Annotated in this window: 47 protein-coding genes and 2 pseudogenes (2 of these 49 running past the window's edge); 28 read left to right on the plus strand and 21 right to left on the minus strand. The window is 59.6% G+C overall.

The window, feature by feature from the left end; all coding sequences use genetic code 11:
- The 4 genes and pseudogenes from EC919_RS23545 to EC919_RS23560 all read right to left on the minus strand — a co-directional run.
- Positions 1 to 42, minus strand: a pseudogene (locus EC919_RS23545) (GNAT family N-acetyltransferase); it reaches 405 nt to the left of the window's first position.
- 144 nt (positions 43 to 186) lie between these two features.
- Positions 187 to 627, minus strand: a complete 441-nt coding sequence (locus tag EC919_RS23550; RefSeq protein WP_133776709.1) for a hypothetical protein — start codon at positions 625 to 627, stop codon at positions 187 to 189.
- Positions 628 to 709: 82 nt separating this feature from the next.
- On the minus strand, positions 710 to 1,501 hold the full coding sequence (gene sseB / locus EC919_RS23555) for an enhanced serine sensitivity protein SseB (protein WP_133776710.1): 792 nt from the start codon (positions 1,499 to 1,501) through the stop codon (positions 710 to 712).
- Positions 1,502 to 1,668: 167 nt separating this feature from the next.
- Positions 1,669 to 2,589 (minus strand): LysR family transcriptional regulator, encoded by a 921-nt coding sequence (locus EC919_RS23560; RefSeq protein WP_133776711.1) that lies wholly within the window; start codon positions 2,587 to 2,589, stop codon positions 1,669 to 1,671.
- A gap of 211 nt (positions 2,590 to 2,800) precedes the next feature.
- On the opposite strand from EC919_RS23560, the gene EC919_RS23565 reads away from it, so the two are divergent.
- Positions 2,801 to 3,430, plus strand: a complete 630-nt coding sequence (locus EC919_RS23565; protein ID WP_133776712.1) for a hydrolase — start codon at positions 2,801 to 2,803, stop codon at positions 3,428 to 3,430.
- Between the two features lie 97 nt (positions 3,431 to 3,527).
- Here EC919_RS23565 and EC919_RS23570 read toward each other — a convergent pair whose 3' ends face one another.
- Both EC919_RS23570 and EC919_RS23575 read right to left on the minus strand, forming a co-directional pair.
- Positions 3,528 to 3,908, minus strand: coding sequence for a response regulator (locus tag EC919_RS23570; RefSeq protein ID WP_133776713.1), 381 nt, complete (start codon positions 3,906 to 3,908; stop codon positions 3,528 to 3,530).
- Between the two features lie 3 nt (positions 3,909 to 3,911).
- Positions 3,912 to 6,905: an ATP-binding protein gene (locus EC919_RS23575; protein ID WP_133776714.1), complete on the minus strand. Its 2,994-nt coding sequence runs from the start codon at positions 6,903 to 6,905 to the stop codon at positions 3,912 to 3,914.
- 551 nt (positions 6,906 to 7,456) lie between these two features.
- Between EC919_RS23575 and EC919_RS23580 the strand changes: the two genes are divergently transcribed.
- From EC919_RS23580 to EC919_RS23595, 4 genes are all read left to right on the plus strand, one after another.
- Positions 7,457 to 8,506 (plus strand): MsnO8 family LLM class oxidoreductase, encoded by a 1,050-nt coding sequence (locus EC919_RS23580; RefSeq protein ID WP_133776715.1) that lies wholly within the window; start codon positions 7,457 to 7,459, stop codon positions 8,504 to 8,506.
- Entirely contained in the window at positions 8,503 to 9,624 is a 1,122-nt protein-coding gene (locus tag EC919_RS23585; protein ID WP_133776716.1) for an alkene reductase, read from the plus strand. Before EC919_RS23580 ends, EC919_RS23585 begins: the two co-directional genes overlap by 4 nt.
- Positions 9,625 to 9,981: 357 nt before the next feature.
- The gene (locus EC919_RS23590; protein ID WP_133776717.1) at positions 9,982 to 11,283 is read left to right on the plus strand and encodes an Nramp family divalent metal transporter; all 1,302 of its coding nucleotides are present in this window, start codon (positions 9,982 to 9,984) and stop codon (positions 11,281 to 11,283) included.
- A gap of 164 nt (positions 11,284 to 11,447) precedes the next feature.
- Positions 11,448 to 11,780: a hypothetical protein gene (locus EC919_RS23595; protein WP_133776718.1), complete on the plus strand. Its 333-nt coding sequence runs from the start codon at positions 11,448 to 11,450 to the stop codon at positions 11,778 to 11,780.
- 136 nt (positions 11,781 to 11,916) lie between these two features.
- Here EC919_RS23595 and EC919_RS23600 read toward each other — a convergent pair whose 3' ends face one another.
- On the minus strand, positions 11,917 to 12,678 hold the full coding sequence (locus EC919_RS23600; protein WP_133776719.1) for an SDR family oxidoreductase: 762 nt from the start codon (positions 12,676 to 12,678) through the stop codon (positions 11,917 to 11,919).
- Between the two features lie 252 nt (positions 12,679 to 12,930).
- Here EC919_RS23600 and EC919_RS23605 point away from each other — a divergent pair, with 252 nt between their 5' ends.
- The 3 genes from EC919_RS23605 (at position 12,931) to EC919_RS23615 (ending at position 16,065) form a co-directional block, all read left to right on the plus strand.
- Complete coding sequence (locus tag EC919_RS23605; RefSeq protein WP_133776759.1) at positions 12,931 to 13,935, plus strand: NADP-dependent oxidoreductase; 1,005 nt, start codon at positions 12,931 to 12,933, stop codon at positions 13,933 to 13,935.
- 136 nt (positions 13,936 to 14,071) lie between these two features.
- Positions 14,072 to 15,415 (plus strand): CDP-diacylglycerol--serine O-phosphatidyltransferase, encoded by a 1,344-nt coding sequence (pssA, locus tag EC919_RS23610; protein WP_133776720.1) that lies wholly within the window; start codon positions 14,072 to 14,074, stop codon positions 15,413 to 15,415.
- 5 nt (positions 15,416 to 15,420) lie between these two features.
- Positions 15,421 to 16,065 (plus strand): TetR/AcrR family transcriptional regulator, encoded by a 645-nt coding sequence (locus EC919_RS23615; protein WP_133776721.1) that lies wholly within the window; start codon positions 15,421 to 15,423, stop codon positions 16,063 to 16,065.
- A 642-nt stretch (positions 16,066 to 16,707) separates the two neighbouring features.
- Here the strand turns inward: EC919_RS23615 and EC919_RS23620 are convergent.
- From EC919_RS23620 to EC919_RS23635, 4 genes are all read right to left on the minus strand, one after another.
- Positions 16,708 to 20,289, minus strand: coding sequence for a molybdopterin cofactor-binding domain-containing protein (locus EC919_RS23620; RefSeq protein ID WP_133776722.1), 3,582 nt, complete (start codon positions 20,287 to 20,289; stop codon positions 16,708 to 16,710).
- Positions 20,286 to 20,807, minus strand: a complete 522-nt coding sequence (locus EC919_RS23625) for a (2Fe-2S)-binding protein (protein ID WP_133776723.1) — start codon at positions 20,805 to 20,807, stop codon at positions 20,286 to 20,288. Before EC919_RS23625 ends, EC919_RS23620 begins: the two co-directional genes overlap by 4 nt.
- A 139-nt stretch (positions 20,808 to 20,946) precedes the next feature.
- On the minus strand, positions 20,947 to 21,381 hold the full coding sequence (locus EC919_RS23630) for a MarR family winged helix-turn-helix transcriptional regulator (RefSeq protein ID WP_108119803.1): 435 nt from the start codon (positions 21,379 to 21,381) through the stop codon (positions 20,947 to 20,949).
- 262 nt (positions 21,382 to 21,643) lie between these two features.
- Entirely contained in the window at positions 21,644 to 22,693 is a 1,050-nt protein-coding gene (locus EC919_RS23635) for a 2,5-dihydroxypyridine 5,6-dioxygenase (RefSeq protein ID WP_133776724.1), read from the minus strand.
- Positions 22,694 to 23,052: 359 nt separating this feature from the next.
- Between EC919_RS23635 and EC919_RS23640 the strand changes: the two genes are divergently transcribed.
- The 5 genes from EC919_RS23640 to EC919_RS23660 all read left to right on the plus strand — a co-directional run bounded on the left by EC919_RS23640 (position 23,053) and on the right by EC919_RS23660 (position 28,607).
- Positions 23,053 to 24,201 carry an FAD-dependent monooxygenase gene (locus EC919_RS23640; protein WP_133776725.1) on the plus strand — a complete coding sequence of 383 codons (1,149 nt, stop codon included), beginning with the start codon at positions 23,053 to 23,055 and terminating at the stop codon, positions 24,199 to 24,201.
- On the plus strand, positions 24,198 to 25,016 hold the full coding sequence (locus EC919_RS23645; protein WP_133776726.1) for an alpha/beta fold hydrolase: 819 nt from the start codon (positions 24,198 to 24,200) through the stop codon (positions 25,014 to 25,016). Before EC919_RS23640 ends, EC919_RS23645 begins: the two co-directional genes overlap by 4 nt.
- A gap of 249 nt (positions 25,017 to 25,265) precedes the next feature.
- Positions 25,266 to 25,913, plus strand: a complete 648-nt coding sequence (locus EC919_RS23650) for an N-carbamoylsarcosine amidohydrolase (protein WP_133776727.1) — start codon at positions 25,266 to 25,268, stop codon at positions 25,911 to 25,913.
- Positions 25,914 to 26,063: 150 nt separating this feature from the next.
- Positions 26,064 to 27,377 carry an MFS transporter gene (locus EC919_RS23655; RefSeq protein WP_133776728.1) on the plus strand — a complete coding sequence of 438 codons (1,314 nt, stop codon included), beginning with the start codon at positions 26,064 to 26,066 and terminating at the stop codon, positions 27,375 to 27,377.
- Positions 27,378 to 27,530: 153 nt separating this feature from the next.
- A complete protein-coding gene (locus EC919_RS23660) occupies positions 27,531 to 28,607 on the plus strand; it encodes a nucleoside hydrolase (protein WP_133776729.1) in 1,077 nt (358 codons plus the stop codon).
- A 53-nt stretch (positions 28,608 to 28,660) separates the two neighbouring features.
- Here the strand turns inward: EC919_RS23660 and EC919_RS23665 are convergent, their stop codons facing one another.
- Positions 28,661 to 29,650: an aldo/keto reductase gene (locus tag EC919_RS23665; protein WP_133776730.1), complete on the minus strand. Its 990-nt coding sequence runs from the start codon at positions 29,648 to 29,650 to the stop codon at positions 28,661 to 28,663.
- 152 nt (positions 29,651 to 29,802) lie between these two features.
- Between EC919_RS23665 and EC919_RS23670 the strand changes: the two genes are divergently transcribed.
- Positions 29,803 to 30,138 (plus strand): hypothetical protein, encoded by a 336-nt coding sequence (locus EC919_RS23670; RefSeq protein ID WP_133776731.1) that lies wholly within the window; start codon positions 29,803 to 29,805, stop codon positions 30,136 to 30,138.
- 213 nt (positions 30,139 to 30,351) lie between these two features.
- Here the strand turns inward: EC919_RS23670 and EC919_RS23675 are convergent.
- The 3 genes and pseudogenes from EC919_RS23675 to EC919_RS23685 form a co-directional block, all read right to left on the minus strand.
- A pseudogene (locus EC919_RS23675) lies at positions 30,352 to 30,450 on the minus strand (carboxymuconolactone decarboxylase family protein); the annotation flags it as partial.
- A gap of 136 nt (positions 30,451 to 30,586) precedes the next feature.
- A complete protein-coding gene (gene ligD / locus EC919_RS23680) occupies positions 30,587 to 33,262 on the minus strand; it encodes a DNA ligase D (RefSeq protein WP_133776732.1) in 2,676 nt (891 codons plus the stop codon).
- A 60-nt stretch (positions 33,263 to 33,322) separates the two neighbouring features.
- Positions 33,323 to 34,243 carry a Ku protein gene (locus EC919_RS23685; RefSeq protein WP_133776733.1) on the minus strand — a complete coding sequence of 307 codons (921 nt, stop codon included), beginning with the start codon at positions 34,241 to 34,243 and terminating at the stop codon, positions 33,323 to 33,325.
- A 278-nt stretch (positions 34,244 to 34,521) separates the two neighbouring features.
- Between EC919_RS23685 and EC919_RS23690 the strand changes: the two genes are divergently transcribed.
- Positions 34,522 to 35,706, plus strand: coding sequence for an MFS transporter (locus EC919_RS23690; RefSeq protein ID WP_133776734.1), 1,185 nt, complete (start codon positions 34,522 to 34,524; stop codon positions 35,704 to 35,706).
- Between the two features lie 116 nt (positions 35,707 to 35,822).
- Here EC919_RS23690 and EC919_RS27225 read toward each other — a convergent pair whose 3' ends face one another.
- Both EC919_RS27225 and EC919_RS23695 read right to left on the minus strand, forming a co-directional pair.
- Positions 35,823 to 35,993, minus strand: coding sequence for a hypothetical protein (locus EC919_RS27225; protein WP_166650618.1), 171 nt, complete (start codon positions 35,991 to 35,993; stop codon positions 35,823 to 35,825).
- Positions 35,994 to 36,222: 229 nt separating this feature from the next.
- Positions 36,223 to 36,957: an alpha/beta hydrolase gene (locus EC919_RS23695; protein ID WP_133776735.1), complete on the minus strand. Its 735-nt coding sequence runs from the start codon at positions 36,955 to 36,957 to the stop codon at positions 36,223 to 36,225.
- Positions 36,958 to 37,184: 227 nt separating this feature from the next.
- Here EC919_RS23695 and EC919_RS23700 point away from each other — a divergent pair, with 227 nt between their 5' ends.
- The 6 genes from EC919_RS23700 to EC919_RS23725 all read left to right on the plus strand — a co-directional run bounded on the left by EC919_RS23700 (position 37,185) and on the right by EC919_RS23725 (position 45,600).
- Positions 37,185 to 37,628, plus strand: a complete 444-nt coding sequence (locus EC919_RS23700; protein WP_133776736.1) for a hemerythrin domain-containing protein — start codon at positions 37,185 to 37,187, stop codon at positions 37,626 to 37,628.
- Between the two features lie 543 nt (positions 37,629 to 38,171).
- A complete protein-coding gene (locus EC919_RS23705; RefSeq protein ID WP_243842325.1) occupies positions 38,172 to 42,773 on the plus strand; it encodes an RHS repeat-associated core domain-containing protein in 4,602 nt (1,533 codons plus the stop codon).
- Positions 42,766 to 43,254 carry a hypothetical protein gene (locus tag EC919_RS27490; protein WP_243842323.1) on the plus strand — a complete coding sequence of 163 codons (489 nt, stop codon included), beginning with the start codon at positions 42,766 to 42,768 and terminating at the stop codon, positions 43,252 to 43,254. Before EC919_RS23705 ends, EC919_RS27490 begins: the two co-directional genes overlap by 8 nt.
- A gap of 332 nt (positions 43,255 to 43,586) precedes the next feature.
- A complete protein-coding gene (locus tag EC919_RS23715) occupies positions 43,587 to 43,937 on the plus strand; it encodes a hypothetical protein (protein WP_133776737.1) in 351 nt (116 codons plus the stop codon).
- Positions 43,938 to 44,321: 384 nt separating this feature from the next.
- On the plus strand, positions 44,322 to 44,954 hold the full coding sequence (locus EC919_RS23720; protein ID WP_133776738.1) for a hypothetical protein: 633 nt from the start codon (positions 44,322 to 44,324) through the stop codon (positions 44,952 to 44,954).
- A gap of 241 nt (positions 44,955 to 45,195) precedes the next feature.
- On the plus strand, positions 45,196 to 45,600 hold the full coding sequence (locus tag EC919_RS23725) for a hypothetical protein (protein WP_133776739.1): 405 nt from the start codon (positions 45,196 to 45,198) through the stop codon (positions 45,598 to 45,600).
- Between the two features lie 128 nt (positions 45,601 to 45,728).
- Here EC919_RS23725 and EC919_RS23730 read toward each other — a convergent pair whose 3' ends face one another.
- Together EC919_RS23730 and EC919_RS23735 are read right to left on the minus strand one after the other, a co-directional pair.
- Positions 45,729 to 46,727 carry a bile acid:sodium symporter family protein gene (locus EC919_RS23730; protein WP_133776740.1) on the minus strand — a complete coding sequence of 333 codons (999 nt, stop codon included), beginning with the start codon at positions 46,725 to 46,727 and terminating at the stop codon, positions 45,729 to 45,731.
- A gap of 220 nt (positions 46,728 to 46,947) precedes the next feature.
- Positions 46,948 to 47,178, minus strand: coding sequence for a hypothetical protein (locus EC919_RS23735; RefSeq protein WP_133776741.1), 231 nt, complete (start codon positions 47,176 to 47,178; stop codon positions 46,948 to 46,950).
- A gap of 470 nt (positions 47,179 to 47,648) precedes the next feature.
- On the opposite strand from EC919_RS23735, the gene EC919_RS23740 reads away from it, so the two are divergent.
- The 7 genes from EC919_RS23740 to EC919_RS23770 all read left to right on the plus strand — a co-directional run bounded on the left by EC919_RS23740 (position 47,649) and on the right by EC919_RS23770 (position 55,874).
- The gene (locus EC919_RS23740; protein ID WP_133776742.1) at positions 47,649 to 49,064 is read left to right on the plus strand and encodes a serralysin family metalloprotease; all 1,416 of its coding nucleotides are present in this window, start codon (positions 47,649 to 47,651) and stop codon (positions 49,062 to 49,064) included.
- A 115-nt stretch (positions 49,065 to 49,179) separates the two neighbouring features.
- Complete coding sequence (locus EC919_RS23745; RefSeq protein WP_133776743.1) at positions 49,180 to 49,509, plus strand: AprI/Inh family metalloprotease inhibitor; 330 nt, start codon at positions 49,180 to 49,182, stop codon at positions 49,507 to 49,509.
- A gap of 24 nt (positions 49,510 to 49,533) precedes the next feature.
- Complete coding sequence (locus tag EC919_RS23750; protein WP_166650619.1) at positions 49,534 to 51,303, plus strand: type I secretion system permease/ATPase; 1,770 nt, start codon at positions 49,534 to 49,536, stop codon at positions 51,301 to 51,303.
- Positions 51,296 to 52,600 carry an HlyD family type I secretion periplasmic adaptor subunit gene (locus EC919_RS23755; protein WP_133776744.1) on the plus strand — a complete coding sequence of 435 codons (1,305 nt, stop codon included), beginning with the start codon at positions 51,296 to 51,298 and terminating at the stop codon, positions 52,598 to 52,600. Before EC919_RS23750 ends, EC919_RS23755 begins: the two co-directional genes overlap by 8 nt.
- Before the next feature lie 13 nt (positions 52,601 to 52,613).
- The gene (locus EC919_RS23760; RefSeq protein WP_243842324.1) at positions 52,614 to 53,960 is read left to right on the plus strand and encodes a TolC family outer membrane protein; all 1,347 of its coding nucleotides are present in this window, start codon (positions 52,614 to 52,616) and stop codon (positions 53,958 to 53,960) included.
- Between the two features lie 196 nt (positions 53,961 to 54,156).
- A complete protein-coding gene (locus EC919_RS23765; protein WP_432213842.1) occupies positions 54,157 to 54,585 on the plus strand; it encodes a DUF2231 domain-containing protein in 429 nt (142 codons plus the stop codon).
- The gene (locus EC919_RS23770; RefSeq protein WP_133776746.1) at positions 54,582 to 55,874 is read left to right on the plus strand and encodes a PQQ-dependent sugar dehydrogenase; all 1,293 of its coding nucleotides are present in this window, start codon (positions 54,582 to 54,584) and stop codon (positions 55,872 to 55,874) included. Before EC919_RS23765 ends, EC919_RS23770 begins: the two co-directional genes overlap by 4 nt.
- A 136-nt stretch (positions 55,875 to 56,010) precedes the next feature.
- Here EC919_RS23770 and EC919_RS23775 read toward each other — a convergent pair whose 3' ends face one another.
- Together EC919_RS23775 and EC919_RS23780 are read right to left on the minus strand one after the other, a co-directional pair.
- Positions 56,011 to 56,877 carry a transglycosylase SLT domain-containing protein gene (locus tag EC919_RS23775; protein ID WP_166650621.1) on the minus strand — a complete coding sequence of 289 codons (867 nt, stop codon included), beginning with the start codon at positions 56,875 to 56,877 and terminating at the stop codon, positions 56,011 to 56,013.
- A gap of 177 nt (positions 56,878 to 57,054) precedes the next feature.
- Positions 57,055 to 57,671: the 3' portion of a type III effector HrpK domain-containing protein gene (locus EC919_RS23780; protein WP_133776748.1), read on the minus strand. The gene runs 1,777 nt beyond the window's last position; 617 of the gene's 2,394 nt are visible here — the last part of the coding sequence; its start codon lies off the right edge, out of view; it ends in the stop codon at positions 57,055 to 57,057.

The following is a 57,671-nucleotide window of genomic DNA, read 5'->3' on the forward strand; positions in this document are numbered from 1 at the left end:
CGGAGGAAGATGGGTGATCAGTTGAATGTCGATTTGGCCCATGGATCTTCCTTGATTGGGTGGAGAGCTATCTGGCTTAGTTGGGGCTCTTGAGGTGCATTGCTATTGGCAATACAGGTAGCGGCTGTTCGACTTGGGAAGACCAGCGTTCAATTTGAGGTCGGCACCCTTCTTCAGAGTGAGGCGTCAGTACAGGCCTGTGGCGCTATCAGGCTCGCGAACCGGAACCTGGTGCACGCTGACCATGTTGTAGTTGAGCATAAAGCCAACACCACCCTCGGACTCCATCACCTGAGCCACCCAGCCAATAGGATTGATGAACAAAGAGTTGTCGTGGTTGAGGACTCCTACAGCAGCAGTCGTCTCATCATAATCCCAAACGACATCGCCCCAGTGCCAGCCTTGCCCTTCTACGTACTGGTTACCTAGCAACGCTCCAAGCGCGTACATTTCCTCCTCGGACAGCGTTGTGCCAGTCGCTTTGCAATTGCGCACCCGCTCCGTAATCGCCGCAACCACATCGGCCGGCGCATCATCTCCAGTAAGGCCGAGTAAGGCGAGTCCCTGGCGACTCAGCACTTTGATCTGCTCTACCAACTCGGCGGACACTTTGCTTATTTCAGCCATTCTTGTTTCTCCATTAAAAAACTGCACAGCCCAACCAAGATTTCGCAAGCCTGCACTGCGCCTAGCACCCGCTTGATCGGTGTCACGCTTTGCCAAAACCAAGCACTGACCGCAGCCAGCCTGCCGACTTCCGTTCATAGAAAGGCGTTGTTTCCTTGAGGAAGTAATCGCTAAGGCCTGCCCCCCCTTCTTGAACGGGATAGAGGTCAACGGGTTCGCCATCCGGAGCGGTATCTCCGGCAACGGTACCGGCTTCGCGCATGACCCGTTCAAAATCACCGTCCGCTTCAATACCAATGATCAGATGAGGCTTTTGATCAACCGATGGGTCATGCATTAACGCCAGAAATGCACGTTTTACGTTGCGATGTTTGGCGAGTAGCTGCGTGAGCGAGTTGACCATCCTCGACGGGTATTGCGACGGCTGTCCGAGCAGCACGGTCGTGTCTTTTTCAACCGTGCGCTGCGCCGGCTTCTGGCCGATCCCGTCCGAGAGCAGATGGCGCACTTCCTCCGGCAAAAACTCTTTCCCGTAAGGAGACTTTGGATTGAGGATAAGAGGGGCGCCCCGCGTGATTTCAAACAGCGATCTGGCCGGGATTTCTACGTAGGACTCTTCGTTATCTATGGAGCCTTGCAGTGTTTTTAACGAAGAAAAAAACGGGATGACAGGTGAGCCGTCAGCCCTGTGCCAATTCGCGATGCTGATGTTACTACCCGCTTCGAGTGTGACATGCCCTTTGCCAGCCCCGGCCGTGCCGAGGACGTAGACAGTGGAATCCAACAGAATCTTGAAAAACTCAGGTCGATGGGCCGGCTCATCCGCCGCCAGCCTGAGGGATGTTTCGAGGGTGTTTTCTTGCTGGGTATCCATGCTATCCATCCGTGGCTCCATCAAAACAGGCAAAAAATGAGCGCAAACAGCGCGTAGTTTTTCACGGGCCTTTGAAAACAGGAAGAAGAAGAAACTAACGAATCTGACTGACAGAGAATCACCTCGAACGGACTTCCAAAGCATCGGTGTCACGTCGTTAAAACCGGTCACCAAGGGCCAGCCTCGGGAGTTAAGGCAGAGGCGCTCACCGCGAAGTGCGCAGACGTTCCGAAGTATTCAATAAGGAGTTCAGTGAGCAGGCGGATCTTGCGCGCGGGATGCTGACCTGGAGGGCGGACCAGGTATGCGCCCGCCGGAGGTGGTGGATAACGCGTCATGATGGGCACAAGTGCCTGGGAGGCGAGGCTTTCATGTGTGAGGCTGTCGGGCAGATACGCGACACCCAGTCCCGCTATGGCAGCGGCCACAAGCGCAACGCCGTTGTCGGCCTTGAATTTTCCCTGAGGACGAACCGAAATGACCTTGCCGTCATCCATGAACTGCCAGGCCTCGGTACTCTGCATCAGGGCCTGGTGGGAAGCGAGTTCCTCCGGCCGTTGCGGCGAACCATAGGCCTCGATATAGCCAGGACTCGCGACCAGCTGGACGGCAATCGGGCCCGCACGTCTACCGATAAGGTTGGAGTCAGTCAAATAGCCAACCCGAATACCACAGTCGTATCCCTCGGCGATGAGATCGACAAAGCGATCGCTGTAGCAGGTCTGAATATTCAGCAGTGGGTGTCGACGCGCCATCTCTGCCACCACCGTGGCGAAATGCGTCGGTCCTAACGATAGCGGTGCCGCAACACGCAGACGACCACGCAGCGGGCCCGCAGGCAAAATTGCTTCCCGGGCCAATTCAATCTCGGCGCACACCCTGGCGGCATGTTCGCGGAACGTAGCGCCGGCTTCGGTCAGCGCCGCGCCGCGGGTGGACCGTGTCAGCAATTGTACGCCTAGCTCGGTTTCCAGCCGCGCCAGCCTGCGACTGACGATCGACTTGGAGACGCCAAGCCGAAGCGCAGCAGGCGAAACGCCGCCGGCATCTGCCACTTCAACAAAGGTCTGTAGCTCTTCGATATTCAACGTGGCGTTCCTGTTTTGGCGACACAGCTGGTCGGGCGATGCGACTACCGTCGCGATTGAGTGAACCGCACTATGCCGCTGACAGGCACCGACATGTGACGCATGGCATGTCAGCGGCCCGCCCCTGCCCACAGCAGTGTCAGTCCGTGATCGTCGCCTGAGCGGGTGCAATAACTGCACCCGTGGACCCCATCCATAACGAGGACCCGCCATGACAAGCGAAACGATCCGCAACCCCCACACCGATGAACTCCTGACGCCCGATAACTCGGTTTTTATCATCATCGACTATCAGCCGATCCAGGTGTCCTCGATTCGCTCGATGCCGCGTGAGGAACTGGTGTTCAACATCACGAGCGTCGCCAAGGCGGCGGTTCACTTCGATCTCCCCATCATTCACTCGACCGTCAACATTGGCACCGGTCGCAACAAGCCGCCCATCCAGGAACTGCAAGACGTGCTTGGCCACTTGCCTACCTACGATCGAACCTCGATCAATAGCTGGGAGGACAACGAATTCAAGCAGGCGGTTAAAGCCTGCGGGCGCCGCAAACTGATCATGACCGCGCTCTGGACCGAAGCCTGTCTGGCCTTCCCGGTAATCGACGCCATCAAAGAAGGTTATGAGGTTTACATCCCGGTCGATGCGGTGGGTGGAACCTCCCTCGCCGCGCACGAAGCAGCGTTGCGTCGTATGGAGCAGGCGGGTGCGAAACTGATCAGCCGCGTGCAGCTGTACTGCGAACTGCAGCGCGACTGGGCGCGTGAAGCGAGCATTCCGGGCTTTATGGCCGTGTTCGAAAACTTCGACGGCTTTAACGCCGAAAAACAGGCCATCTAACCCTCTAAACAAGCGCTAAGGCCTCGACCTCGCTCACCCATACTGGCTGGGCTTTGGGCGGGTGCCTTTTTCCTGTCACCCCCCGGCCCGGCGGGATTTACGCCTGCTCAAGGAGGTCGATCAGCGCGGCGTCCAGCTGTTCAGCGCTGAAGGGCTTCGCCACGCAGTGCTGGCCTGCCCACGTGTCGGGAATTCCCAGCCGCCCGTACCCCGAACAGAAGGTAAAGGGAATGCCGCGCCGAGCGATCGCCTCGGCAATTGGAAAGGAATTTCCTCCGATGATATTGATGTCCAGAATCGCCACATCGAAGCTGCCCGTGCGGGCGTATTCCATTCCATCCTCCAGTGAGCTGGCGTGAAAAGCGGTGTTGTAACCCAAGTCTTCCAGCATGACTTCCATGAGCATCGCGAGCAGGGTCTCGTCCTCGACCAAAAATACCTTTGGCGAACCGCTCGAGTAGCGCAACTTCACATTCATAAATTACATCCGGGTGCTGCCACGCCAGGGAATCAGCATTGACCAACGTATACCTGACTTGGCGAAATGGACGACTGCCTTACCTTTCAGCTCTCGCTCGATGCTGCGCTCTATCAGTCGAAAGCCAAATCCTCTGACGTGACTGACCTCGATGCCTGGCCCGCCGGTTTCTTCCCAGTCAAGCTTCAACGTCGGCGGGCTCTGGTCCATGTCCAGCGTTGAGGTGAACAGAATCCGCCCGTCCGGCCCTGATAATGAGCCGTGCTGCTGGGCGTTTGTCATGAGTTCGTGCAGCACCATGGAAAGGCTCAACGACACTCGGGGCTCGAGGGAGACAGGGTCCCCGGCCATGCTGATCCTGCTGATCTCCAGGCCCGGTTCCTTGAGCCCGATAATCAGGTCAGTCAGCTCGCTCGACAGCCATTCGGCACGGGCCAACGCGTCGTGCGCGCGGCTGAGGGCAAACAGACGGGCATCAAAACTTTTACGAAACGAGGCCAGCGAGTCCGAATGAGTGGCGGTCAGCGTGGCAATGGATTGAACCGTCGACAGCGTGTTCTTGACCCGGTGATTGAGCTCGTTCAACAACGCCAGCCGCGCTTGGCGGTCCTCAAGTTGCTGACGCTCCAGCTTGATGGATATGGACTGCGCCAGCCGGCTGGTGGTGTCATTTTGTTTCAGAAAAGCGCTTTCACCGAGCGTCGCCGGTCCATCGTGGGCCGGTAGGTTAAAGCTGAAGACGCTGCCTTTGCCGGGCGAACTTTCAACCGACAGCTGGCCGCCGTGCGCCGAGACAATGCCGTCGGATATATAGAGTCCCAGACCATTGCCCTTGGGATTGCCTTTCTCGACCGACCAGTAGCGCTGGAAGATGTGAGGGAGATCATCTGCAGTGATGCCCACGCCATTATCGCTGACCGTGAAGACCACTTCTTTTCCGCTGCCCTCCGCGTGAATGCTGATCTTGCCGCCTCGGGGCGTGAACTTGATGGCATTGCCTACCAGATTCGACAGCACCTGAAATATCCGCTCGGGATCGGCCTTGATGACCAGGTCCGACATGGCGGCGCAGTTGAGCTCGATATCCTTCTCGGCGGTCAAGGTCACCAGCAAGCTGCAGGCTTCTTCAAGCAGGCTCGTCACATTCAACGGTGCGCAGGCCATATGGTAGCGGCCGGATTCTATCTTTGCGGTGTCCAGCAGGTCTTCCAGCAGGCTGTTCATTCGCGTCGTGGCTTTTTCAATCGTGCCTAGCGCACGCCGAATAGGGTGATTCTCGACGGCCGGGTCACTCCCGGCCCAGCGTTGCATCATCCCGCACTGCATGATGATGATCGACATCGGGTTGCGCAGGTCATGGGAGACGACGGCCACCAATTCATCGCGCAACCGCACCGCTTCCTGCTCACGCAGCACTTGGCGTTCCAGATCGTGTTCCAGTGCCGAGCGACGGATGTCTTCAGCGGCATACAGATCACCTCGGGACCAGAGGCTGGCGATGCCAGTGACCTGCTGCTCCCACACCTCAAACGACTGACGCGGGTGCAGCCGGTGGGTGGCAGAGCCCACCGTGCCAAGGCTTAGGTGCTGGGCCGGATTACCACTCCAGTTCATGGTCGAGGTAAGTTGCGGGCGAAACCACAGCACCATGTTGTCGACAGGCTTTGGCAGAATGAAGGCGATAACGCCGCTGGCGGTATCGCAATAGGCAGCCGCCGCAGGGTAGTCCTGTTGCAATGCATGAGTATGGAAAATGCCCAGGCCTTGCAGTCCCACGGCGCGCTCCTTGAGCTTCTGGGATTTCAGGCCCGTGTCCCGGATCCACAGATACAACGCCCGCACCTGCTCCGGCGTCGGGCATTGCCCGAACAGGTGTAAGCGGTCCTCCATCAGCACAGCCGCGCCACTTGCCATGGTCAATGCTTGCAGCAGTTCAGGTCGGCTCACCAGACCCTCAAGGATTTCACGGTCCGCCCGGCTCATGGCCTCGGCTAACTGAGCGACCAACGCCACTTTGTCCTCACGCTCGCGCTGCAACTGACTGGCTACGATGGCCGAAATTTTCGCCGACAGAAGCTGGCCTATGAGCACGCAGGCGTCACGGTATTCGCGGGCGACCATAAGCGGGCCAGGATGGCCGCACGCGATCAACCCCCAGAGCTTCCCGTCATCGAGCAGTGAAATACTCATCGACGAACGCACGCCCATATTCTTCAGGTATTCGCAGTGCACCGCAGACACGCTGCGCAGTGACGAGAACCCCAGATCAAGCGGGAGCCCCGTGTCAGGCCGCAGTTCTGGTACCAGTCGCACGGGTGTATACGCGGCGTCGGGGATGACCCTGATCCAGTTGAGACGATAAAGCTCGCGCGCCTGAGGCGGGATGTCAGATCCCGGAAAGTTCAAGCCGCTGTAACTGGGCAGATGATTGCCGCTCAATGCCTCAGCCACGACTTTCCCGTGCCCCTCGGGCTCGAAGCGATAAATCAGCACTCTGTCGTGGCCGATCAGCGCCTGTATTTCGTGGACACTGATGTCGAACAACGTCTCCAGTGTTGTGGCCGCCTGGAGGTTACGCAGCACCCGAGTGATGATCCTGGACTGCTCCCACCTCGGTTCGACATAGGGTTCGAGCTCGATGATCAGCATCGTGTCGCGCATGTGAAGGGACGCACTGAAATCTGTGGCCCCGATCGTCAGACGCAGCGGATCGCTTTCGACCTCGCCAGGGTTTGTGTAGAACTGAGTGACAAGCAGGACCTGCTCCGGTCGTAACAGCACACACAGTGCCTTGCCCAGCAATTCGCCACTCTCGATTCCTAGCGCGTGTGCAGCGTTTTCACTGACCTGCTGGATGCACAGAGGATCACCACAGAGCGCCATGAGCACCCCATGGGGCTGGATCGCGCCCGGAACCCGGATCGGCTCCTGCGCGCAGCTGGCCAGCGCAGCTTCCAACGCGGAGTCCGTGCTGGTGTTTTGCAGGTACCCAATCATTTGCCACTCCAGGAGTGTTTCATTCGGGAGCAGCAAGACGCTGCGCACGTTGCGACAAGCAATGACGATTGAGGGTTTTTATGCGCCCAAGGCACTGCCAGGGCCAGGTGCAGCTAAAAACGGGACGGACGCGCAAGGGGTGCGAGGTTGCCGCGAAGGTGCGGCATGCGGACTTGGATGCATGTGGGATGCTTGACGGCGGCGGACTCACGTCCCGATCAGCAAATGCAGTGGCCCACCATACAGCAGAAGCCTTGGGCAGTACGGTTAAATGCGAGGCGACAGCTTCTACGATCCCCCCCCCCAGAAAGTGGCGGGCTGAAACAATCGATTCATGAACTCAGTTCATGTCATTCGGTCACAACGAGCCGAGATCCCGTTCCATTTCTCCAATAGGCTGGTTCGAAACCTTAACGGAGTCGAATCATGCCCTCCTCTTCCGTCGCCGGCGCCTCGTTCCTGGCCAATAGCGGCTCACGATCAACTTCTCAGGTCCCGATCATGGCAGTCGTCGACGCTATGAGTGCGGCGACCCTTGTCCGGAGAGCGCCATGAGACTCAGCATTCTTGACCATTCCCCCGTGGACGACGGCCTCACCGCCAGTGATGCGCTATGGGCCACCACGCGCCTGGCGCAAACCGCCCAATCTTTGGGCTACGAACGCTTTTGGGTGGCGGAGCACCATCAATCCAGTGTCCAGGCGGGAAGCAGCCCTGAGCTGCTGATGATGCAAATCGCCGCGCATACAGAGACGATCAGGGTGGGCTCGGGCGGCATCATGCTGCCCAATTACAGCGCGTACAAAGTCGCCGAGACAGCGCGCGTCCTGGAGGCGTTATATCCGGGGCGGATAGACTTGGGGATCGGGCGGGCGCCCGGAGCGGATCAGCGCGTCACCCGCGCCCTCAATGATGAGAAAACGCACCTGATCCCTTTCCCGGCCAAGCTCAAGGACCTCAAGGCCTTGCTGCTCGATAATGCTGATGGCTCAAGCGATCGGCATCATTCGATCTACGTCGCGCCTCGGATTTCAACCCTTCCGGAGTTTCACATACTCGGTGCCAGCGGCAATACCGCTGAACTGGCCGCTCGTGAGGGGCTGGGCTTCACATTTGCGCACTTCATCAACCCGCATTATCAGCAGGGTGTGATGGCCGCCGAGCAGTATCGGACGAGTTTTCGCCCTTCCCGACTCCATGCGGCACCGAGTGTCATCGTTGCCGTGTTTGCAGTCGTGGCGGACACCGTCGATCAGGCCGAGCGGCTGGCAGGCAGTTTTGACGACTGGTTGCTGCGCGCTGAGTCCGCCACCCCTGCCGAGGCATTGATGGCCCCCGAAGCGGTTGAACCGGCGCATTACGGCGTTGAAGCACGGGAGCGCATAGCGCTTAACCGGGCTCGGGTCGTGATTGGCGACGGTCCGCTGGCGATCAAACAACTGCAGCGCATTGCTGCGCAGTATCAGACCGATCAAATGATGGTCATCCCCATGATCCCGGGCGAGGCAAACCGGCAGCGCGCGATTGAACTGCTCGCGCGCGCCAATCAGGCATTCAACCTTCGCGCTCCACAGCGCTCACTTCAGGAGAGTCAACCATGACCTTGTTTGAACCCTACACACTCGGCGCCATAACGCTTGGCAACCGCATCGTCATGGCGCCCATGACCCGTTCGCGCGCGCCTGACGACATGGCGACCGAGCAAATAGCCTTGCACTACACCCAACGCGGCACTGCTGGGTTGATTGTCTCGGAAGGCACGCCGATCTCATGTGAGGGCCAGGGTTATTTATTCAATCCGGGCATCTTCACCGAGGCCCAAATCAAGGGCTGGAAGCTGGTCACCGACTCCGTCCACAGCGTCGGAGGGAAGATGTTTGCCCAGTTGTGGCACGTTGGCCGCGTGTCCCACACCTCGATTCAGATCGATAAGAAAGCGCCGGTCAGCGCGACCAGCAAACAAGCAAAAGGCGCCGTCGCGTTTGCCTACTCGGAGGACGGCGAGCCGGGCTTCGTGCCCACGTCCACGCCACGTCCGCTGACCACCGAAGAGGTGGCACGCGTTGTTGAAGACTTTGCTCAAGCGGCGGAAAACGCTATCGCTGCCGGTTTCGACGGGGTGGAGATTCATGGCGCCAACGGCTATTTGCTGGAGCAATTCCTGAACCCGCTGGTGAATGACCGGACCGATCGCTACTCAGCCGACACGCTGGAAAATCGTCTGCGTTTCGTGTTCGAGGTCGTCGACGCAGCGGTCGCCAGAATTGGCGCTGACCGCGTGGGCGTCCGTATCTCCCCATACGGCCAGTTGTTCGACATGCCCTTGTATCCGCAGATCGACGAAACCTACTCGGCGCTGTGTGCAGGCATGAAGCAGCGCGCCATTGCTTATGTTCATGTGATGGATCAGACCCATTTCTTCATGGCTGAAGACAGCTCGGCTGCACAGGAACAGGCGCTTCGCGACTTGCTCGCGCATTGCAAGACAGAGCTGGGGGAGACCGCATTGATTCTCGCCGGGGACATGACCCGCGAACGCGCTGAAGATCTGTTGCAGGCAGGTCTGATCGACCTGGCGGCATTCGGGCAGCCCTTCATCGCCAATCCTGACCTGGTGGCTCGACTGAAAAACGGCTGGTCATTGACCGAGCCGGATCGCGACACCTATTACGGCGGCGATGCAAAAGGCTATGTCGACTACCCGCCCTACACAGGCTGATTGAAAAGTAGCCCCGTGTAGGAGCGCGCTTGCCCGCGAACGCGGTGTGTCTGTCACGAATCAATCGCCTGACACGCCGCCTTCGCCAGCAAGCCGGCTCCCACGGATTCCGGGTGCGCCGAGCATGGCGGGCTTTTCCGAAAACCAGCGCAGGGGCGCGCCTGCCCGCGAAAGCGGTGTGTCTTTAACAATTCAATCGCCGCTACGCCCTCATGGACAGGCGTTCTACTCGAAATCAAAGTGCTCGAGCCTCCCTGACGGCAATTGCAAATAACTGGTTACAACTCAGTCGTACGACGTCCTATGTACTGTGGTCGACTGTGCTCCTTCCTATAAATACAAGAATGGAGAACCCTTATGCCGAGCACTCCCTCCGCTGAAGGACTTGCTGCAACCCCATCCCAAACCCGCGTCGTTAGACTATTCAAGCATCTGGGCCCCGGCATCATCGCCGTGTTGGCCTGGCTGGGCGCGGGTGACTTGATTACCTCTTCCGTCGCTGGCGCGAACTACGGGTACGCCATGATGTGGGTGCTGGCAGTCTCGCTGCTGCTCCGATATCTGATCGTCAACATCATTGCCCGCTTCCAGCTCTGCAATAACCAAGGCATGACCATCCTTCAAGGCTACGCCCAACTGAATCCGTTCTTCGGATGGTTCCTGCTGGTGTATGCCTTGCTCATGGGGCATTTGATGAATGCCTACATGATCAAAGGGGCTGGCGAAGCGTTGGCCATGCTGTTGAAGATGGACTACCCGCTGCTCTGCTCCGTGGCTGTCGTTTTGGCGGTGTGGATGCTGGTAGGCCGCAACATCTATTCGTTGATCGAAGGCGTGATGAAGGCCTTGCTGGCAGTAATGACACTGGCATTCCTGGCCCTGGCGCTGATGTCCGGGCCGGACGTGACAGGCATCATCAAGGGCACCATCGGCTTCAGCATTCCGCCCGATGAAGGCGTCCACGGCGCACTGCTGGTCGCCGTCTCGGTCATCGGCGCGGTCGCAGGCTCTGTTGCCAATTTCGTGCATCCGTATGTGATGCGCCAAAAGGGCTGGGTAGGGCCCGAGCACAAGCGAGTCCAGCGCAACGACCTGCTATTTGCCGTGTTCGTGGGCATTGTCATCAACCTGGCGATCTGGATAGTCGGCGCGGAGATCCTTCGACCCAACGGCATTGAGGTCAACACGCTGGCGGATCTGGGCATGGCGCTGGAAATGTTCTTCGGCTCGATTGGCTGGTACATATTCTTCGTCGGCGTATTCGCCACTCTTTTCGCCAGTATCGCTGGCAAGACCACCGCGTTCCCGATGTTGATCACAGACGCCTTCCAGCAGGTCAAACCCGAGCGCCGCCAGCGTTACGGCAAGGAATTCCACCGCGACCCGATGCACAAGTGGTTCATGTTGTTCATCTTGGTCACCCCTCTCGTCTGGTCGCTGCCGGGCATGCCGGACTTTGTCACACTGACCATCGGCGTCAACGCCCTGAACATCATTGGCTTGCCCGTGATTTCCCTCGGTTTGTTGATCATGTCCAATCAGAAGTCGTTGCTGGACAAGCAATACCGAAACAACCTCTTCGAGAATATCGCCCTGGTATTCGCCACGGGACTTGCACTGTGGGTCGCCTTTCAGTTGGGCGCGGATTTGTTGGCATGACTGATTGCTGAAACTCGGCAGCCTGCCAAGGTGTCAGGAATGGCAGGCTGCTCCGTTGCTCGGGTCCCGTAACTCCCGACTCCTTAACCTGCCGCGATACAGTTTTCATCCTTGGTACTGGTAGGATTGGCTGGCTGCAACCCTTTCCGACACCGAGACACCCCATGAATCCAGAACTCACAGAAGAAGAGATGCGCCGTGCGCTTTTCGGCGACACCGACGTCTCTACTGTGGCCGCGCCTGCCGTTGTAAAAGAACCTGTTCCGGAAGTCCTGATCGAGCCTCCTGCAAAGCCTGTCGCTAAAAAGAAAGTAGCGAAAGCCTTCACGCCCAGGCTCAGAGTCACCCTTCGAGTGGGGAATATCTTCGAAGGGGAAACCCAGGAGATCTTTCACGAAGCCGACACGCTGAGCACCCTCCTGGCAGAGCAAGACGCCACAAAGCTCGCGAGGAAAAAGTTCAGGTATGTCGAAGTGGTTTCCGTTAAACCCATGTAAAACCGTCATGCCAAATTCGCAATTTGCCGTCGCGCTCACCGTGCTGGTCATGACTTGCATGTTCGCCAGTGATTGGCGCGCAGCGCGGTGACGATAACCGTGCCTTGATGGCAGGTTCGCTGAGACGGCTGGACAATCAGAACGCCGTCACGCCCCCGTCCACCGCCAGTGAATGCCCGGTGGTGAACGCCGCTCCGTCGCTGCACAGGTAGAGCACGGCGGCGGCGATTTCTTCGACTTTGCCGATCCGCCCGACCGGGTGCATGGTCGCGGCAAATTCCGCTTTGCGCGGGTCGGCTTCGTGGGCGCGGCGGAACATGTCGGTGTCGATCACCGCCGGGCACACGGCGTTGACCCGGATGTGTTTCTTGGCGTACTCGATGGCGGCCGACTTGGTCAGGCCGATCACCGCGTGCTTGGACGCGCTGTAGATGCTCATCTTCGGCGCCGCGCCCAGCCCGGCCACCGATGCCGTGTTGACGATCGCCCCGCCACCCTGGGCCAGCATCAGCGGCAACTGGTATTTCATGCACAGCCAGACGCCCTTGACGTTGACGCCCATGATCGCGTCGAACTCGGCTTCGCTGCCTTCGGCGAGGCGGCCCTTTTCGATTTCGATGCCGGCGTTGTTGAACGCGTAATCGACACGGCCGTAAGCGTCCACGGCCTGGGCCATCATCTGCTGCACCTGAGCGTCCTTGGTCACGTCACACGGCAGAAACAGCGCTTCACCGCCCGCCTGACGAATCAATTCGGCCGTGCCCTCGCCGCCCTGGCTGTCCAGATCGACCACCAGCACTTTCAGGCCATGCTCGCCGAACGCCATCGCAGTCGCTCTGCCAATGCCCGCAGCGGCGCCGGTGACCAACGCGACCTGGCCGGAAAACGTCATGCTCATGGGATCGTCCTTTTTTGTACTTATTAATGGAAGGCTCGGCAAACGCCGGTGATGGGCCGCAGCTTAGCGGTCACGACACACTCAGCGTCAGCACTATCAGGAGGCCGGTTGCCGGGCCATTGGTGGCGATGATGATCGATGACAAGCCCCATCATCAGCATGGATCGGCGGGCATTCGTTGCAGTGGCAATCCTTGCTGTTCGGACCGTTCAGGTCTATCACTGCCGCTTCGCCGATAATCGAGAGTCTGCCATGACCGCCTTGAACAACCGCCAATTCCTCCTCGCGCGCCGCCCGGTGGGTGCTGCCAGCCGTGAAGATTTCACCTTCCAGACGGTGCCCGTTGCCGAGCTCGCTCCAGGACAAATAATGGTGAAAAGCGAATACCTGTCGCTGGACCCAGCCATGCGCGGATGGATGAACGAAGGCAAGTCCTACATGGCACCCGTCGAGATTGGCGCGGTCATGCGCGCGTTGGGTGCGGGCAAGGTCATCGAGTCGCAACACCCGAAATTCGCCGTGGGCGATTACGTTCAGGGCGTGCTTGGGGTGCAGGATTATTTCGTCGGCGAGCCCAAGGGCTTTAACAAGGTCGACCCCAAACTCGTGCCGTTGCCGGTGTACCTGGCGGCGCTGGGCATGACCGGCATGTCGGCCTACTTCGCCCTGCTCGAAGTCGGGCAGCCCAAAGCCGGTGAGACTGTGGTGATTTCCGGCGCGGCCGGTGCGGTGGGCAGCATTGCCGGGCAGATCGCCAAAATCAAAGGCTGCCGGGTCATCGGCATCGCCGGCGGCAAGGAAAAATGCCAGACCCTGATCGATGAATTCGGTTTCGACGGCGCCATCGATTACAAGAACGAGGACATTCATGCGGCGCTGAAACGCGAATGCCCCAAAGGCGTGGACGTCTATTTCGACAACGTCGGCGGCGACATCCTCGATGCGGTCCTGACCCGCCTGGCGTTGAAGGCGCGGGTGGTGATCTGCGGCGCCATCAGCCAATACAACAACAAGGAAGCCGTCAAAGGCCCGGCCAATTACCTGTCTCTGCTGGTCAACAGGGCGCGCATGGAGGGTTTCGTGGTCATGGACCATGCGGAACACTTCGCCAAGGCCGGAATGGAAATGGCCGGCTGGCTGGCTCAGGGCAAGCTGAAAAGCAAAGAGCACATCGTTGAAGGCCTGGAGACCTTCCCCGAAACCCTGCAGATGCTGTTCAAGGGCGAGAACAGCGGTAAGTTGATCTTGAAGGTGTGAGCTGAATGTGTGGGCTCAACCTGTGAACCGTCGCTGATAATCCGCTGAACAACTCACGGATAACGATGCCGAAACCACCAGAGGGCGCACTCTGGTGTAAGCTCGTGCGCTGTTGATCCGACCCATCGAGAGGCTTATGCGGGCTCCTTTCCGACGTTCTACCCTTGCAGCGCTGCGCGGTTTTGAATCCTCCGGCACGGCGATTACGATTCTGCCGAGTGCCGCCGATTACCGGCAGACGCTGCTGGCGAAGATTGCCGCCGCCACCCGGCGGATTTACATCGTCGCCCTGTATTTGCAGCAGGATGAAGCCGGCCAGGAAGTGCTCGATGCGCTGTACGCCGGCAAGGCTGCGCGGCCGGAGCTGGACGTTGTGGTGCTGGTCGACTGGTTCCGCGCCCAACGGGGCCTGATTGGCGCCGGCAAGCAGGCCGGCAACTCGGCGTGGTATCAGGCGCAGAACCTGGAACACGATCAGGAAGTGCCGGTGTACGGCGTGCCGGTGCAGACCCGCGAGCTGTTCGGCGTGTTGCACCTCAAGGGCTGCGTCATCGACGACTGCGTGATTTACAGCGGCGCCAGCATCAACAACGTCTATCTGCACAAGCTCGGTAAATACCGGCTCGATCGCTATCACCTGATCGACAGCAAGGGGCTGGCCGACTCCTTCCAGCGCCTGGTGCAGAAGGACATTCTGCCGTCCGACGCCGTCCATCGCCTCGACCTGCCCTCGCCGCCCAGCTCGCGCAGCCTGCGCGGGGAGATTCGTCAGTTCCGCCAGCACCTAAAGCGCGCCAGCTACGACGTCAACGATGGCGTGCGTGACAACGGCGAGATGCGCGTCATTCCGCTGCTGGGCATCGGCAACAAGAACCCGCTGAGCAAAACCCTCTGCGATCTGATTGCCGCTACCGATGAGCAACTGACGCTGTGCACGCCGTACTTCAACATGCCGCTGGTGGTGAAGCGCGAGATCAATCGCGCGCTGAAGCGGGGCGTGAAAGTCGACATCATCATCGGCGACAAGACCGCCAACGACTTTTTCATTTCGCCGGAGGAGCCATTCAAGGTGATCTCGGCGCTGCCGTATCTGTACGAGATCAGCCTGCGGCGCTTCATGCAGAAGCATCAGACGGCGATCGCCAAGCATCAGCTGAACATCCATCTGTGGAAAGACGGCGACAACACCTATCACCTCAAGGGCCTGTGGTCGGACGACCGCTACACCCTGCTGACCGGCAACAACCTGAACCCGCGGGCCTTTCAGCTGGACTTGGAAAACGCCGTGCTGATCGATGACCCCAAGGGCGAATGGCTCAAGCCCCGCGCCGAGGAAATCGCGCTGCTGATGCGTAATACCCATCGGGTTGGCAAGTTCGACGAACTCGATACTCTGAGCGAATACCCGGTTGGCGTGCGCACCTTTCTGCGCCGGGTCAGCCGGGTCCGCGTCGAGCGCCTGCTCTACCGGATTCTCTGACGACCATGGGCAAAAGCACTGGCGTTCGTGCGCAACAGGCGGATCAGACCCGCGCGCGCATTCTTCAGGCGGCGATCACGGTGTTCACCCGCGATGGCTATTCCGGCGGGCGCATCGAGAAGATCTCAGCCGAGGCCGAGTCCAACGACCGGATGATTTATTACTACTTCGGCAGCAAGGAGAAGCTGTTCGTCAAAGTGCTTGAGCACACCTACGAACAGTTCAACCGCGCCGAAAGCCTGCTGCCCCTGGACCCGTCGACACCGGTGCAGACGTTGCGCCAACTGGTGGCGTTCGTCTGGGACTACTACGTCAGCCACCCGGAATTCGTCGCCATCCTCAGCATCGAAAACCTGCACAAGGGCAAGCACGCCCGCCAGTCCGGTGAGCTTCGACGCCTGTCAGGCGAAGCCGTTGGCGTGCTCAGGCCGATCATCGATGCCGGTCAGGCCCAGGGGTTGTTTCGGCAGGACCTCGACATCAAGCACGTGTATTTGATGATCGCGTCGCTGTGCTACTTCTATAACTCCAACCTGCACACCCTCAGCTCGTTCCTGGGTCAGGACATGGCCGCTGAGGGAGAGCGCACGGATTGGTTGGGGTTTATTCAGGACCTGGTGATGCGTGGGGTCATGGTGTTGCCGGAGTAGCCTGATCGATGAAGCATTTGTAGGAGCGCGCTTGCCCGCGAAGGCGGTGTTCGGCGTACGGGTAATCTGTGGGAGCCGGCTTGCTGGCGACTGCGGTGGGTCAGGCGCATGGATGTCGGCGCTGATATTTTTCGCGGGCAAGCGCGCTCCTACAGTTGATCTCGGCAACATCCGGAATCTTTGGCGTACACGCATTCTGTAGGAGCGCGCTTGCCCGCGAAGGCGGTGGGTCAGCGATGATGATGTTGCCCCGTACGACGAGTTCGCCAGCAAGCCGGCTCCTACAGTCGATCTGCGCAATACCTGATGGCCGAGGCGTACGCAAAATCGATCTTGGGAGCACCTCAAATCTCCGGCGGACGCATGATCCGTAGGAGCCGGCTTGCTGGCGAATGCGGTGGGTCAGGCGGCTGGATGTCGGCGCTGATATTTTTCGCGGGCAAGCGCGCTCCTACAGTTGATCTCGGCAACATCCGGAATCTTTGGCGTACACGCATTCTGTAGGAGCGCGCTTGCCCGCGAAGGCGGTGGGTCAGCGATGACGATGTTGACCCGTACGACGGGTTCGCCAGCAAGCGCGCTCCTACAGTTGATCTGGGCGGCATCTGAAATTTTCAGCGAGCACCGACAGCGTTTATGACGTTAATGGGTTCCGGGATTGGCTTTTAGATGCGCCACTTTCTCTGGCAACCCCGTCCACTGCGGTTCATTCGGCGCAAAGCGGCTGCGCAGGTACGCGGCGAGGTCGCTGATCTGGGTATTGGACAGGCTGTCCTTGAAGCCCGGCATGTAACCCAGATCCGCCGTCGCCGGTTTGTCGATGCCCTGCTGAATCACTTTGATCAAGTTGTCCGGCAGCGCGCTGTGGACGTTGGTGTTGGTCGCCAGCGACGGGCTAACGCCAAACAGCTTCGGCCCCAGACCGTCGGCATGACAACCCTGGCAGGAGCCTTCGAACACTCGCTGACCATTGCTCAATGACTGGGGCGAAACGGTGGGCTGAGATGTGGAAGCCGTGGCCGTCTCAGGACGAATCCCAGCGCTGCCAGACGCAGGCCCATTCAACGCCGCCAGATACACCGCAATCGCCCGCACGTCACTCTTCGGCAGTTTTGCCAGTTCCGTGACCACCGGCCCCATTGGTCCGGCGGCGACGCCGTGGGCATCGGAATACCCGCTGCTCAGGTAATTGAACAACTGATCCTCGGTCCACGGCGTCGGTGCCTTCGACAGGCTGTTGAGCGCCGGAGCTTCCCACCCGTCCACTGTGCCGCCCGCAAGAAACGACGTGCCGCCCTTCTCCGCCCCCAACAGATCCCGGGGTGAATGGCAGGCGGCGCAATGCCCCAACCCATTGACCAGATACTGGCCGCGATTCCATTGCGCGCTTTGTTGCGGCTGCGTCTGCACCTCGCCTTTGCGCAGGTACAGCGCGTTCCAGCCGGCCATCAGCGGCCGCACATTGAACGGAAAGCGCATGTCATTGGCCGGCTGAACCTGCTTCACCGGTGTCTGTGACATCAGGTACGCGTACAGCGCCTGCATGTCGGCGTCCTCAATATTTCTGAAGGCCGTGTAGGGAAACGCCGGGTACAAGTGTTTGCCATCGCGACTGATGCCGTCACGCATCGCCCGCTCGAACGCCGGATACGACCAGTTACCAATGCCAGTGTCAGGGTCCGGGGTGATGTTGCTGCTATATAAAGTGCCAAACGGCGTCTGCATCGCCAGCCCGCCGGCATTGCTGGCGCCATTCGGGGCGGTGTGGCAGACCGCGCAGTCGCCCACGGCAGCCAGCAAACGTCCGCGTTCCAGGGTCGCCGATGACCAGGTGCCCGCTGCGGGCGGCGTGATCGGCGCGATTTCCGCACGCCAGGGCAACGCCGTCGCAGCCATGCCCAACACCGCCCCCAAAGCTGCAAACAACGAACCGAACAGCCACTTCGAGCGCCTGGCTTTCGGGGATTGCGGCGGTTGGCTGTTGGATTCCACGCCCGCGCTGTTCAGCGCGGCAAGGATGCGCTCGGCGGTGATCGGCAGCTCGCGAAAGCGAATCCCGGTCGCGTCGTACACGGCGTTGGCAATGGCCGCCGCGCTCGGTACCGACGCTGACTCCCCTGCGCCCATGGGCGGCTCGGCCTGGCGGGGCATCATCAGAACGTCGACCTTCGGCACTTCCGGGAACGTCAGAATCGGATAGCCGCCCCACTCCTTGCTCGCCACCGTGGACTCCTCGAACGTCACCCGCTCCTTGAGCACGCGGCTGGTGGACTGGATGACGTTGCCGTGAATCTGATGCTGCACGCCGGCGGGGTTGACCATCATGCCGGCGTCGTGGCCTATCACCACGCGGGTCACCGACACATCGCCGGTGTGCTTGTCGATCGCCACGTCCGCGACCCACGCCGCCCACGCCGCGCCGAAGCCGGGAAACTTGCTGTGGATGTAGCGCGCGTAGGCAAAGCCTCGCCCGCGCAATACCCCGTCTTCTTCGGGGATCTGCATCGGTTGGGTGCGCGGCGTCCAGTCAGCTCGCGCAGCAGTCGCGCGCACCAGTTCAGCAGCGCGTTCGTCGTGCAGATAACGAAGCCGGTATTCGATCGGATCGACGCCAGCGGCGAACGCCAACTCGTCGATGTAGGACTCGTGAGCAAACGTATTGGGAAGCGCCGACACACCGCGCATCCACGACGCCCGCACGATCGGCGCCATGTCGTGAATGGTGACGCGCATGTGTTCGATGTCGTAGGGCGGGATCGAGGTGCGATCGCCCATTTCGAACATCGTCGCCACCGGTTCCACGCGCCCGGTCAGCAGCAAGGCCAGGGTCGGCGAGTTGTTCGACGGATAGCGCGTACTGAAGTCATAACCGGCGATACCGCCATCGGCGTTCAGCCCGCCATCCACTTCCATCAATTGGGCGGTGCCTTTTGGCTCCCACGCATGTTCCTGCTCGCGGGTCAGTTGCACGCGCACCGGGCGGCCCACGGCGCGAGACAGCAACACCGCGTCGGCGCAGACGTCGTCAGCGCAATTGCGCCCGTAACAGCCGGCCGCTTCCATGCGGATGATGTCGATGCGCTCTTCAGGGTATTCCAGCAGCCAGGCCAGATCGGCGCGCAGCATGTGGGGATTCTGCGTGCCGGACCAGACCCGAATGCCATCTTCGCTGTAGTCCGCCAGCCCGCACGAAGGTCCGATAGAGCCGTGAATCTGGTAGGGCCACAGATAGGTTCGCGGCATCCGCTCGCTGGCCTGGGCCAACGCTTCTTCGACATTGCCCTGATCCAGCACCACCCGCTGAATGCTCGGGTTGTCGCGAATCGCCTGCTCGATGTCGCTCATGTCCGGCAAACCGTGCTGCCACGGCTTCCACGTGACTTTAAGCTCGCGCGCAGCCTTGGCCGCCTGCTCTTCGCGCATCGCGACGATGCCGACGAAATCGCGAATCACCACCACGCGGACGATGCCGGGAATGTGCGCAATGGAGGATTCATCCACGTCCAGCAGGCTGGTGCCGACGAAGTCTCCGGTGTCGTAACCGGCGTAGGGCGGACGTACGACGCGGCCGTGAAGCATGTCCGGCAAACGCATGTCGTGCACGTAGGTCAATTCGCCGGTGGCCTTGCCCGGAATGTCCACGCGGGCGGCGCCCTGCCCTACCAGTTTGTAGTCCTCCAGCCGCTTGAGTGGTGCGTTACCGGAGATGCGCAGTTCGACGCGCTGATTCACCAGCAGTTGGCCAAATGTCAGTTCGCGACCGTCCTGCGCCTTTATCACCCCGCTTTCGATGACCAGTGACTCCACGCTGACCGCCCAGCGCTGCCCGGCCTGCTGCAGCAGATAACGCCGCGCCTCGGCCGCCGCGTTGCGCAGCGGAATGGCGGAAATCTGCAAGGTGGCGCTGGCGATGGTCGCGCCCTGATTCGGCGCACGCTCGGTGTCGCCCAGAATCATCGTCACCTGATCCATCTGCAGGTCCAGCTCTTCGGCGACGATCTGCGTCAGCGAGGTGCGAATGCCGGTGCCCAGGTCGACGTGGCCATTGAAGGCATAGACGCGGCTGTCCTGATCGATGGCGATGAACAGCCCCAGCTCCATGGGCCGAACCGTGGGCGTGCCGCCTTTGGCGACCGGACCGGAAGGCGGCAGGATGTCGTCGACGATCAACAGCACGCCATTTTGGGCGAGCAATTCGTCGCGCGTGGGCAAGGTCTGAGTCATTGGACAGGATCCGTGCTGGGCTGACGACGCGCGGCACGCATGACCGCACTCAGGATTTCCAGGTGCGTGCCGCAGCGGCACAGGTTGGCCGACAGTTCGTTGCGGACCTGCGTTTCAGTGGGGTGCGGGTTGCGGTCGAGCAAGGCTTTGGCGGTCATGATCATGCCGTTCATGCAGTAGCCGCATTGCGCGGCCTGTTCGTCGATGAAGGCCTGTTGCACCGGATGCGGGCGATTACGCGAACCGATGCCTTCCAGCGTGGTGATCTCACGCCCTTGTGCGCCCGCCAGGGGAAACACGCAGGAACGTGCGGCGACGCCATCGATGATCACCGTGCAGGCGCCGCACTCACCCAGGCCGCAGCCGTATTTGGGGCCATTGAGGTGCAGGTCGTTGCGCAGGATCAGTAACAGCGGCGTGTCAGGCATTGCCGTGACGCTCGTGGCCTGACCGTTGACGTTCAACGTCACGGTCTTCTCCGCCGCCCGCTGCTGCTGCTCGCTTGTGTCAGCCTTCATGTGTTACCCGCTGTAGCTCGCATTTGATGAAGTGATTACTTCATGAAACGAGAGCAGGAAGCATGCCAGCGGACAAAAGGCTGTAGGACGTTGGAGTTTTGGTGATGGATATGAGGTTTGACGAGAGCCTCAGGCGCCGTTAGTCATCGCCCTCGTCGATCAGTTTGCGCAGCAGAAACAGCACAGCCACGCGTTCGGCGGGGTTGAGTTTGCTCAGGGTCAGCTCACTGATCTGCGCGGCCCGGGGCACGGTTTCCTGCACCAGTTGCAGGCCGCTGTCGGTCAGGCTGCAGATGACTTTGCGTCGATCCTGCGGGTCCGGCTCAAGGCTGATCAGGTCCCGGGCTTTCAGGCGATCGACGATGCCGCGAATGGTCGCCTGATCCACGGCGGTGGCCTTGACCAGCTCGGTTTGGGAGCTGGGGCCGTGATCCCGCAATGCGCACAGGGTCACGAACTGCACCGCCGTGAGCTGCGAATCGCCGACATTCTGCTGGAAGATCGCCAGATGCCGCTGGTAGGCCTTGCGCAGCAGATGGCCCACTTGCTCGGAGAAGGTGTAGGACGCACTCATGTTGGAATTGTCAGTGGACACGGATGGCTCGTTCGGCAGGATCTGGAAAGTGGTGGCTACAGTAACGTTTGCGGGGGTTGAGGGGAATCTTCGGAACGCGTGCCTTTTATCCGCGCCAGAGATGCGCGGAGGGCTAAGGCGATATCGACTGTAGGAGCGTGGCTTGTCCCGCGATCGCGTGGGTCTGTGACGTAAATGTCGTCTGACACACCTTTCGCGGGCAAGCGCGCTCCTACAGGTCCGCGGTGGGATGAAATCTGCCTCAGGCTTTCGAGGCCTCGGGCGCCACCACTTCGCCGGCCACCACCACGGCCAGATCATCCAGATAAATGTCGCAACGGCGCAGCGGGATATCCAGGTGGCACGGGGTTTTGCGGGTGCCGCCGACTTCGGTGTTCGGCCCGGTTGAGAACAGGAAGTTGCCGTAGAACGCCCGGGCGTCCATGCACATGCCGTCGTTCTTGTCGTGCAGGCCCATGGCGGTCCACTGCGCCCGGGGTTGCAGGCCCCATCCGATGTGGGAAATGCCGTAGACCTCAGGGTCATTGAAGTACTTCAGGTAGTCGCGCAGGTACTCGGCTTCGAATCCACCGTGAATCCCGGTAATGAACCCCTTGTCGATCTCCAGCGTGATTTGCTCGCGGGAATAGGTTTTGAACGGCAGCACGATGTCGCCGACATCAATGACCAGCGTGCCCTCGGCCGTCTCTTCGTTGGGCCAGGAAAACAGGAAACCACTGGGCCAGTGATCCCAACGGCCCGGCTCGTCGGCGAAACCGTATTCGGTGACCGAAGGATATTGCCCCAGCTGCGCACGGAAATCGCTTCCGGACCGGGACTTCACCTGAATCGAGCGCGCCGCCTTCAGTACCTGTTCAGCGGCCAGCACCCGTTCCTTGTCCGCCACCGTCGGCAGCATCCGCGCCAGCACTTCCGGGGGTTCGACCGCCAGCAAAATCCGCGTGCCGGTCTTGAGGATCTGCTCCTGTTCCGGCGAGTGCAGCAGCATCATCGTGTCGACGATCAGGTCCGCCGCCTCCAGGGCTCGTTGCGCCGCAATGTTGCCGGTCAGCGCGGTGTCGCCGCAGTAGGCGGTCATGTCGTTGCCCATGGCTTTGGGGTGATTGAACGACGGCAGCTCCACCGCATACACCTTGGCGCCCAGGCGTTGGGCGGCGTCCATGGCGGCGCGCACCGTGCGCGCATCGGAGTAGTGGCTCTTGAGCACCGCCACGCTCTGGGTCGCGTCCACTTTCGACAGCTTCAGGACGTGCTCGAACATCTGGGTCAATTCGCAATCGCTAACCGGCATCTCTTCTCTCCTCTCGGGGGATGACCGGCCGGATGCACCATTGCAAGGCGTCGCGCATCAGACCGGTGCACTTTTTAAAGCGTACACACTTATTAAAAGTGATAAGACATCAATCCGGACGCAGCTGCAATAGGCACGCCACTGTGTTACCCGACCACACAGATCCCTGCATATAAGGGTTACAGAGGGTGACATGCCTGATTGCGACGTCGGCTGACGTTTCTGGAAATAACGGTTCACTTTTAAAAATATCAGCGTATACACTTTAAAAACCCAGCGACGGGACTGAAGGCTATCGCCTCGCCGTCATCCAGAACGCCTGTCATTCAGAGCTCATGAAACAAAAAGGAATGCGCGCCATGCCAACCACGCAAAAAATCGCCATCGTCGGATCCGGTCTGGGGGGCGCTGCGGCTGCGACGCTGTTGCAGAAAGCCGGTTTCCACGTCGACATCTACGAGCAGTCTCCCGCGTTTTCACGCATCGGTGCCGGGATCCACATGGGCCCGAACATCATGAAAATCTTCCGCCGAATGGGCATTGAGCAACAGCTGAGCGACATGGGTTCGCACCCGGATTTCTGGTTCAGCCGCGACGGTGCGACCGGCGATTACCTGTCGCGCATCGCACTGGGCGAGTTCTCCCTCAAGGAGTACGGCGCGGCCTACATCACCGTGCACCGCGGCGACTTGCACGCCCTGCAAATGTCGACACTGGCGCCCGGCAGCGTGCACTTCAGCAAATGCCTGACCACGCTGGAGGAGCGCGACAACGGCGTGCGCCTGAATTTTGCCGATGGCACCCACGCCGACGCCGACATCGTGATCGGCGCCGACGGCATCAATTCGAAGATTCGTGAAGAGCTGCTGGGCCAGGAAAAACCGCTGTACAGCGGCTGGGTCGCCCACCGCGCACTGATCCCCAGCGAGGTGCTGACCAAGTACAACCTGAATTTCGAGAACTGCGTGAAGTGGTGGAGCGAGGACCGTCACATGATGGTTTACCACACCACCGGCAAGCGCGATGAGTACTACTACGTCACCGGTGTGCCCCATGCGGCGTGGGATTTCGAGGGCAGTTGGGTCGACAGCAGCCGGGACGAAATGTACGAAGCGTTCGCCGGCTACCACCCCACCGTGCAGGCCCTGATCGAGTCCACCGACAGCGTGACCAAATGGCCGCTTCTCAACCGCAACCCACTGCCGTTGTGGAGTCGCGGCCGCCTTGTTTTGCTCGGCGATGCCTGCCACCCGATGAAGCCGCACATGGCCCAGGGCGCCGGCATGGCCATTGAAGACGCCGCGATGCTCACCCGCTGCCTGCAGGAAACCGGCCTCACCGATTACCGCACCGCGTTCCAGCTCTACGAAGCCAATCGCAAGGAGCGCGCCTCTCGCGTGCAAGCGGTTTCCAACGCCAACACTTGGCTGCGCACCCAGGAAGATCCGGCCTGGGTCTACGGTTACGACCTCTACGGCCAGGAACTGAAATCGGGGGTGGCGGCGTGAGCACATTCATTCATGGCGGCAACGTCCGGGCCAACGGCATCCGTCAACATTACCTGCGCTACGGCGGCGACACACACTCCGGCAAACCGGCGCTGATCCTGATTCCGGGCATTACCAGTCCGGCGATCACCTGGGGTTTCGTCGCCGAACGTCTGGGTCAGTCTTTCGACACCTACGTGCTGGATGCGCGCGGTCGCGGTCTTTCTTCCACCGGCCCGGATCTGGATTACAGCGTCGACACCTGCGCCGATGACATTGGGGCGTTCGCCGCCGCCATGGGCATCGACAGCTATCACCTGGCCGGTCACTCGATGGGCGCGCGTTTTGCCGTACGGGCGTCGATTCGTTGTCCCCAGGGCCTGAAAAGCCTGGTGCTGATCGATCCGCCGGTGTCCGGTCCGGGGCGTCGTGAATACCCGGCGAAGTTGCCCTGGTACGTCGATTCGATCCGCCAGTCGCAACAGGGCATGAGCGCGCAAGACATGCGCGCGTTCTGCTCGACCTGGACCGAGGAGCAACTGCAGCTGCGCGCCGAATGGCTGCACACCTGCTACGAACCGGCCATCGTCCGCGCCTTCAATGACTTCCACGACGTGGATTTCCATCACGACCTGCCGAACCTTCCGGTCCCTGCCCTGCTCATCGTCGCTGGCCGTGGGGGTGTGATTCAGGCGGAAGACGAAGCCGAAATCCGACAGTTGCAACCGAACATGCTGATCGCACGAGTGGAAAACGCCGGACACATGATTCCGTGGGACAACCTGCCGGGCTTCTTCGCCGCGTTCGGTGATTTCCTCGGCACGCCGCTGACCTGAGGCAGAGGATTACCGAACAGGCCTGAACCGGATTTATGTCCGGCGCTGCACCTGTAGGAGCGCGCTTGCCCGCGAAGGGATGCTCCAGACACATCACCGTCAACTGACCCGGCGCGTTTCGCGGGCAAGCGCGCTCCTACAGGTGTCCTGCGTTGACAAGAATTTCCGAGCTCAGGCCTGGGGTCCGTTCAGGATATTTTTTAGCGCGATGCAGAACCGACTTCAACCCTATTGACCGAGGTGAACGCAATGACCGACCCACAAAGCGCAGACGCCAACTATCAGGGCGTCTGGGGCAATCGCATAGGTTTTGGTGCGAAACCGGCCCTACTCATGATCGATTTCATGCAGGGCTACACCCAACCCGGCGCGCCTTTATATGCGCCCGGCGTGGTCAGTGCGGTGGCCGAAAGCGTCGAGCTGCTGGCCTGCGCGCGGGAACACGGCATCTTCGTGGTGCATACCAACATCCGCTATCACCCCACGCATTTCGCGGACGGCGGCATGTGGGTGAAAAAAGCGCCGGTGATGAAGGACATGGTCGAAGGCAACCCGCTTGCCGCGTTCTGCGAGGCCGTGCAGCCATTGCCCGAGGAGGTCGTCATCAGCAAGCAGTACGCGAGTTCGTTCTTCGGCACGTCACTGGCATCAATGCTGCACGCTCAAGGGATCGATACCGTCGTGCTGGCCGGTTGCTCCACCAGCGGCTGCATCCGGGCGACAGCGGTGGATGCCGTGCAGCACGGTTTCCGGACAATCGTGGTGCGCGAATGCGTGGGCGACCGACACCCCGATCCCCATGAAGCGAACCTGTTCGACATCGATAGCAAGTACGGGGATGTGGTCGGCAAGCAGGAAGCCATAGCGCAATTGCTGGCCGTGAGCTCCAAGCGGTAAGCCACAAGCTGCAAGTGAAGCGCGCGCGGTCCCCTCTTGCAGCTTGAGGCTTACCGCTTGCCGCTTCTTCCCCCATATGACAACACCGCAAACGCAGGCAAAATCAGCCGCCGCCGCGCTCACCGGTCGAAGAACCGCCAGGAGACACCCATGCCCTCTGCGAATGTAGAAACCTCCGCGAACTTAGCCGCGGACCCGATCAAAGCGCTGTACAGCAAGATCACCTGGAAGCTCATCCCCTTCCTGTGTTTCTGCTACCTGGCCGCTTACCTGGACCGCATCAACATCGGCTTCGCCAAGCTGCAGATGCTCGACCAGCTGCACTTCAGCGAGACAGCGTTCGGGCTCGGCGCCGGGCTGTTTTTCGTCGGCTATATCCTCTTCGAAGTGCCAAGCAACCTGGTGCTGGAAAAGGTCGGCGCGAAGATCTGGATCGCGCGGATCATGATCACCTGGGGGTTGCTGTCGTCCTGCACGCTGTTCGTCAGCACGCCGACGCAGTTTTACGTACTGCGGTTTCTGCTCGGCGCCGCTGAAGCGGGCTTTCTGCCGGGGGTGCTGTTTTACCTGACCACCTGGTTCCCGACCTACCGCCGTGGCCGCATCATCGCGTTGTTCATGATCGGCCTGCCGCTCTCCAGCGTCATCGGCGGCCCGCTGTCGGGCTGGATCATGGGCCATTTCGACCAGACCGCCGGCCTGCGTGGCTGGCAGTGGCTGTTCCTGATCGAAGGCATTCCCAGCGTGCTGCTCGGGGTGATGACGTTCTGGGCGCTGCCGAATAACCCGAAAGAAGCCAAATGGCTGAACAGCGCCGAACAGACGTTGCTGGAAGGCGAGCTGCGCCTGGACGACGTTGAGGGCAAGGACAGCAAGCACAGCTTTCGCGACGGTTTTTTCAATCTGAAAGTGTGGATGCTTGGCGGTATCGACTTCTCGATTCTGCTCAGCGCCTACGCCATGGGCTTCTGGATGCCGACGTTCATCAAGAACGCCGGGGTCACCGACACTTTCCACATCGGCGTGTTGACGGCACTGCCCAGCGTGGCGGCGCTGATCGGCATGCTGATGATCGGCGCCAGCTCCGACCGCCGTCGCGAACGGCGCTGGCACATCATCGTGCCGTTCTGGATCGGCGCGGTGGCCATGGCCGCCAGCCCATTCTTCACCCATAACGTGGTCGCGACCGTCGCGCTGTTTGCCGTCGCTTCAGCGGCGATCATTGGTGCCGTGCCGGTGTTCTTCAGCCTGCCGGCGACGTTCCTCAAAGGCCGGGCGGCGGCGACAGGTTTCGCATTGGCCTGCTCGCTGGCGAACGTTGCGGGGCTGGTGAGCAACTCGATGATGGGCATCGCCATCGACGTCACTGGCAGCAGCGCCGGGGCGTTGTGGTTCTTTGCCGGGTGCCTGATTCTGAGCAGCCTGCTGGTGGTGGCGCTGCCGGCGAAGCTGGTGAACAGATAATTCGCCCTGCTGGACGTAGATCCTGTAGGGGCCGGCTTGCTGGCGAATGTGGTGTTTCAGTGAATAAAATGTTGACTGAACCACAGCATTCGCCAGCAAGCCGGCTCCTACGTGGGAATTGTATTTTTCCAATAACAACGGTGGAAACCGCTCATGCAGGCGTTTGTGAAAAGCTGTGCCCTGGCCCTGACGCTGGGACTGTCCGCGCCCTCATTGCAGGCGGCGGAAAAGGTCATCTTCGACACCGATTTCAACGTGCTCAACGACGACGGCCAGGCCTTCATCATGCTGGCGCAACTGCACGCGCAAAAGCGCATCGACCTGCTGGGCATGACCCTCGTGAGTGGCAACGCGTGGGTTGATCAGGAGCAGGTCGATGCACTGAAGGCGGTCGAGCGCATGGGCGTGGAAAAGGACATCGGCGTGTACTCCGGCGCGGCATACCCGCTGCTGCACGACTTCGCCACCTATGAACAGGAAAAAGCCCTGTTCGGCGCAGGCTGGCCGGGAGCGTTCAAGAGCCCCCGCCCCACCGCTGCCTCGCAGTTGGTCGCGCCACCGGACGGGCTTGCCACACACACTGCGTTGCGCAGCGAATCCGCCGCGCAGTTCATCGTCGACAGCGTGAAGAAAAACCCCCACGAGGTGACCATTCTCGCCGTTGGCCCGCTGACCAACATCGCTCTGGCGATTCGCAGCGCGCCGGAAATCGTGCCGCTGATCAAACGCATCGTGTACATGGGCGGCGCCATCGAGATTCCCGGCAACACGACGCCAGCGGCGGAATTCAACTGGTGGTTCGACCCCGAGGCCGCAAAAATCGTCCTGCGCTCGCCCATCGAGCACGTGATTTTCCCCAACGATGTCTGCGAAAAAGTCATCTTCGACGCCTCGATCTACCAGCGCATCGTCGCCAGCAAAGGCGTGATTCCCGACCTGTACAAAGCGGTGCTGGGGCCTGAGTTCGACAAGGACCCGAACCATCACAGCTTCACTTGGGACAGCCTGCCCGCGCTGTACCTGGTTCATCCGGAACTGGTCACCGAGTCCAAAGACCTGTGGGTCGACGTCGACGCCCACTTCGGACCGGATTACGGCCGCTCCATCGGCTACAAGAAGGGCGCGCCCGTCGGCACACAGAAGGCGAAAGTGGTGTTCGCCGTGGACCAGAAGAAGTTCTGGGACGCGTACGTGAATCTGGTCACTCTGCCTGCGCCGGTCAAACGCTGATCGCCTCGGTTCGCGACGATGATATGAAAGGGCCCAACCGGCTGTGAGCAGGATCAGCCGATCAGGGCAATCAGCTGTTGCCGCTGGGGGTCGGTGAGCAGCGGCCCTCTGGCTGCCTCGGCGTTTTCCTTCATGTATTTGGGGTTGCCCGTACCGGGAATCGCGCAGGTCACCGCAGGGTGTGAGATCAGAAACTTCAGCGCCAGTTGCGCCCAGCTCCTGGCCTGAACTTCCCCCGCCCAGCCCGGCAGCGGCGTGTTGCGCAATCGCCCGAGCAGACCGCCGCCGCCGAACGGCCGATTGCAGATCACCGCCACCCCTCGCTCACGGCACAGCGGCAGCAGCCGCGTCTCGACCGCCCGATCGTCCATCGCGTAATTGATCTGCAGAAAATCGAACGCCTCGGCTTTCAGCGCAGCTTCCACCTCGGCGTAGGCCGATGGGGTGTAGTGCGTCAGACCGATGTAACGAATGCGCCCTTCTTCTTTCCACTGACGCAACGTCGGCAGGTGAGTTTTCCAGTCCAGCAGGTTGTGTATCTGCATGAGGTCGATGCGCTGGGTCTGCTGCAGCCCAAACGAAGCTTCCATCTGGGCGATGCCTTCGTCGCGTCCCCGGGTCCAGACCTTGGTCGCCAGGAACGCTGGCGATGACGGCTGATGAATCGCCAGCAACTCACCAGTGGTTTCCTCGGCGCGACCGTACATTGGCGAACTGTCGATCACCGTGCCGCCGGCCTGGAACAACTGGTCCACCACGGCGGGCAGCAGTTTGTAGGCGTCGCTGCCGGGCTCGACATCGAACCCGCGATACGTGCCGAGGCCGACCATCGGCAACGCTTCCCCGCTGGATGGAATGTCTCGCGTGAGCATATTCCGCTCTCCTGGTTGACCGGGCGATGCGCCGGGTTGTGGCGGTTCGGATGCTGCGGCGACGGCGCCGGAGTCAGCGACCGCTGCGTCAAAAACCAACGCCGCCGAGGCACTCGCCGCCAGCGTGAGCAATCGTCTGCGGGTAAGCAGATTTGGGTCGGTCACGGGCATGTCTCCGGGTCGGGCTGACGTGAGCACACAGTGATTGATCGACCCCTCGCGTGCGCCGTCGGTTCAAGTCTGTACGACCATCTGCGCAGATCACGGGAACGCTGGTCCGCGCGATGCGTCACAACTGCATCTTGAACACTGGAGCACACGAAATGAAAACCGTCATTACCCTGAATGAACTCGCCAACACCGACCTGCGCCCCTACACCGAAATCTGGCTGACCTCGCCAACCGCGGTTCGCGAACCTGGCCACACCGACGACGAACTGTGTCTGTGGCGCGCCAACCAAGTCTTCTCCCACGACATGCTCAGCGAAGGCACCCATGGCCAGAACGTCATGCCGGTCTGGCTGGTGGTGGACGACATTGACGACTCGGAGCAGGTCCTCAACGTTGAAACCCAGGCACGTGAACGCCTGCTGACGGCCGGGCTGGAGGGGGAGTTTTATCCGGCGGAAGTGGGCGAGCGGACGGATGGGGTGAAGTAATCTGATGGAGCTTCGGTGCAACTGACGCATACCTTAGATGTTTCAACGCGGTCCGTAGGAGCCGGCTTGCTGGAGAACGCGGTGGGTCAATCACCGTTGCAGTGACTGAATCCATGGGTTCGCCAGCAAGCCGGCTCCTACAAATCCCGGTTTGATCCTACATGCCAGGCGCACCTGAAATCGTCGGCAAACCGTCACTTTCCGCCCGTCTGCTCATTGCTTCAGCGCGTCATAGGCTTCCAGCGCGTGCATCGAATAGACGTACGCAGCGCCTGCGTTCAACGAGATTGCCGTAGCCAGGGCGGCGGCGACTAGACTGCGCCGAAACACCGTCAGTCTCCGTCAGCCACGGCGCGGCGACTTGCCCGTCTGGCTCATTCTTTCGTCCGAAAGTCGCCTATGAACGCCATCGATACGCTCAACAATATCTATGGCTAACTCAAAGGCTTCAAGCCGGCGGCGTGGCACCCAGGCGCTTCCACATCGATTTGGTCAGACGCTGGGTGTGCTTGTAACCAGCCCACGGATCAGCTTTCAGCTTGCGCAATCGCTGCTGCAAATTGGCGATATTCCACTGCGCCGACGACTTCACCTCGGTCAGCTCATCACGGCTGATCGGCACCGACACCGGCAGCCCCGGCCGCGCCCTTGCCGAGTAGGCCACCACGGTACTGGCGCCCCGGCTGTTACGCAGGTAATCGATGAAGATCTTGCCGACCCGATTCTTCGGCCCAGACGTGGCGGTAAATCGCTCGGGCAACTCCCGGGACATGAATTGCGCCAGCGCCTTGGCGAACGCCTTGACCGACTCCCAATCGGCCCGGCGCGCCAGCGGCACGACAATGTGCATGCCTTTGCCGCCGCTGGTCTTGACGTACGCATCCAGGCCCAGCTCGTCGAGGGTCGACAGCGTCAGTTGCGTGGCTTCGATCATGCTGCGCCAGGGCAACTGGTCGTCCGGGTCGAGATCGAGGACGAAGTGGTCCGGCAGCTCGATCTGATCGTAGGTCGCGCCCCAGGTGTGCAGTTCGATGGTGCCCATCTGCGCCGCACCGACCAGCGCCTTAACGCTGTCGATCTCCATCAGACGCGCGTGGCCGGGGTCGAGCTTGGGGTCCAGCTGCTTGATGTTGGGGATCGCCATGCGCTCGGAATGCTTCTGGAAAAACTGCTCGCCTTCCACGCCTTCGGGGCAACGCAACAGCGCCACGGGACGGTGGTCGAGGTGCGGCAGAATCCAGTCAGCCACCGACTCGTAATACTGCGCCAGCTCGATCTTGTGCGAACCGCTCTCTGCGTCGATCACCCGCTCGGGGTGGCTGACCATCACGCCGGCGACATCGATGCGGTCCTTGCCTGCACGTTTGCTGACCGGTTTGGGTTTCTCGGCTGAAGCATCGTCGCTGGTCGCGGATTTTGGGCTCGACGCTTTGGCCTTGGCGGCGCTGGGCTTGAACGGTGCCTTGATGTCTTTCGGCGTCCTGGGGTATTCGTGAACCACGTCGCTGGCCGGCTTGTCGCTGCGCAACGAGACAAACGCCGAGTGACGAATGATGCCGTCGCGGGTCCATTCGCCGAACTCGACTTCCGCCACCAATGTCGGCTTGATCCAGTGCACGCCCCTGGCCTGAGCGCTGGTCACCTTTTTCTCCAGTGGCGACGCGTCCTGTTCCAGCGGCTTCATCCGCTCAAGCAAGTCGCCCAGCATCTGCTGATTGAAGCCGGTGCCGACCCGACCGGCATACACGAGGCCGGCGCCCTCCTCGTTCACCGCCAGCAACAGCGCGCCAAAACCATTGCGTGCGCCCTGGGGTTTGGTGAAGCCTACGACCACGAACTCCTGGCGCAGCTTGCACTTGAGCTTGATCCAGTCGGCATTACGTTTGGATTGATACACGCTCCCGGCACGCTTGCCGATCACCCCTTCGAGGGACATCAGGCTCGCGCTTTCGATGATGTCGCGATGGCCGGCGGAGAAGGCTTCAGAGAACCGCAGCAAACCCTTTTTCTGTCGCCCCAGCACTTTCTTCAACGCAGCGCGACGCTCTTCGACGGGCGTTTCGCGCAGGTCTTCCCCATTCAGGAACGGCACGTCAAACAGGTAATAAATGATGTCCATGCTGCGGTCGATGTCGAACGCATTCTGCAGCGCCTGGAAATCCGGCAGCCCGGCGTCGTTGAGCACCACAACTTCGCCGTCCAGCCAGGTGTTGTCCAGTTTCAGATCGCCAATGGCCTTGGCCTGCAACGGCAGGCGCTCGGTCCAGTCATTGCCGTTGCGGGTGAAGAACTTCACCTCGCCGTCGATGATGCGGGTCAGGATCCGGTAACCGTCGTACTTGATTTCATAGAGCCATTTGCCTTCTGGCGGAGCGTCCATCAGCGTCGCCAACTGCGGTGAGAGCTTGGCCGGCACGCCGCTCTTTTTGGGCGAAGGCGTCTTCGCTTTTTTTGCCGAAGGCTTTTTTGCGGGCTTCTTCGCGGCGGAGGTGTCGGCAACAGCCTCAGACGCTGCCGATTGACGTTTCGCACCCTTGGCCGGCTTGCGTCCCTCGCCCACCGTCGCGCCACTGACCACGCTTTCCGGCTTGTCGACGACGATGTCGTATTCCTCGCCAGCGCGTACGGCATCGTCCTTTTCCTTGATCAACAGCCACTGCTCCTTGTCGCTGTTGCCCGGCAACCGGGTGCGCACCAACGCCCAGTCGCCGGTGAGCTTTTCGCCGATCAGCGTGAATTTGAGTTTGCCGGCCTTGTAGGTTTCCTGCGGGTCGCCGTGGGGCTGCCAGATGCCGCGATCCCAGACGATGACATCGCCGGCACCGTATTCGCCCTCGGGAATGCTGCCCTCGAAGCTGCCGTAGCCAAGCGGGTGGTCTTCGACGTGCACCGCCAGGCGCTTGTTTTTCGGGTCCAGACTCGGACCCTTCGGCACCGCCCAACTTTTCAGCGTGCCGTCCAGTTCGAGGCGAAAGTCGTAATGCAGATTGCGCGCATCGTGCTTGTGAATGACGAAACTCAGCGCCTTGCCTTTTTTGCTTCGCGTCTGGCCCTCGCCTTCGGCCGGCTCGGACGTGACATCGAAGTTGCGCTTGCGGGTGTATTCACTCACAGGTTTTGTCATGACGATGAACCTCTGCGCATTGGAACGGTGCATCTTTTAACGCTACAACACGACACGCGTTCAAGAGGCCTTGGTGGTCTTCTTCCGAGGGGGAGCACGGCGCTTGGCCGGCGCATCGCCCTTGGACTCGGCTTTGCTTTTGCTCGCCGGTTTGGCTTTGGCAGGCGCCGCCTTCGCAGCAGCGCCGCGACCGCCCAGGCTGCGCTTGAGCAGTTCGGTCAGGTCGATGACATCGGCCGACTTGCGCTCAGTGTCGCCAGCATCCGTCTCGACGTTCTCGATCTTGCCTTCGCGGGCCTTGGTTTCCACCAGCGACATGATCTGGTCCTGAAAGGTATCGCGGTATTCTTCGGCGTCCGGCGTCCACTCGGTGCTCATGTCCTTGATCAGCCGCTTGGCCATGTCCAGCTCGCTTTTGCTGAGCTTGACGTCGGTCGCTTCCTTGGGCAGCTCAAGGGTGTCGAGGCCGCGCACTTCCGAGGGCCAGCGCAGCAGCACGAGCACGATCGCCGACTCCAGCGGCATCACCGCCGCCAGGTGCTGACTGGTGCGGATCACCACATGGGCCAGCGCGACTTTTCCAGTGTCGACCAGCGCCTGGCGCAATAGCGCATAGACCTTTTCGCCGCGCTTGTCCGGTGCCAGGAAGTACGGCGTGTCGATGTGCTGGAGCGGAATCTGGTCGCTGTCGACGAAGCCGAAGATGTCGATGGTCTGGGTCGATTTCGGGTGCGCCGAGCGAATTTCATCCTCGCTGATGACGACGTATCGCCCCTTCTCGTACTGCACGCCCTTGACGATGTTTTCTTTATTGATCTCCTTGCCGGAGACCTTGTTGATGCGCTTGTAACCGACCGGGTCCATGCTGCGCTTGTCCAGCCAGTCGAAATCGACACCCTGGCGGGACGTCGCCGACACCAGCGCCACAGGAATATGCACCAGCCCAAAACTGATCGCGCCTTTCCAGATTGCCCGAGGCATAGTTTTTATATCCGATGGGGTGTGAGAGGGGTGTGTGTAAGCAGTGACCGAAGCGCAGCCGGAAAAGTTTCGGCCGAGCGACCGGAACGTCGCTATTGTCGTGGGCCGCACGGCTTTGGTGCGAGTAAGGCGTCCGGCCGCATTCGCACTGATCAACCCTGCACTATTCCCCTGCCGCCCCTTCTTAACGCAACGAAAAAGCGTTAACCTCCCGCCACTCCTTCTGCACGCCGCAACAGAGCCGTATCTGCCAGGCCTGCGACCTCTACGGTATTCCCATGACGTCCATTTCTCCCGCAAGCCACGGCGCCACGATGACCAAGGGCCTGGCGATGCTGTTCGCGTTCTGCTGCGGCGCGATCGTGGCCAACCTGTACTACGCCCAGCCCATCATTGGCTTGATTGCGCCGGACATCGGCCTCTCCGGCACCCTGGCCAGCTTCATCGTATCGTTGACCCAGGTCGGCTATGCCCTCGGCCTGTTCTTCCTCGTGCCGCTGGGCGACTTGCTGGAAAACCGTCGGCTGATGATCGTCACCACCGGCGTGGCCATTCTCAGTCTGCTCAGTGCCGCGTTCGCACAAACGCCCAATCTGTTCCTGATCGCTTCGTTGCTGGTGGGTTTCAGTTCGGTGGCGGTGCAGATTCTGGTGCCGCTGGCTGCCAACCTCGCGCCAGAAGAAACACGCGGGCGCGTGGTCGGCAGCATCATGGGAGGCCTGCTGCTGGGGATTCTGCTGGCCAGGCCCGCTGCCAGCCTGATCGCCGACCACTTCGGCTGGCGCGCGGTGTTCGGCACGGCCGCCGTGGTGATGCTGCTGATCAGCGTGGTGCTGGCGACCACCATTCCGAAACATCAGCCCGCCCACAGCGCCACCTATGGCCAGTTGCTCAAATCGTTATGGACCCTCCTGCGCAAACAGCCGGTCCTGCGCCAGCGCGCCTTTTATCAGGCGTGCATGTTCGCCACCTTCAGCCTGTTCTGGACCGCCGTGCCACTGGAACTGGCGCGCAATCATGGCCTGTCGCAAAGCCAGATCGCCCTCTTCGCCCTGGTCGGGGCCATCGGCGCCATCGCCGCGCCCATCGCCGGCCGCCTGGCCGATGCCGGCCACACCCGCGTCGCCAGCCTGTGCGCGATGCTGTTCGCCGCACTGAGCTTTCTGCCCAGCCTGATCGAACCGGCATACGCCGTGATCGGCATGGCAGTCACCGGGGTCATCCTCGATTTCTGCGTGCAGATGAACATGGTCCTCGGCCAGCGCGCGGTCTACGCCCTCGACGCCAAAAGCCGCAGCCGACTTAACGCGCTGTATATGACCAGCATCTTTATTGGTGGCGCGATTGGCTCAGTGGTGGCCAGCGCGCTGTATGACCAAGGTGGCTGGGTCTGGATTGTGATCGTGGGGAGCGTATTTCCGGTGTTGGCGTTGTTGGTTTTTCTGCGGAACTCCCGTTCTTGAGTCTGGGTGCTCGGTAGAACGGGACATCGCGAGGGTCAGATGCTCAGGCCATTAACGTAAGCCACTGATCGCAGCCCAGTAAAAAACCGCCGATTCGGCGGTTTTCTTGTGAAGAGTCAACCCCTGAATCCAGCCATCGGGCCGGCGGGTTCAAGATCTCTATCAATTTCGAGCGCTACGCGCAGAAAATGAAGCTGAGCTTGGGCATACTCCGCAGCACGCTTGTGCGCTTCGGCACTGAATTCCGTCATTTCCCGAATCTTGGCCTTGCGTTTCTTAATGTTCATGAGCACCTACCTGCTTTGGTCCTGGCGGATTTCTCGACCGTTTGATTAACCAGTTCGCGCGCTTTTGACTTGAGAACCTGATGGCGCAGATCAGTCCCCTTTCCCTGCCTCCTCATTGCCACATTCACCGCGTACCAAAGCAGCAAATGATGACGAAGGCATACGGCCTTCTTGCGGTACATATTTATAGCAATCGAATAAATCTACGTGAGTGCCGGCGCCCGCTGGGTTAATCAGCAGCCTTGCTCTTCAACTCGCTCTGAAGCCAGTGCTTCAAGTCGGCCACTTCAGCCGTTGTAATCGTATGCCCTGCCCCGGCGTAGGTATGAAACTCGGGAACGATCAGCAAATTCTCAAGCACTGCCTTGGCGTCGGTCGCGCCCGAGTAAGCCACGCGGGTGTCGGCCGAGCCGTGGCCGATGAACACTTTCAGCGGCTTCAGGCGCTCTTCGGGTTTCAGGCGTGAATGGAGGGACGCGAGAATCTTGCCGCTCAGGGGTGCGATGCCGTGCACCAGTTCCGGGTATTGCAGGCCGATCTGGTAGCTCATCATCGCGCCCTGGCTGAAGCCGACGAGAATCACTTTGTCGGGCTGGGTCTGGTATTTCTCGGTGGCCTGCTGAATGAAGGTGCGCAGCAGGTCAGTGCTTTTGTCGACATCGCTGGTCACGCCTTCGTATTCGGCCTGATCGGTGTCCTGGGTGAACCACTTGTAGCCCCCTCCGTCGACTTCCTGTGGCGCACGCACGGAGAGGTAGGTGTAACTTGGGGAGAGATCGTTTTTGATATCGAGCAGGTCGCGCTCGTCGCTGCCGTAGCCGTGCAGGAAAATGATCAGCGGTTTGTCTTTGGATTCAGCGGGCGCCGCGGCCAGGTACGGCAGGGCAAGATCGGTGAGCAGCGCGGGTTCTGCCTGGGCCATGCCGGTGAACACACACAGCAGCGCGGCGAAAAACTTCATCATGAGCGTGAGCCTTTTTCCGAAAAACGTCGGGCTCATCATACGCAGCATGTCGCGAATGTCAGCCCGTCAGTGACCGGGCGGAGCTGTCGGGGGGCTGTACGGCGGCGGGTTTTCATGTTGGTCAGACATGGGGAGTACGCATAGGCTCGAAGCACAACGGAACGGCTCAACACCCGCTGCGGTCTAGGAATAAGCACATCAGTCCGTCGCCGAACCAAGGAGCACCCGTGAATATTTTCGAAGCCCTGAGAGAGAGTCATGACCGGCAACGCGGCTATGCCGATGCCTTGATCCAAACCCATGGCGACAGCGAGGAGCGTGTCGAGGTCTACAAACAGCTGAAAGCTGAACTGCAGGCCCACGAAACCGCCGAAGAGCGCTTCTTCTATATCCCGTTGATGCAGTTCGACAACGGCGTCGACCTCAGTCGCCATGCCATTTCCGAGCACCATGAAATGGACGAAATGATGGAAGAGCTCGACGAAACCGAGATGTCCAGCCCGTCATGGATGGCCACGGCCAAGAAGCTGTCGGAGAAGGTTCATCACCACCTGAAGGAAGAAGAGCAGAAGTTCTTCCAGTCAGCGGGCAAACTGCTGGACGACACGCAGAAGCAATCGCTGGCCCGTGAGTATCACAAGGAGTATGAGGAGCAATTGGCTAAAGCCTAAGCCGCTCTGAATGCTCAAAGCCCCGAATTTTCGGGGCTTTTTTTTGGCTGCGTTTTTTGCCGCGTTTGTTCACGATGCGGTATTTGTGGTGAAGAGCGGTTGGGAGCGGGTTTGGCGGAGTGCGCAAGAAGTTGCGCACCTGTTTGTTGAAAATGGAAGGGTTAATGCTCTGCAGCCCCCGTCTTTTGTGGCATGTAGGCGAGTGCGCAAGAAGTTGCACAGCGGTGCGCAACTTCTTGCGCACTGTTTCTGGGTTCTCTGGTTTGGCGTTCGCCCAAACCTTCTGTTTTATTTCTTAAGTCGTTGATTTTATTTGGCTAATTAGCAGCTGGCACAGCCCTTGATATCTCCGTGCCCCCCGGATTGGCATTCACGCCTTCTCGGATGGTTTTTTGAGCACGGAGAGCATCGTTGGCCACCCCCTTATATCTGCCCGTTGGTGGCGAGAAACGCGAATCTCAAGTAGCGATCGTTCCACTTGATCTGATTCAGCTAGAAGACGTTGGTGCCGGTGCGGCGAACGTTGACGCATGGTTACAGGAAATGAGCGGCGGGGTCGTGACGCTCGACCGCATCAAAAGCGCGGCTGCGGTTCTGCCGGTGGTGGGCAACGTCATGGCGCTGGTGGATGCGCTGAATGACATCGCCACGCTCTCTAAAAGTCCGGAGCGTGATCTTCTGGATTGGGTCAGCCTCGGCATCAATCTGATCGGGATGATGCCATTCCCCTCCACCATGGCAGCCGCGCGCATGAGCCTGCGGCCAATGCTGTTTCTGGTGCGTCAGGAGATGCGTCGGACCGGCAAGGCGGTGTTGGGCGATGCACTGATCGAGATTCTGATCGGGCACCTCAATGCCGATATCGTCGGTACGCTTGATGACTTCGTCACACAGGCGCAGGGCAAGCTCCCCGGGATCCTCGATGGCGCGGGCGCGCTGGGCGAAAGCGTACTTATCGAGATCGCCGACGGCCTTGAGAAGGTGGCTGAGGTTGCGGTCGGCGTCAAAACGGTAGTCGGCAACCTTGACGCCGAGAGCAATATCAATGAGGCGGTACACCTGATCAGCGTCTCCCGCGATCAGTGGGCCTACGACCCCAAAGCGTCGATTGGCAACATGTTCGCAGCGGTTGCCGAGCTGTACATCGCCGCAGGCAAAGACAAGGTCAATGACGTCGTCGAGACTCTGCTGCCCGAGGCACTGGAGGAAAAGGTCCGAGTTCATGCCGACTCGTTGCGCGCTATGGGCAAAGACCTCAGGACTCAGATAAATCGTCTGGCGGATCCAGAGGTTCAGAACTCCATTGGTTTGTTGCTGCAGACACTGGCTGGCGCGGTTGTCAGTTGGCGGACGCGCAATGACCATGGGCAAGCCTTCAATATCAAACCGGGGGTGGTTAATCAGGCCAGGCGCCAGGCCGGCGAAGGGAAGTTGGAGGCGGTTGGTTTCGAGAAGCCTGCGAAAGCCCGGCCTAACAAGCGGAAAAACTGTAAGTGTGCATGTCCTTGTGAGTGTGCCTGCGGGTCGACGGCCAACAGCATCAGTTTTGCGATGGGCTCCGAGTCGGTCAGTCATACCGATTTCAGTCTGCCGGGGCCGTTTCCGATTGAGTGGACGCGGACCTATTGTTCGAGTCTGAATGCCTACGATCAGGACGTTATCGGCGCGCGTTGGATCACGCCGTTTACCACGCGCTTCGATCTCGTCGGTGACGGTCTGGTCTTCCACGACGCCGATGGCCGTAGCCATGAATTCCCTCTTCCCAAGGTCAAGCTGTTTCACTTCAACGCCATTGAAAATCTGACCGTCATTCGCCTCAGCAAGGACCGTTTGGTTCTGATGCGCGGGCTTGAGCACAGGGAAACCTATGTTCGTCGGGGTGATCGTTTTGTACTGATCAACAAGGTTTTGCCCGACGGCGCCGGGGTGATGCTGCATTACGAGCATCGACACGGTGAACATTCGGTGCTCTCCGAGTTGGTCACTTACTCGGAGAAAGACGTCAATAAAGTCCATCTTCGCCTTGGCACGTTGATTGACGGTCAGGGGCGGCTGACCGGTCTTTGGGAAATACGTGACGGCGACGTCAAACGCCAACTGTGTGCGTATCAGTACGATGATGCTGGCGATCTTGTTCTGGCTCAGGACGAGAATGGCGCTGCTTGGCGCTACCAGTATCAAAATCACCTGATTACTCGTTACACCGACCGAACCAATCGTGGTTTGAACCTGCAATGGCAGGGCTCCGGTCCCGACGCCAAAGCCATTCGCGAATGGGCTGACGACGGCAACTTCGATACCCGACTGGCGTGGGACGAAAACATTCGTCTTACCTACGTCAATGACGCTTTGGGCCACGAAACCCGGCACTACTACGACAGCCTCGGCTACACCTATCGCATCTGCCATGCCGATGGCCGTTCGGAATGGTTCTTCCGCGATGCGGCGAAGAACATCATTCGCCATGTGCACACCGACGGGAGCACCGATCGTTATCGCTACGACAAGCTCAGCAATCTGACCGAACACACCCGCGCTGATCACAGCGTGATGAATTACGGCTATGACGACAAAAGCCACCTAATCAAGATCAGCGATAGCGAAGGCGGGTTGTGGAAACGGAACTATGACCATCGCGGAAATCTTGTCGAAGCGATTGATCCGTTAGAGAACATCACCGAATACGCCTACAACACATTCGGGCTTCCTACAGCGATCAAGGACGCCAACGGTAATACCAGGTCGTTGGCCTACAACGACGCCGGACAACTCGTTAAGTACACCGACTGCTCGGGCAAGGTGAGCGCTTGGGAGTACGACGATCGCGGGCAGATGATCCGCTTCATCGATCCGGCAGGCCACAGCACCACGTATGAATACAAAGCCGGTCAACTGGTACTGATCAAGCACCCCGACAAGACCGAAGAACGGTTCAGTCGCGACGCCGAAGGTCGGTTGCTGGCCCATTCCGATGGCCTCGAACGCTGCACCACCTGGCGCTACACCGCTGCGGGTTTTATTGCCAAACGCGTTGATGCTGCCGAACAAACCCTGCGCTATCGCTGGGACAAACTCGGCCGCCTCGTCGCGCTGGAAAACGAAAACGAGCGGCGCGCGCACTTTCATTACGACCCTGTGGGCAGGCTGCTGGAAGAGCGCGGCTTCGACGGTCGCTCGACCCGCTATCAGTACGATCCCGAGACCGGTCGGCTGGCTCAAACGATCAACGGCCAGCGCACCATAGCGCTGACCTTCGATCCCGTGGGCCGCCTGACCGAGCGCCGCGCCACGCTTGGAGAGAAATCCCAAAGCGAAACCTTTGCCTACGACGGCAATGGCCATCTGGTCATGGCGACCAATGCCGTCAGCAAGCTGCAATGGTTCCACGACCCGGCGGGCAACCTGCTGCGCGAGCACCAGCATTATTCAAATCTGGATAAACCACTGGTTGCCGTCTGGCAGCACGAGTACGACGCTCTCAATAACCGCGTCGCGACCATTCGCCCTGACGGTCATCGCGTCAGCTGGCTCACCTATGGCAGTGGTCATCTGTTGGGGCTGAAGCTCGACGAGCACGAACTGCTCAGTTACGAACGCGATGATCTGCATCGCGAAGTCGCTCGCCATCAAGGGAATCAGCTCCTACAAACCCAAAACTGGGATCCGGCGGGACGCCTCCAAGAACAACTCCTAGGCCGAGTAGACGACAAATCCACGCTCATCAAACGCGCCTACACCAACGACGCCGCCGGCCAACTCACCGACATCAACGACAGCCGTCGCGGTCCATTGAGTTACCGCTACGACCCAGTCAGTCGCCTGCTCAGCGCCACCAGTCGTCTGGGCACCGAAACCTTCGCCTTCGACCCTGCCAGCAACCTGCTCGACGACAGCGCCGCGCCCATCCGCCGCCCACTCGACCCCGAATCTGTCCGCCATAAACTCGTGGACAACCTGCTGCGCGACTACGCCGGCAATCACTACGAATACGACGAGCGCGGTAACCAGACAGAGCGCTGGACCAACGGTTTGCGCAGCGAACTGCACTGGGACCTCTTCGATCGTCTGGTTCACTTCCGCGATCCACGTCTGACTGTGGACTTCGGCTACGACCCCCTCGGACGCCGCCTCTACAAATTCTCGAAAGCCCACTACCGCCCGCGCCCGGGAGCTGGCACCGGCTGGAACGAAAACGAACACGCCTGCAAGGAACGCGAGTTAGGCTGCGGCTTCACGCTATACGGCTGGGACGGCGACAACCTCGCCTGGGAAAGCAGCCCGCCACCATACGCTGGCGCCCTTGGGCGCACGGTGCATTACATCCACGAACCCGGCACCTTCGTTCCCGTGGCCCAAGCCATCCGCCACGAAACCATCCGCCTCGTAAGCCAACCGACCTACGAAGGCCGCTACAACTTCAAAGAAGACCCGCTCTGGAACTACAAACCGCTCCCGCTGCCGATAGACGTGCTCTCCTGGTACCAATGCGACCACCTCGGCACCCCTCAGGAAATCACCGACCAAAACGGCAACACCGCCTGGAGCGCGCAATACAAAGCCTGGGGCGAAGCGCAGGAACAGCGTTCTGAATTCGCCCAACAAGTTGGCCTGACCAACCCGATCCGGTTCCAGGGCCAGTACCACGATCACGAAACCGGCCTGCACTACAACCGCCATCGGTACTATGATCCTAGAGTTGGGCGGTTTATCAGCAAGGATCCGATTGAACTTGCTGGTGGTTTGAATCTGTATGCGTATGCACCGAACCCATGTGAATGGGTTGATCCTCTCGGACTGATTTCATGCGGGTTGACGGGCAACGATGTAGGGGACGCTAGCAATCTGCCTGTGATAAACAAGGGAAGTAAGGAATGGAAAACGGCCACCGAAAGCATAAAAAAAGGTGGAAAAACAAACTTCAGGGTGCCAGATCAGGCGACAGGCGAGAGGCTACTGAAGGATGCTAAGGGAGAGATGGTGAATTACGATACTTATACAACCCAGCGTTATAAAAAAGGTTTCGAACGCCATCCCAACGAAGCACATACCGACAACGCTCCTGAGAATAACCTTCCTCACATTAAATGGAAAGACTGGAGTGCGGGCAAAAAAACAGGCGGAGCAGGGCACATATTCCATGAATAAAGACGCTTATATTTTTGATGTCGACACATACCCTATCGCTTGGCGATTTAATTCTAATGATTGCCTACTGTCTGACCAGGAAAAGGGAAGCATTGTTTTGTTTAATGAACCCCAGTCACAACGGCTCTGGGATGCATTTGTTCCTACGAAAAACCTGATGGAGCTAAATAGTAAGAATTTCAAGCGCCATGAAAAATCCACACTAAGTTTTTCTGACAGTGCTGATTCAGCCGATTTCTTCAAGTTTAGATTACGTGAGGTTGGCTTTATTTGGTTTTTCTGGGGTGGACGCGCAGCGGCGGTAGTACCTAAGGATATTTTTATAAAAGCCTGGGACGATTTCTTCTACCCATCGGATGAAGACTCCCTTCTGCTAATGGTCAATAGCTCGAAGGCCATATATTCTTTTGAAGACACGTTTTTTTATGGCGATTTACTGAGCCCTGACACGGGCCTTGATGACGAAAATTTCCTTAGCTAAGGGGCTGACCCCTTTGATACTTAAACTCTTTAAGCTCACCATACAAAGCCAGGAACTTCACTTGCTTAACATCTGATCACAACACAATCAACTTTCAACCTATGAGATATTGCATGCTTACCTATAAACTCGCCTTCAACTTCTGTACAGCCTGCGCCCTGCCCCTCGCCCTGCTCTCGGGCTCAGCCATGACGCAAACTGAATCTGGAACAGATCTAGTCCGTCAGCTAGACAATGCGGTGATGAGCTAAAGGGGACGGACTCCTTTAACACTAAACATGAGCGGGTCGACATTGACATTATAACCGGTAAGGCTTTCGTGGAGTAAATATATGTTCAATAGCTACCTAGATAACGCGCAATCCTACATTGGCCTGGAACGGCATTTATATGAGTTATTTTATTCGGAGGCGCAGGAGCACGGACTGGACGCTGGCAAATTTAAAGTGCCGTACTGCAACACGAAATTTTCGGATGGGACGCCGTGTCAAGACGGCAATCCAATATTCTCTACAAAAAATGAAAGCAATGGTCAAATTCTAAGAATAGTGCTTGATGAGGATATCGACACGTTGGTGTCGTATCATGACAAAGAAATGAACCGTGAACTCGTCCTATTAGGAAAAGTGGCTTTACTGGATGAAATCAAAAAAGAAATGTGTAAATGGATTAGATCTCAATAATCAAACTTGAATATAGACGTCGCAGTCACGGAATGGAACTGACCTGGAGAGTTAAAGGGAACTCCCCCTTTGACTCCCAGAGGAATTTAGTATGCGGATATAGCTGATCATGGGCGATAGTGCATGAAAGATTGTATCCTTGATAGCGAATCATCAAACCGACACCGATATCTACGGAGATCGCATAATCAAACACAACGCAACATATATAAAAACATCAATTTCAAACCACCTAAATATAAAATAGTCAAACAGATAAACTATTTAACTAGCAGCCACTCAATAGATCGCATGTAAATATTATGGCTATACACCGGAATTTAATTAGCGTTAATGACGGTTATTCCGTGCCTAGTTTGTCTGCGAGGAGTATCAGAAACGAATATGAAAACCTATCGAATCCTATGCTACACGTCAGAATTCAGTGAATTCAAACATCATGCTAATGACCCCATAGCGGAGCTGTCTGCAAATGAGCAAGATCAATTTGCCTTAATTATGGCCGTCAGTCTGGATGGCGGGATTGGATTTAACAGAACGCCTTACGGTGACGCAGCGATCGACGCCCTTGTCTCAAAATGCTTTTGGGTTGAGCCCCACAAGACGACCATCAAGCCACCTGTTCGCGCGCGTTCAGGACACATGCCTTGCCTAATGTTCAGAGCTAAGAATGACGGTTTTAAAAAACTGCTTGAGGACCATGAAAAGTACGACAGGAATCTTAGAAAACATCAGGTCCTCATCAGGCACAGACATGCCGAAAGTCCCAACCCCGCTATACTCTCAAGTATTTTGCAGAGCACTCACCTCCGGATCCGGGGCAAGGAGCTATATGACGCCCTGCAAGAGACTTGTCACTATGTGACAGTACCAGACGGAACCGGGGAGCACGGCAGTGGCGCATTTATCGTATTCTCACGCAACCTTGACTTCTTTTTTAAAGAGTTCGATGCTGCGGTTGAAGGCTATGCGGAGATTGATTTTGTCGATAGCCCACGGAAATTAATTCATTGGTAACAAAATAACATTCGATGGTTCGCATTTCGAGCGTTAGTGTTCAAATATGTGGGGATGGCCCTTTGACCAGCTTGGTCTCTCTGGTGAGGCATGCTTGCCGATGTGCGCAACAAGTTGCGCAGAGGTGTGCAACTGCTTGCGCATATAAGGGCTAAAAGGGGACGGACCCCTTTAATGCTTTTAACCTAAGGTTAAACGGCTTAGCCCATCGACATCCAGAAATTTTATATGCAAGGCAAATATGATTACATCGGCTGAAGAATTTGTAACCCTACGCGCTAGTCGTCTCAAGGCTGAATACGACAGGTCTGCCATGGAGGAAGCGCCTCTTGCTGTATGGCGTGACGTGATCAAGGAATATCCCGATTACGTGCAATGGGTCATACACAACAAAACAATTCCACTTGAGATCTTAGAAGAGTTATGCGAATCCCATCCTGAAAGCAGGTATTTCATAGCAAGTAAGCGAAAACTGTCGCTGGAGTTGTTTGCGTTCCTTTCGCAAGATCCTGATCCTATGGTGAGAAGTGGAATAGCTCTGAACAAAAAGACCCCTTTGGAAGTACTTGTAAACCTGTTAAGTGATGAGGATGAAGATGTGGCTGACACTGCAAGGAGGCAATACGAAACCAGGAAATCAGTCTGACGGGGACAGTCCTTTGAGACTGATGCAATCAACCATTCCACACTAACTGGCCATTGCCCCCCCTCCAAACGCAAAAAGCCCCGAATCATCGGGGCTTTTTCATTACGTCATTCAGCGGATAAACACCCTCAAGGATCAACCTGCGCCATCAACTCCACCACCGGCTCCGTCCGCTTCGCATACCGCTGAGCCACCACCGCGCAGACCATCAGCTGAATCTGGTGAAACAGCATCAGCGGCAAGATCAACAGACCGATCGTGCTCCCCGCAAACAGCACCTGCGCCATCGGCACGCCGGTCGCCAGGCTTTTCTTCGAGCCGCAGAACAGGATGGTGATGCGGTCTTCCTGATTGAAGCCGAACAGCTTGGACAGCAAGGTCGCGGCCACCAGTACCAGTGTCAGCAGCAGGCAGCACACCAGCACCAGCCCGGCCAGGTCCCAGATCGGTGTTTTCAGCCAGATGCCTTCGTTGACCGCCTCACTGAACGCGCCGTAGACCACCAGCAGGATCGAGCCCTGATCGACGAATTTCAGCCAGTTCTTGTTGCGCCCCACCCAGGCGCCGATCCAGCGTCGCATGATCTGGCCGGCAATGAATGGCAGCAGCAATTGCACGCTGATCTTGACGATCGCATCGAGGGTCGAGCCGCCTTCGCCGTGGACGTTGAGCAATAGCGTGACCAACAGCGGCGTCAGAAATATCCCGAACAGGCTGGAGGCCGCCGCGCTACAGATTGCCGCCGGGATATTGCCTCGCGCCAGTGAGGTGAAGGCGATCGCCGACTGCACCGTCGCGGGCAGCGCACACAGGTACAGGATGCCCATGTAGAGGTCTTTGCCGATCAGCGGCGACAGCACGGGTTTGAGTGCCAGGCCAAGCAAGGGGAACAGAACGAATGTCAGCCCGAACACCAGCAGGTGCAGTCGCCAGTGCCCTGCCCCGGCGATGATCGATTCGCGGGACAGTTTGGCGCCGTGAAGAAAGAACAACAGCGCGATGGCGATGTTGGTCAACCAGCCAAAGCCAACGGCCACTTGACCGGTGGCCGGCAGGAAGCTGGCGATGATCACCACGGTGATCAGCATGAGGGTGAAGTTGTCGGGGAGAAAACGGGGGCGGGTCATCTGCGTCATCCGAAGGTGCCAGGAACATGCTCGCCACTTTAGCGCGCAATGCACTTACCGACTAACGCCAATATGTCGATCAATAGCGGCTAACGGACACCTTGGCCGACCTGGCCCTACCGATGACCTATTCCCGGCTAAAGCCGGTCCCACTAGAAGCAGCGGCAGCCGCTTGCCAGACATTGCGTCGACAAGCGGATCAACGATACGCCGGTTTATTTCAGGCCAGACCACCCTGAATAACACGCATCACGGTCACCCGGCGCTGTCCGGGATTGTCTGCAATGAGGCGGGACAACGCGGCTTGCCATTTCAGTATGTCTTTCTCTTTCGAGAGCATCATCAGTTGTTCCCAGCCCATCGGTCCACGGGGGCCAGCCTGCGCAGCGGCTTTCTCGGGACTGTCTTCGCGTTTCAGAAGGTTTGCTGCAATTTCCGAGAGAGTACTCATGGCCGGCTCCGGGGCATGCGCGTCGTGGCGCCTGCCGATTCAAAACTAAAGGTAATTTCAGGAGTGCCTACGCGCCAATTTTCTGTGATCGAGGCCGCCTGTAACAGGGCTGTAGCAAAGTTCAGACCAACCGAAGCATGGCCATCCATTATTCGTTTGCCCCATCAAAGCGGTCTGAAAATGACCGGATAATCACCCTTAATTTGACTCCCCTAACAAACCCGTCACGCAGGGACGCTGACCACCCCAGTCCTCCGAAGGTGTAACGCCAGCGTGTCACTTGAGTACAAATTTTTGTCGAATTTGTTACAGATCTGAGAAATCTTGATACATTTTCAATCAAATCGCTGGACCATCGTCCCAATCCTGTGCCAGTTTTTCCTCGCTTCATGCACCAAGCGAGTGATTGGATGACCTCGCACCTGAGGTCATTCGGTCGTTTTTTTTCACGCAGACAAGGATATGTCTGAATGTCGAAACTCAAACTCAATGCCCTCAGCGTCACGCCACAGGGCCCAAGCGCTGCATACAACCAGATCAACACGTTCAGCCACCAGTACGACCGAGGTGGTAGCCCGATCAATGGAAAACCGTCGTATACGGTGGATCAGGCAGCCGATTACATCTTGCGCGACCATGCCGCATGGGCAGACTCAAACAAGAGCGGCACCATTGAGTTGACCTACACCTTCCTGACCAGCCGACCCGCCGATTTCGATCGCACCCTGGGCACGTTCAGCGCCTTTTCGGCGCTGCAACAATCCCAGGCCAAGCTGTCGATGCAGTCGTGGGCCGATGTAGCGAAAGTCACCTTCACCCAGGCCAATTCCGGCGGTGACGGGCACATGACGTTCGGCAACTACAGCGGTGACAACGGCGGCGCGGCGTTTGCCTATCTCCCGGATAGCGGTTCGTATGCAGGTCAGTCCTGGTACATGATCAACAACAGCTATCAGGTCAACGCCAACCCTGGCACCAGTAACTACGGGCGCCAGACCCTCACCCACGAAATCGGCCATACCCTGGGCCTGTCGCACCCCGGCGATTACAACGCCGGCAACGGCAACCCGACCTATGCCGATGCCACCTATGCCCAGGACACTCGCGGCTACAGCGTGATGAGCTACTGGAGCGAAACCAACACCGGGCAGAACGCCAAAGGGGCCTACGCCTCGGCACCCTTGCTCGACGATATTGCTGCCGTACAAAAGCTGTACGGTGCCAATCTTGCGACACGCGCCGCGGACACCACCTACGGGTTCAACTCCACGGCAGACCGTGACTACTACTCGGCGACGTCTTCGTCGTCCAAGTTGGTGTTCGCGGTATGGGATGGCGGCGGCAAGGACACCCTGGACTTCTCGGGCTATACCAACAACCAGAAAATAAACCTCAACGAGGCTTCGTTTTCGGATGTCGGCGGCCTGGTGGGCAACGTGTCCATTGCCAAAGGTGTGGTTATCGAGAACGCCATCGGCGGCTCGGGCAATGACCTGATCATTGGCAATGGCGCCGCCAACGAACTCCGTGGTGGTGGCGGCAACGACATCATCTTCGGTGGTGGCGGTGCCGATAAGCTGTGGGGCGGTACGGGCGCGGATACGTTTGTATTCGCGGCCAGCACCGACTCACGACCGTCGGCGCCGGACCAGCTCATGGACTTTGTCAGCGGTCAGGACAAAATCGATCTGTCGGCCATGCCTGAGTTTGCAACAAGCCACATCCCGCTGACGTTCGTCAGTGCGTTCAGCGGTACGGCAGGTCAGGCCGTGTTGTCCCAGATCAGCACGGGCAGCACCTTGTCGATTGACTTCACGGGCGACCGTGCGGCCGATTTCCTGGTTAACACCGTAGGCCAGGCCGCCACGACAGACATCGTGGTTTAAGCCTGAGGGGGCGGTGTGCAAGCGCCGCCCCTGCCTGACCCGGAGCAGATCAATGAACTGGAAGACCGCGGCGTGTCTGTTCACGACGCTTTTCACCTTAAGCGGAGCCCACCTCATGGCCAGCAGCCTACGTCTCGCGAGCCCCGCCGAACTGGCCGGTCCCTGGCAGTTGTACCCCAAGGACGATGCGCAGAAACCCTGCACATTGATTCTGCAAGAACAGGACGGGCAGCTCGCCGGGGATCTGGCCTGCGCCGGCCACTGGCTAGGCGGCACACCGGCCACCTGGTACCCGACGCCTGATGGCATCGCGCTGGTCGACACCCACGACGAACTCCTGGTGCATATGGGTCGCCAGCGAGAAGGGTTCTACATGGCCCGGCTGCCCGATGGCCGCACCCTTTTTCTGCAGCGCGAAGGCGCAAGCGCCAACCCACGTTCCTGACTCTTTTTTCAAGGATGAAACCTTATGACCCAAGGCCGGCCAAGCCCCCTGCCGCGCGCGCCCATGTGGGCCACGCTCAAGGCCTACAAAGGCATCCTGTTCAGCATCGGCGCCTTCACCGCGCTGATCAACGTGTTAATGCTGGTGCCCTCGGTCTACATGTTGCAGGTTTACGACCGGGTGCTGTCATCGCAAAACGAAACCACGCTGGCGATGCTGACCGTGATGGTTGTCGCCTTTTTCATGTTCATCGGGCTGATGGAAGCCATACGCAGCTTTGTGGTGATCCGTATCGGCAGCGATATGGAGCGACGCCTGAACCTGCAGGTGTACCAGGCGGCGTTCGAACGCAACCTCAGCCTGGGCGAAGGCAATGCCGCACAGGCGCTGGGCGATTTGACCCTGATCCGGCAGTTCGCCACCGGCCCGGCATTGTTCGCCTTCTTCGATGCGCCGTGGTTCCCCATCTACCTGGCAGTGATCTTTCTCTTCAACCCGTGGCTGGGCGTGTTTGCCACGGTGGGTGCGTTGCTGCTGATTGCCCTCGCCTGGCTGAATGAAACCCTGACCCGCAAGCCGCTGGCCCAGGCCGGGCACTTCTCTGTGGCATCGAGCCAGTTGTCCGGCAGCCACCTGAATAATGCTGAAGCGATCCAGGCCATGGGCATGCTGGTGCCGTTGCGTCAGCGCTGGTTCGCCTTGCACAGCCGGTTTCTGGAGCGGCAAAACCGCGCGAGCGACATCGGCGCGCTGATCGGCTCGTTCAGCAAATGCCTGCGTTTGTGTCTTCAATCGCTGGTGCTGGGGCTGGGTGCACTGCTGGTCATCGAAGGCCAGATGAGCGGCGGCATGATGATCGCCGGCTCCATCCTGATGGGGCGTGCGCTGGCCCCGATCGATCAACTCATCGCGGTCTGGAAACAGTGGAGTTCCGCGCGCCTGGCATGGCAGCGGCTCGACGCCCTGCTGATCGCCCACCCCGAGCGTCCAACGCCCATGCCCCTGCCCGCTCCCACCGGGCATATCAGTGTCGAGCACATCAGTGCCGCACCACCGGGGCGGACCACCGTGACGCTGCAGCAACTGAGTTTCGCCGTGAATGCCGGAGAAACCCTCGGTGTGCTGGGTGCGTCCGGCTCCGGCAAGTCAACCTTGGCCCGGGTGTTGATCGGGGTGTGGCAACCCCTGGCCGGGGTGGTTCGTCTGGACGGTGCAGAGTTGCACCGCTGGGACCGGACCGCGCTGGGCGCCCATGTCGGTTATCTGCCCCAGGACATCGAACTGTTCAGTGGCACCATCGCCGACAACATCGCACGCTTTACCAGCGCCGATCCGCACCAAGTGGTGACCGCAGCCCGACTGGCAGGCGTGCACGAAATGATCCTGCGTCTGCCCCAAGGCTATGACACGCAGTTGGGGGACGGCGGCTCCGGGCTGTCCGGCGGTCAGAAGCAGCGCGTGGCGCTGGCCCGTGCGCTGTACGGCGAGCCGAAACTGGTGGTGCTCGACGAGCCCAACTCCAACCTCGACAGCAACGGCGAAGCCGCATTGGCCGCTGCCATCGCGCAGCTCAAGGCTCGCGGTTGCACGGTGATTCTGATTACCCATGGCTCTGCCGTACTGAATCAGGCTGACCGCCTGCTGGTGCTCAACGAAGGGCGTCTGCAATTGTTCGGTCCCGCGCGTGATGTGTTGAAAGCGCTCTCCGGTGCCCAGCCCGCGCCTGAACGACCGCAGGGGGTGAGCTTCAGTCGCCAGCTCGGCGCGCAGCAAGGAGGTCAGCGCCATGAATGAACACATCCTCAAACCCGAACGCAGCGCACAGTTTTTCGTCCGCGCAGGCTGGTGGCTGGCCCTGCTCGGTGCCGGGAGCTTTTTCCTCTGGGCTGCACTTGCCCCGCTCGACCAAGGCATCGCCGTGCCTGGCACAGTGGTGGTCTCGGGCAAGCGCAAAGCGGTGCAATCGGTGGACAGCGGCGTGGTCAGTCGCATCATGGTGCGCGAGGGCCAAGTGGTGCATCAGGGCCAACCCTTGTTCCAGCTTGACCACACCCAGGTCCAGGCCGACGTGCAATCGTTGCGCGCTCAGTACGAACTGGCACAAGCCAGCATCGCCAGGCTTCAGGCCGAACGGGACGGCAGTGTGCAGGTACGCTTTCCCGAGGCCCTGTTACAGCAAGCGTCTCCACAGCTGCTCGGCGTGCTGGAAGGCCAGCGGCAGTTGTTCAGCAGCCGCCATCAGGCGTTTCAGCGATCCCAGGCTGGCATCCATGCAAGCATCGAAGGTGGCATTGCCCAACTCGCCGGCATGCGCCAGGCGCGTAATGACCTTCAAGCCCAGGCCGAGTCATTGCGCCAGCAACTGGAAAACCTCCGGCCGCTGGCCGAGCGCGGCTACATCGCCCGCAACCGCTTGATGGACTACGACCGGCAACTGTCGCAGGTGCAACGTGATCTGGCACAGAACACCGGTGACACAGGCCGGGTCGCTCAGCAAATCGAGCAATCACGGATGAGCCTGCAGCAAGGTGTCGAGGAGTATCAAAAGGAGGTGCGCGGACAACTGGCCGATGCGGAGCTGAAAAGCATCACGCTGAGCCAGCAACTGGCCTCGGCACAATTCAGTCTGACCCACAGCGAAATCAGCGCCCCTGCCGACGGCATTGCCGTGAACCTCTCGGTGCACACCGAAGGGGCGGTGGTGCATGCCGGTGAATCGCTGCTGGAAATCGTGCCCCAGGGCGAAGGCCTTGAGATCGAAGGCCACCTGCCGGTGAACATGGTCGACAAGGTGGCCGAACAGCTGCCCGTGGATGTGCTTTTCACCGCGTTCAATCAGAGCCGTACGCCGCGCGTGAACGCCACAGTCAGCCTGATTTCCGCCGATCAGTTGCTCGACGAACGCAGTGGTCAGCCGTACTACATCGTGCGCAGCACGGTCACCGACCAGGCGCTGGCCACACTCAAGGGCCTTGTGATCAAACCCGGCATGCCGGCGCAGATGTTCGTGCGCACAGGCGAGCGCTCTCTTCTCAATTACCTGTTCAAGCCTTTGATGGATCGCGCAGGAATGGCATTGACCGAGGAATAGGATGTTTCGGTACATGAAAATCTGGCTGGCAGCGCTGCTATGGATCAGCGCCAATATGCAGGCCCAGGCAATGGGCTTATTTGACGTTTATGAGCAAGCCTTGCGTAACGACCCGGTGTTCCTCGGCGCCATGAAGGAGCGCGATGCGGGGCTGGAGAATCGTAATATCGGCCGTGCCGGGCTGTTGCCTCAGGTGGCCTGGAACTATAACAAGGGACGCAACGACTCCAGGGCCACGTACAAAAGCGACGAGCGCCCCAACTCCCGCGAGGACCGTCACTACAACAGTTTCGGTTCGACGTTGAGCGTGCAGCAGCCCATCATCGACTACGAAGCCTACGCCAACTACCGCAAGGGTGTGGCCCAGGCGTTGTTTGCCGACCAGGCCTTTCGAGGCAAAAGTCAGGAGTTGCTGGTGCGGGTGTTGTCCGCTTACAGCCAGGCGCTGTTCAGTCGCGATCAGATCGAGATTGCCGAGGCAAAGAAGAAAGCGTTCGAGCGGCAGTTCGAGCAAAACCGACAAATGTTCGATCAGGGTGAAGGCACCCGTACCGACATCCTGGAAGCCGAATCCCGTTACGAACTGGCCGGTGCCGAGGAAATCGAAGCGCAGAATGAGCAAGATGCTGCGCTGCGTGAGCTGGGCGCGTTGATCGGCGTGCCCGAGGTGCGCATCGACGAACTCGCCCCCCTGCGGACGCCGTTCAACTTCCTGGCGCTGACGCCCACCACGTACGAGGCGTGGAATGCCATCGCCTTGAGCGAGAACGCCGACCTCGCCTCCCAGCGCCAACTGCTGGAAGTCGCGCACCAGGAGGTGAAACGCAATGTCGCCGGGCATCTGCCCAAGCTCAACGCCTACGCAACGGTGCGCAGCATGGAATCCGACAGCGGCAATACCTACAACCAGCGTTACGACACCAATACCATCGGCCTGGAAATCAGCCTGCCGCTGTACGCCGGGGGTGGCGTCAGCGCCTCCAGCCGCCAGGCCAGTCGTAGCCTGGAGCAAGCGGAGTACGACCTTGAGGGCAAAACCCGTGAGACGCTGATCCAGCTGCGCCGCCAGTTCAACGCTTGCGCCACGGGCGTACGGAAAATCCGCGCTTACGACAAGGCATTGGCTTCAGCGCAGGCACTGGTCGTCTCCACGCAATACAGCATCAAGGGTGGCGAGCGGGTCAATCTGGACGAGCTGAATGCGCAACAACAGCTTTACAGCACCCGTCAGGACCTGGCCAAGACTCGATATGAGTACTTGATGGCCTGGATCAAGCTGCATTACTACGCCGGCACCTTGACCGGCGAGCAGTTGGCGCGGGTCGATGAGGCATTTGGGCCGGGTCGACCGTCACGCTAAACATCAGTGGCCATATGGGTAACGTCCAGTCCACCCCTCTGGCCACGGACAGCGCAGTTGTAACTGCATATTCGTAACGCCCAAATAGCGTGAACTATGTTCCTGGCGAATTGATCCCAAACGATGCGCACCCTGCGCGGCCCGGATGGGTCAGTTCATGTGCACTGCACACGCATCAGTAAAATAGGGAGCCGTCGTGAACACTACCGCCCATCTTGACTATCGAAGCCCGCCAGGCCCGCTACACGCGATAATGCTTGCCGGCACCGTCCCGCTGTTTCTCGGCGCATTGCTGAGCGACATCACCTACTTTCAGACGTACCAGATTCAATGGAGCAACTTCGCCTCCTGGCTCATCGCCGGGGGGCTGGTGTTCTGCGGACTCGCCGTACTGTTCGCGCTGGTCAATCTGATCCGGGCCGATCGCAAAGCCGGGCGTCCCGTGGTCTACCTCGTGTTGTTGGTGGTGACCTGGGCACTGGGGCTCGTCAACGCGTTTGAACACGCCAAGGATGCCTTCGCCAGCATGCCATCGGGCCTCATTCTCTCTGCTCTGACCACGCTGCTGATTGGCGTGACGGCGTGGCTGGGACTCACCAGCATCCGTTCGGGAGAAGGACAATGAGCCACTCGATCAAACTGACCGCGATCAGCATGGCCTTGTTGTTAAGCGGCTGCGGTGACGCCGGGGATAACACCCAGGCGTTGGGTCCTGACCCGAAAATGCCGGCCCCCCAGCGCGGTCTTTTACCCAGCATGAAGATTGCCGAACCGGCGTTGTGGGGCGACCAGAAGCCCACAGTCCCCGAGGGATACAGCGTGACGGCCATCGCCGCCGACTTGCAGATTCCTCGCCAGACGCTGGTGCTGCCCAACGGCGATATCCTCGTGGCTGAAGGCCGTGGCGGAAGCGCCGCGAAGCTCAAACCCAAGGACGTGATCGCGGGGTACATCAAGGCCCAGGGCAACACCAAGGTCAAAGGCGGCAACCGCCTGACCTTGCTGCGGGATGCGGACGGTGACGGCGTCTACGAGACGAAGACTGTATTTGCGGAGAACCTCAACGCGCCCTACGGCCTGGCGTTTGCCAACGGCAAATTGTACGTGGCCAACCAGGACGAACTGGTGCGTTTCGACTATGCAGAGGGCCAGACCAAAGCCAGTGGCCCACCGATCAAAGTCACTGACCTTCCTGCTGAAATCAACCACCATTGGACCAAGTCACTGGCCGTAAGCGACGACGGACGTACCTTGTATGTCGGCATCGGTTCGAACAGCAACGTGACCGAGCGCGGCATGGAAGTCGAACTCGACCGGGCCAGGGTGTGGCAGGTAGATGCCGAGACCGGGGCCCACAAAGCGTATGCGACCGGCATCCGCAACCCGACGGCGTTAACCATCCAGCCGCAAACCGGAAAGTTGTGGGCGGTGGTCAATGAGCGCGATGAACTGGGGCCGGATCTGGTACCGGATTACCTGACCTCGGTGCGCGAGGGTGCATTTTATGGCTGGCCTTACAGCTATTGGGGTCAGAACGTGGACACGCGTGCCCAGCCGCAAAACCCGAAAATGGTCGCCGCCGCCATCAAGCCCGACTACAGCCTCGGGTCTCACGCCGCTGCGCTTGGCGTGGATTTTTCCATCCCGGCCATGGGCGAGAAGTACGCCGACGGAGTGTTCATTGGCGAACACGGCAGTTGGAACCGGGAGAATCCGGTGGGCTACAAAGTCGTTTTCGTACCGTTCAGCAATGGCCATCCGAACGGTGCGCCGATTGACTTCGCGACCGGCTTTCGGGGGGCCGACGGTAAAACCCGCGGGCGCCCAGTGGGCGTAACGGTGGACCCACGCGGTGCACTGATCATCGCCGACGACCTGGCGAACACCGTGTGGCGGGTCACTCGTAATCGATGAGGCATGATTCCAGGCAGGGCAATCCTGCCTGGAATGTACAAAGCCGTTACCGCTCCAATGGTGTGGATTGATTCACCCCGTGCGACAAGCGCGACATATTCGCGCCCCGCCCTTCCCAATGGATCGACGACGTGCATCAGGCCGGCAATTGCCCCTGACCGCTTTCGATGATTTTTGCGAAGTTCATGACGTTCTCGACGTACTTCGGATCGCCCACGCCGCCGGCATCCGCAGGGTTGCCTTTGTTGACCTTGTCCGGGCCGGAGTTGTAGGCGCGTAGCGCCGAGTTCCAGTCACCGAACGTAGCCTTTTGGTCACGCATGTACAGCGCGCCGGCCATGATGTTGTCGTGGGCGTTGTTGACGTCAGCGTTGCCGAGCTCTTTGGGGTTGTCTCGCTTGAGGGCGGCGAACGTGTCGGCGTTGACCTGCATCACGCCTGCATCGGTCTTGCCATTAACGTTGGTGGTGTCCTGGCCCAGTTGCCCGCGCGACTCGGCCCAGATCTGTCCGGCCAGAATGCTCGGCGGCACGCCGGTGGCATTGGACGCTTCCATGATGTCCTTGCGGTAGTCTTCCAGCTGTGGCGGCAAGTGCAAATCGCCCGAACCGCTGAGGGACGTATCGTTGTTTACGGCACTGGCATTGGCAGCGGGCGCGGCGGCGGCCTGAGCAGCGCCAGCACCTTCGGCACCACCGCCGGCACCTTCCGCAGCGCCAGCCCCACCGCCACCGCCACCGCCACCGCCTGCACCCTCGGCCGCACCGCCGCCTCCCCCGCCGCCGCCGGTCACTGCGTTGTTCTGTGCTGCCGGATTGCCAGTTTGATTGGCGTTGTTCTGCATCAGCATCTGCATCAATTGAATGATCAATGCCATGAGCTGCTGCGCGATGCCGTTCTGGTCCGCGCCACCGGCGAGGGGGTTAGCGGCGTTGGTCGTCGAGTCCTGGTTTTCAGGCGATCCGAAGTTGACCTGGGACTGCCCGGCATGGGCAAACAGAATCGAGCTTGCGTCGAGCGCCCCACCGGCGCCACCGCCACCGCCACCGCCCAGAGAGTTGCCCTGCCCGGGCTTGCCGCTCAGGGATGAAAAATCCGGGTGCGCGCCGGGATCGCTCAACGGCCGAATCTGGGAAATACCGATACTCATGGTCACTTACCTCTTTCGGGTCAGGAAACATCAATGGGCTTTGGGGATGCCGAACTGATCGAGGACCGGATCGACGTTGTGGTCGAAGGCCTTCTGGGCCTTGTGCTTCTTGACGGCTTCGATGATGGCGGAGATGCCGAAACCCAGGCTCATGGCGGCGTCGGCGATCCAGCCGATCACCGGAATCGAGGCACCAATGGCCGCACCGGCGGCCAGCCCTGCTGCCTCTCCCACGACCATGCCGGCAACGCGACCGCCGACTTTCGCCGCCACCTCGCCCAGCCCTGCGCGCCCGGCGGATTTCGCCACGGCGTCGTAACCGGTCTTGGCCGCAGACAGACCGGACTTGGTGCTGTCGTAAATCGTCCTGGCGGCATCGGTTTTGTCGCCGCGGGCGAGCATGTCCGAGACCGAGGCAAAGCCTGCGACCGAGCGCAGCGCTGATGGCCCCATATTCGAGGCCACTTGAGCCGCCATCGACGGCGCATGGTCTTTATCGCCCTTGGCGTTTTCCAGCACCTTGCGACCGCTCTTGGTGTCCTCCAGATGGTGGAAGGTCGAATCCACATAGCGCGATTGCTGGCTCTGCACGAAAGTGTCGGGCAGCACGCTGTCGTAGGCGGCCTTCTGCGCGTCGGCGCTCTGCA

Origin of the sequence: Pseudomonas graminis (assembly GCF_004364335.1) — a bacterium.
Classification (GTDB): Bacteria; Pseudomonadota; Gammaproteobacteria; order Pseudomonadales; family Pseudomonadaceae; genus Aquipseudomonas; species Aquipseudomonas graminis_D.

Excerpts from the sequence above, each read along its gene's own strand:
- ligD (WP_133776732.1), bottom strand. The coding sequence starts at position 33,262 with ATGACAAAACCTGTGAGTGAATACACCCGCAAGCGCAACTTCGATGTC.
- EC919_RS23640 (WP_133776725.1), top strand. The coding sequence starts at position 23,053 with ATGCCAACCACGCAAAAAATCGCCATCGTCGGATCCGGTCTGGGGGGC.
- sseB (WP_133776710.1), bottom strand. The coding sequence starts at position 1,501 with ATGGATACCCAGCAAGAAAACACCCTCGAAACATCCCTCAGGCTGGCG.
- EC919_RS27225 (WP_166650618.1), bottom strand. The coding sequence starts at position 35,993 with ATGAACATTAAGAAACGCAAGGCCAAGATTCGGGAAATGACGGAATTC.
- EC919_RS23715 (WP_133776737.1), top strand. The coding sequence starts at position 43,587 with ATGTTCAATAGCTACCTAGATAACGCGCAATCCTACATTGGCCTGGAA.
- EC919_RS23665 (WP_133776730.1), bottom strand. The coding sequence starts at position 29,650 with ATGCCCGTGACCGACCCAAATCTGCTTACCCGCAGACGATTGCTCACG.
- EC919_RS23705 (WP_243842325.1), top strand. The coding sequence starts at position 38,172 with ATGAGCGGCGGGGTCGTGACGCTCGACCGCATCAAAAGCGCGGCTGCG.
- EC919_RS23595 (WP_133776718.1), top strand. The coding sequence starts at position 11,448 with ATGAATCCAGAACTCACAGAAGAAGAGATGCGCCGTGCGCTTTTCGGC.
- EC919_RS23660 (WP_133776729.1), top strand. The coding sequence starts at position 27,531 with ATGCAGGCGTTTGTGAAAAGCTGTGCCCTGGCCCTGACGCTGGGACTG.
- EC919_RS23735 (WP_133776741.1), bottom strand. The coding sequence starts at position 47,178 with ATGAGTACTCTCTCGGAAATTGCAGCAAACCTTCTGAAACGCGAAGAC.
- EC919_RS23585 (WP_133776716.1), top strand. The coding sequence starts at position 8,503 with ATGACCTTGTTTGAACCCTACACACTCGGCGCCATAACGCTTGGCAAC.
- EC919_RS23635 (WP_133776724.1), bottom strand. The coding sequence starts at position 22,693 with ATGCCGGTTAGCGATTGCGAATTGACCCAGATGTTCGAGCACGTCCTG.
- EC919_RS23695 (WP_133776735.1), bottom strand. The coding sequence starts at position 36,957 with ATGATGAAGTTTTTCGCCGCGCTGCTGTGTGTGTTCACCGGCATGGCC.
- EC919_RS23725 (WP_133776739.1), top strand. The coding sequence starts at position 45,196 with ATGATTACATCGGCTGAAGAATTTGTAACCCTACGCGCTAGTCGTCTC.
- EC919_RS23745 (WP_133776743.1), top strand. The coding sequence starts at position 49,180 with ATGGCCAGCAGCCTACGTCTCGCGAGCCCCGCCGAACTGGCCGGTCCC.
- EC919_RS23760 (WP_243842324.1), top strand. The coding sequence starts at position 52,614 with ATGAAAATCTGGCTGGCAGCGCTGCTATGGATCAGCGCCAATATGCAG.
- EC919_RS23580 (WP_133776715.1), top strand. The coding sequence starts at position 7,457 with ATGAGACTCAGCATTCTTGACCATTCCCCCGTGGACGACGGCCTCACC.
- EC919_RS23570 (WP_133776713.1), bottom strand. The coding sequence starts at position 3,908 with ATGAATGTGAAGTTGCGCTACTCGAGCGGTTCGCCAAAGGTATTTTTG.
- EC919_RS23575 (WP_133776714.1), bottom strand. The coding sequence starts at position 6,905 with ATGATTGGGTACCTGCAAAACACCAGCACGGACTCCGCGTTGGAAGCT.
- EC919_RS23770 (WP_133776746.1), top strand. The coding sequence starts at position 54,582 with ATGAGCCACTCGATCAAACTGACCGCGATCAGCATGGCCTTGTTGTTA.
- EC919_RS23750 (WP_166650619.1), top strand. The coding sequence starts at position 49,534 with ATGACCCAAGGCCGGCCAAGCCCCCTGCCGCGCGCGCCCATGTGGGCC.
- EC919_RS23730 (WP_133776740.1), bottom strand. The coding sequence starts at position 46,727 with ATGACCCGCCCCCGTTTTCTCCCCGACAACTTCACCCTCATGCTGATC.
- EC919_RS23565 (WP_133776712.1), top strand. The coding sequence starts at position 2,801 with ATGACAAGCGAAACGATCCGCAACCCCCACACCGATGAACTCCTGACG.
- EC919_RS23600 (WP_133776719.1), bottom strand. The coding sequence starts at position 12,678 with ATGAGCATGACGTTTTCCGGCCAGGTCGCGTTGGTCACCGGCGCCGCT.
- EC919_RS23620 (WP_133776722.1), bottom strand. The coding sequence starts at position 20,289 with ATGACTCAGACCTTGCCCACGCGCGACGAATTGCTCGCCCAAAATGGC.
- EC919_RS23670 (WP_133776731.1), top strand. The coding sequence starts at position 29,803 with ATGAAAACCGTCATTACCCTGAATGAACTCGCCAACACCGACCTGCGC.
- EC919_RS23650 (WP_133776727.1), top strand. The coding sequence starts at position 25,266 with ATGACCGACCCACAAAGCGCAGACGCCAACTATCAGGGCGTCTGGGGC.
- EC919_RS23615 (WP_133776721.1), top strand. The coding sequence starts at position 15,421 with ATGGGCAAAAGCACTGGCGTTCGTGCGCAACAGGCGGATCAGACCCGC.
- EC919_RS23630 (WP_108119803.1), bottom strand. The coding sequence starts at position 21,381 with ATGAGTGCGTCCTACACCTTCTCCGAGCAAGTGGGCCATCTGCTGCGC.
- EC919_RS23690 (WP_133776734.1), top strand. The coding sequence starts at position 34,522 with ATGACGTCCATTTCTCCCGCAAGCCACGGCGCCACGATGACCAAGGGC.
- EC919_RS23605 (WP_133776759.1), top strand. The coding sequence starts at position 12,931 with ATGACCGCCTTGAACAACCGCCAATTCCTCCTCGCGCGCCGCCCGGTG.
- EC919_RS23740 (WP_133776742.1), top strand. The coding sequence starts at position 47,649 with ATGTCGAAACTCAAACTCAATGCCCTCAGCGTCACGCCACAGGGCCCA.
- EC919_RS23685 (WP_133776733.1), bottom strand. The coding sequence starts at position 34,243 with ATGCCTCGGGCAATCTGGAAAGGCGCGATCAGTTTTGGGCTGGTGCAT.
- EC919_RS23755 (WP_133776744.1), top strand. The coding sequence starts at position 51,296 with ATGAATGAACACATCCTCAAACCCGAACGCAGCGCACAGTTTTTCGTC.
- pssA (WP_133776720.1), top strand. The coding sequence starts at position 14,072 with ATGCGGGCTCCTTTCCGACGTTCTACCCTTGCAGCGCTGCGCGGTTTT.
- EC919_RS23625 (WP_133776723.1), bottom strand. The coding sequence starts at position 20,807 with ATGAAGGCTGACACAAGCGAGCAGCAGCAGCGGGCGGCGGAGAAGACC.
- EC919_RS23655 (WP_133776728.1), top strand. The coding sequence starts at position 26,064 with ATGCCCTCTGCGAATGTAGAAACCTCCGCGAACTTAGCCGCGGACCCG.
- EC919_RS23590 (WP_133776717.1), top strand. The coding sequence starts at position 9,982 with ATGCCGAGCACTCCCTCCGCTGAAGGACTTGCTGCAACCCCATCCCAA.
- EC919_RS23550 (WP_133776709.1), bottom strand. The coding sequence starts at position 627 with ATGGCTGAAATAAGCAAAGTGTCCGCCGAGTTGGTAGAGCAGATCAAA.
- EC919_RS23720 (WP_133776738.1), top strand. The coding sequence starts at position 44,322 with ATGAAAACCTATCGAATCCTATGCTACACGTCAGAATTCAGTGAATTC.
- EC919_RS27490 (WP_243842323.1), top strand. The coding sequence starts at position 42,766 with ATGAATAAAGACGCTTATATTTTTGATGTCGACACATACCCTATCGCT.